The organism is Streptomyces sp. NPDC050617 (assembly GCF_040654795.1).
In the GTDB taxonomy this organism is placed as follows: domain Bacteria; phylum Actinomycetota; class Actinomycetes; order Streptomycetales; family Streptomycetaceae; genus Streptomyces.
In genome coordinates this window covers 1-56924 of sequence record NZ_JBFAIS010000004.1, presented here as the reverse complement: position 1 = coordinate 56924, position 56924 = coordinate 1, and the positions used below count along the sequence as shown (strand labels likewise).

Genomic DNA, 56924 nt, shown 5'->3' with positions numbered 1-56924 from the left:
AGGGCCGCGGCGACCTCGGCGAGACCGGGGGACCCCACGAGGCCCGCCGGCGGGTCGAACACCGCCAAGGCTCCGATACAGGCGTCCTGCGTCTCCAGCGGGACGGCGGCTACCGAGGCGATGCCCAGAGACGTGAGGGCCGGCCCGTATCCGCGCCAGAGCGCCTCGATGGCCGGCCCCGACGCGTGGACTGGGCGGCGCCCCGAAGCCGCGTCCTTGGACGGGCCCTCGCCGAGTACGTACTCCAGCTCCTGGGCCGCTCGGGACTGCTCGTCGGACACGGCGACCGCGAGCTGGTTCTGCCCGGAGTCGACGAGCGTGAGGGCCGCGCCGCGTGTGCCGCACGCCTCCGCGACGCCGGCCATGAAGCGGGGCGGGGCGCCCCGCCCCCGGGCCCATGCCGCCGTGTTGTCGGCGAATGCCCCCTGGAGGCGGGCCGAGGAGTACTGGCTCGCGGCGGATCTGCGGTGTGTCGCCGCGATCTGCGCGTGGAACTCGCCTCCCGGCTTCGCCGCCAGGAGTTCGTGCCGCTCGGCGGCTGCTTCGGCCCGCTGCGCGCGCTCTGTCGCCCGGGCCGCGCGGTCCCTGGCCTTCGCTGCGAGGACCTGGGCTTCTTCGTGCCCCTGCGGGTTCATATCTGTAGGGTACGTCCCCGGCTCAGCCGGGGCTGTCGCTTCGGCTTTCCTCCATCATCAGGACGACGCCGCCGTTGTGCCCGTCGAATGGGGAACAGAACACGTCGCAGGTGATGGGCCGGCCGATGCGGCTCAGGGCCTCCACACCGACCGGGCCCGAGCTCTTGCGGGACTCCAGGCAGCGCTGAACCATGGGCTGCAGCACGTCCGTGGGCAGTCCGAAGTCCAGCGTGAAGAACTGTTCGTTGAGGACCTCGTCCGCGCGCAGCCCCCACAGGTTGACGGCGCCCCGGTTCCAGCTCTTGACCTTCAGTTTGCTGTCCAGGACCACCACACCCGCCGCGATGCTGGTCAGGACGCCTTCCAGGAAGGCCCTGGCCTCGTCCAGCTCCTCGGTGCGGATGCGCATCTCCTCGTTCATGGTCTCCAGTTCCTCGTTCCCGGACTGGAGTTCTTCGTTGGTGGTCTCCAACTCCTCGTTCGTGGACTGGAGTTCCTCGTTGGTCGTCTCCAGTTCCTCGATGCTGGACTGGAGTTCTTCGTTGGTGGTCTCCAACTCCTCGTTCGTGGACTGCAGTTCCTCGTACGCCGTCTCCAGGTCCTCGCGAACCCGCTTGACCTCGGACTTCAGCTGGGTGGCCACCGTGACGTCGGTGAAGGAGATCATGGTGGCGACGTACAGACCGCTGGGCCCGGAGAGCGGCTGGATGGTGATGTCGAAGTGCTGGAACTCCTCGCCCACCCGGCGCTCGACCCGGTTGACGCGGAGCGTACGGCGCTCGTGCGTCGACTGGTCGATCAGGGAGCGGAGTTCGACCGGCCGGTACGAGACCTCCAGATCCTGGAAGGGGCGGCCGATGTCGCCGGCGGTCAGACCGAACTGAACCCTCGCCTGGCTGTTGATCACCACGACGAGCCCGTCGCCGTCGATGGCGATCGACGGGGTCGGGCCGGCGTCGAGGACCAGGTCGCGCAGTTGGCGCGTACGGGCGACCGAGTGCAGCTCGGGGCCGGTGCCCGCCCTGATCTTCAGGGGGGCCGGGTGGTACGGCACCCCGGCGTCGCCCGCGCGGCGCTTGAAGATGCGCTGCCGCATGCTGACCACCTCGAACCGGTCGGCGTCGTTCAGCAGCATCTCGGCCTTGCCGAGGAAAAGGAAACCGCCCTCGCGCAGAGCGAAGTGGAATCGGTCGACGATCTGCGTCTGCGCCTCGACGTTGAAGTACATCAGCGTGTTGCGGCAGATCAGCAGATCGAGCCGGGAAATCGGGGCGTCGCGGGTGATGTCGTGACGCCCGAAGATCACCCGGCGCCGCAGATCGGGGCGGAAGCTGAACTGCGCACCATTCTGCTCGAAGTACTTCTCACGTAGTTCCGGGGCGAGCGGCTCCAGTGACTTCGCCGTGTACAGCCCCGACCGTGCGTCGCGCAGCGCCTCCTCGTCGACGTCCGTGGCGTAGATCTTGACCCGGCGCAGGCACTCCTCAAGGCCGAGCGACTCCGCGAACATCACGGCCAGTGAGTATGCCTCCTCACCGCTGGAACAGCCCGCGCTCCACACCCTGATCTCCTGATCGGGCGGGGTGTCCGTGAGCAGTTCCGGAACGACTTCGCGCTGGAGGAAGGTCCAGGCCTCCGGGTCGCGGAAGACCGAGGTGACGTTGATCAGGATCGTATTGAAGAGCGCGCCGAATTCCTCGGCGCTGGTTTCGAGAAGATCCTGGTAGTCCGTGTACGAGCGGATACCCACGTCGTTCATCCGCTTGTGTACGCGCCGCCCCAGAGTGGAGCGCTTGTAACCCGTGAAGTCGAAACCGCGGGCCTCCCTGATGAAGGCGAGCAGTTCCTCCAGCGCCTCATCGGTGTCCACGTTCTGATGTTCGCCCATCACTGCCTCTTGGTTTCGACAAGTCCGCTGACCACTGCGGCGATTTCTTCAAGAGGCAGCACGAAATCAACCGATCCCGTATCGATCGCCGCCTGCGGCATTCCCGGGAAATCCGCCGTCACCGGGTCCTGGGCGATGACGGTGCCGCCGCGCGCCTTGACGGCTTCCGTCCCCATCGCACCGTCGCTGCCGGTGCCGGTGAGCACGCAGGCGATCGCCTGCGGACCGTACGCACCGGCGAGCGATTCGAAGAGGAGGTCGGCGGAGGGGCGCACGAAGTGGACGAGCTCGGTGTTCGACAGCGTCAGGACGCCGTCGGAGTCGACGAGCAGGTGGCGGTCGGGAGGAGCGATGTAGATGGTGCCCGGCAGCGCGCGCTCCTCCGCTTCCGCGAGCTTGACCGGGAGATCGGTGCGGCGGGAGAGGACGTCGGCGATCACCGTCCGGTGCCGCGGGTCGAGATGCTGGACCACCAGGACCGGCACCGGGAGATCGGAGCTCAGCGCTCCCAGCAGCGCGGTCAGCCCTTGGATGCCGCCGGCGGAGGAAGCGACAGCGACGATGGCGTACGGGGTCCCGGGAGCTTGGTCGGCTGTCACGCACCGAGCCTAGCGGACCCTCTACCGGCTGATGAGACGGCGAGGCGGCCGATGGGCGTGCGAGGCGGGATTCCGCGCCACTTCCGAGGGCATGTGGCAGCGGCACACGCCCGCACCGGGCGCGGGGCCGACGGCCAGGTACGGCGCGTTGCCGCCGGTCTGCTCCCGCAGGCCCCTCCGGCCTTGGCGGACCGCAGGAAATGCTGGACCGAGTGCGCCATGCCTCTCGCGCCCAGGTCCGCGTGAACCTGGTCTCCGTCGCGGAGCGCCAAAAACTGCCCACGTGGGCACGTCGCCTGGCTGACGATCAGCTACTCATCAGTGGCTCTTATCCACGAGTTCGGGGATCAGGTGAGACTTCCGTCAGGAGGCATCGTGCACGCACTCTCCACCGAGCAGGACACGATGAAGTAGATACCGCCCGTCGAGGCCCGTCTCTGCGAACGCCACAGGGTCGTCCACGCCCTCCTCGACCAGGGACACGGCATCCGCGAGGTCGTCCGGTAACTGCATATGGCCCGCACTCAAGGCGTCCCGGCGGCGTCCTACGGTGCACGACGGGGTGGTTCGTGCACGTTCAGGATCGCCGGCGAAGGGCTGGAGGAACTCCCGCCCGGTCAACCCGCCGGTCCGCTCTCCCGCTCAATATGCCGGGCCAGTGACAGCAGGTCGGGCTGCCGTAGTACGTGGGTGACCCGCAGGTGCAGGTGGTAGGCCGATTCGACGGCGGACACGAGTTGTATCGCGGTGAGGGAGTTGCCGCCCAGGGCGAGGAAGTTGTCCGTGGGCCGGACCTCCGGGACGCGCAGAAGACGGGCGCAGGTGTGTTCCAGGAACCGCAGGGTGTCCTCAGGGCCGGGCGAGTCGGGGCGCACCGTCGGCATATCTTCTGCGGCCTCGCGGGAGAGCGCCGCCCGGTCGGCCTTTCCGTTGGACGTACGGGGTAGGGCGTCGATGACGCGCACCCGTGCCGGAACCGCTTGTTCGGGCACCCGGTCGCGGCAGAGCCGGAGTAGCTCGGGCTCGTCCGGCGGTGTGGCGCCCGGCTCGGGGCAGACGAAGGCGACGAGCCGTTGCCCGTGCGCGCCGGCGGGCGCGACCACCACCGCCCGCCGCACGCCCGCCGCCGCTTCCAGAGCGGCTTCCACCTCGGCCGGTTCGACCCGCACTCCGCTGACCTTCACTTGGTCGTCCTCGCGCCCCAGGAACTCCAGGATCCCGTCGTCGCGCATGCGCGCCCGGTCCCCGGTGCGGTACGCCCGGCCGGTCCGCCCCGGCGCGTCGCCGTCCATACCCGGCGGCGGCGCGGTGAACCGTTCCGCGGTGAGCCCGGCCTGTCCCAGGTACCCGAGGGAGAGGCCACTGCCGCCCAGGACCAGCTGTCCTGCCTGTCCGCGGGGTACCGGGTGGCCGTCGGGGCCGACCACGGCGACGGTCACGCCGCCGATCGGGCTGCCGATCGGCGGAGCCTGCGCGTCGGCCCGGCCCCTCCGCCGTGGCAGGGGGTGGCTGACGGACAGGATGGTCCCCTCCGCGGGCCCGTAGTGGTTGTGGACCTGCGCGGTGGTGTCCGGCGGCGGCCAAGCGGAGAGCCGGTCCCCGCCGACGAACAGGTGGCGCAGGGCCAGGTCCTGCGGCCAGGGCTCGGCGAAGGCCAGTTCCGCCAGGGGCGTGGGCACGATCGTGTGGGTGAGGGCGGTGGCGCGCCACCAGGCGAACAGCTCCGATACGGAGGTGGGCGCCGCGTCCTGCGGGGGCACGCAGAGCGTCGCGCCGTGGGACAGCGCGGACCACAACTCCAACAGGTGCGGGTCGAAGCCGGGCTGGACGAACAGCCCGATCCGCGATGCCGGGCCGATGGCGTACTCGGCTCCCGCCCAGCGCAGGAGGGCGCCCAGGGAGGCGTGGCCGACGCCCACGGTGTTCGGCCGGCCCGTGGAGCCGGAGGTGAGCACCGCGTAGCAGGCCCCGGCGCAGGCGGCCCTGGTCCGTCGCGCCGCCTCGTCGTCGGGGAAGAGACGCACCGTCAGTTCGGGGAAGGCGGGCGGGGGCAGCGGGGCCTGGCGGGGGGTGCCCCCGGGCAGCGGGGGAGCCGCGCCGTGCGGCGTCACCAGCGCGGCGAACCGCAACCGTTCGGTGAGCGCCGCGACGCGGGCCGGCGGCGGTGCGGCGCCCAGCGGCAGATATACGGCTCCGAGCCGGGCGGTGGCCACGGCCAGCGTCACCAGCGCGGGTGAACGGTCGATGCACGCCCCCACCAGGTCCCCCGGACCCACCCGGTCACCCATGGACTCAGCCAACTCGGCGCTAACGTGGTCGAGCTGGCGGTAGGTCCACGCTGCGTCCCCCCAGTCGACGGCCGGTGTGTCCGGGGCCGCGGCCACCCAGGAGCGGTACCAGGCGTAGGGGGTCTCGCCGCGTGCCGGGGGTGGCGGGAGCGGGGGGCCGCAGGCCGTACTGGGCGAAGCGGAGCAGGGGTCCGCCGGGGCGGGTTCGGGGCGCGCGTTCACGAGCTCTCCCTAGGAGGTCGGAGGTCGGCAGCGGGCGGGGGAGTGCCGTCGGGCCGGGGGCCGGGGGCGGCCCACGGGCCGTCGGGGACCGGCGGGCGGTCAGGGCCGCTGCCGAGCCCCATCGCGTGCGCGATGATCACCTTGTGGATCTCGGTGGTGCCGCCGACGATGGGCATCATCCGCGCGTAGCGGTACAGGTACTCCAGCGGGTGGCCCTTCATCCACCCCCGGCCGCCGAGGACCTGCAGGGACCGGTCGACGGTGCGGTTGAGCGCCCGGGCAGCGGCGTTCTTCGCCATCGACGCGTACTCGTGCGGGATCTCCCCTCTCTCGTCGTGGCGAAGGGCGCAGGTCAGGGTGAGCAGTTTGGACTGCTCCACCTCTCCCTGAGCCTCGACCAGGAGTTCCTGGACGTGCTGGAACGAGCCGATCGGCTGCCCGAAGGCCGTCCTGGCCCGGGCGTGCTCCAGCCCCAGCGCGAGGGCGTGTTCGGCGAGGCCGTTGCACTCCGCGGCCGCCATGACACGGGCGATCGCCTGGGTGGTCATCGCCTGCGTCATGGCGAGGTCCGCGTGCTCGGGGCCGCCCAGCACCGCGTCGGGGGGCAGGCGCACTTCCGTCATCAGGAGCTCGAAGAGCGGCTCGCCGGACATGCCCTGGAAGCTCTGCCGCACATGCAGCCCCGCGGTGTCCGCCTCCACGATGAAGACCATGCTGTGATCCGCGCCGGCCTCCTCGCCGCGGGCGAAGACCAGCATGTGATCCACGCGGTCGAGATTGCCGAGAAAGATCTTGTGCCCGTTGAGGACCCACCCCCCGTCGACGCGCCGCGCCCGGGTGGCGAGGCGGAACATGTCCGATCCGGTTCCGGGTTCGGTGATGGCCGTGCTGCGCATGGCCTGCGCCCGGATCAGCGGAGCAAGGTACCGCTGTTGCTGCTGCGGGGTGCCGTGCGTCAGCAGCCAGGTCGGTCCTTCGGAGCCGGCCATGGCCGCGTGCGCCAGCGGGCAGCCGGAGCGGCCGGCGGCGTGGCGCAGCAGCGCCGCTACGGTCATCGGCAGATCGCCGCCGCCCAGCCGGCTCGGGTACTCGGGGGCGTAGAAGCCGAGTTCGGCCGACCGCCGCCGCACGTGTCCCTTGATCTCCGGGGTGAGATGCTCGGCGGTCGGCTCCCCCAGCTCCTGCCACAGCGGGACGAGTTCGTCCTCGACGAAGGCGTGGAACGCTGCGAGCTGCGGGCGGTGCGCCGACTCGAAGTGCGCGGTGATGCCGGTGTCCATATGCGGTTCCCACCTGTGGTTCAGGGCGTCTGCGGTGCGGCGGCGGGCCGGGCGTCCAGCCAGCGGGCCAGCTCGTCGGCCAGGTCGCGGAGGACCGGGTGCTGGAGCACCAGGTGCATCGGGGGGCGGGCGTCGAGCCGCGACTCCAGCCAGCCCACCAGGTGGATGACGAGCAGCGAGTGCCCGCCGACGCGGAAGAAGTGGGACGACTCGTCGAAGTCGCCGTGCCCCAGGACGAGCTGCCAGCCCTCCTTCAGCAGAGCGAGCACGGGGTGGCTGCCGTCGTCCCGGGCGTCCTCGGCGCCTGCCGGGGCTACGGGGGCATGGGTGGCCTCCCGTGCCCACCGGGTCAGCTCGGCCCGGTCCGGCTTGCCCCCGGGCAGGGTGGGCAGTTCGTCCACGGCCACCCACAGCGCCGGCACCAGTTGGGCGGGCAGCCGCTGGGCCAGCTCCTGGGACAGGCCGCCCAGCGCATCGCCGACGTCCGCCGCGAACCCCACCAGCCGTGGTGCGTACGGGCCCTCGGTGTCGTGCGCCACGGCGCAGGGCACGCCGCCGAGCACGGCGCGCGCGTGCGCTTCCACCTCCTCCAGCTCGATGCGATGCCCGCGGAGCTTGATCTGGTTGTCCCGGCGGCCCAGGAAGCCGAGTTCGCCGTCGGCGTCCAGGTAGCCCAGATCGCCGGTGAGGTAGGCGGGTACCGTCCCCCCGTCCGCGGTGCGCACCCGCGTGAACCGGTCCGCCTGCTGCTCGGGCTCGTCGAGGTAGCCGTCGGCGAGCCCCGTGCCGCTGACGGCGATCTGTCCGACCATGCCCCAGTCCAGCGGCTGTAGCGAGTCGTCCACGATGTGCACACCGACGCCGGGCAGCGGTCGGCCCAGCGGCACTTCGCCGCGCGGATGCCGGGCGTCCGGCGTCCCCGCCCGGTGCACGGTGGAGGTGACCGTCGCCTCGGTCACGCCGTAGGCGTTGAGGACGGTGCCGTCGAGCGCCTCGGCGACTTCGGAGACCGGCTCGGCGCGGAGCCGTTCACCGCCCAGGACCAGCAGGCGCGGCGACCAGCGCCGCTGTCGGAACGCCTGCGCCAATTCCCGGTGGATGACGAGGAAGTAACTGGTGGGGAGGTTGGCGACGGTGACACCGTGCGCGGCGGCCAGGCCCACCAGCTCCGGCGCCGTGGGGATCTGTTTGCGCGGCAGTACGACAGCGCCGCCCGCGTGCAGAGGCGGCAGGATCTCTTCGAGCGACACATCGAACCACGGCTGGGCGAAGGCCAGGGACCGGTCCTCCGCCGTCAGCTCGAAGGTCTTCGCCGCCCCCGCCGTGTACCGGGCGAGCGCCTCGCGGCCGACCACGACGGGCTTGGGGCGGCCGGTCGACCCCGAGGTGTGAATGACGTATGCCGCGTTCGGCAGGACGCGGGCGTCCGCCGGGATCTCGGGCAGCCCGGGTACGTCGCCGTCCTCGATGACGGCGACGGGCAGGTCCTCGGGCGGCTCGGTGCCGGGCCCGGCGATCGTGACCGCCGGCCGCAGGGTGCGCAGCGCGGACGCCGTGCGGTCCACCGGGTCGACAGGGGACAGTGGGCAGACGACCGCGCCGAGTCGCAGGCAGGCGAGGAGCGTGAGCACCCAGTCGGTCCCGCGGGGCAGCAGGCAGGCCACCAGGTGCCCCGGTCGCACGCCGTGCTCCGTGAGCCGGCGGGCCAGCCGGTCCACCAGGGCGTCCAGTTCGCTGTGGTCGAGTGTCCGTACGCCGCTGATCAGCGCGGGCTCTCGGGGGTGTGCGGCGGCCGTGGGCCGCACCGGGTCGGTGGGAGTCGGCTCGGTCCGGTCGGCGCGTTCGGCGCCGTCGGGAGCCGGGGACGCCGGCTCGGCGCGGTGCGCCGCCAGTTGGCTGAGAGGCGTGCCGGGACGTTCCAGGTAGTCGTGGAGCAGTGCCAGCAGCCGCTCGTGCAGGGTGTCCACCGTCGAGCGGTCGAAGAGGGCGTCATCGTAGTCCCATACCAGCGTCATGCCCGCGACGCCGTCGCGCGGGCCGATGCGCCGCCGGTCGTCCGGCATCAGCACGACATCGAGGTCGAACCGGGAGACTCCGGGGTTGAACCCTTCGAGCAATGCCACCTCCAGGCCCGGCACCGCCAGTTCCGGGAGCGGCGCGTCGTGCGCGCTGAACATGGCGTGGAAGAGGGGGTTGCGCAGGTCGGCGGAGTAGCGGCCCAGCTCCCGGGTGACCTCCTGGATGGGCGCGCCGGCGTGTGCCAGGCCGCGTACCACGTACTCCGTGATGTCATCGATCACTTCCACGGTCGGCCGGTGCGGGTCTGCGCCCAGTCGGATGGGCAGCGTGTTCACGAACATGCCGACGGCCTCCTGGAAGCCGGGCGGCCGGGCGTCCACGGCGGTGCCCACGACGAGTTCGCCGGCGCTTGTGTGGCGGCGGAGCAACTCCCCGAAGAGTCCCAGCAGCGTGAGGAACGGGGTCTGTCCCTGCTCCTGGCTGACCTGGCGCAGCCGGGTGGCGGTCGCCGCGTCGATCGGGTGGCGGGCCTGCGCGCCGTGCAGGTCGGGGTGGCGCTCCCCCCTGGCCAGGCCGGGCAGGGACAGTTCGGTGGGCACGTCGCGGAGCTTGTGCGCCCAGTGCTCCACGCCGGCCCGGCGTGCCTCCCGTGCCTCCTGGCTGTCGGCCAGCTCGGCGAATTCCAGGTAGTCGGACGTGGGCGGGAGGTCCGCCGGTCGGCCGTGGGCCAGTTCCCCGTAGAGCGCGAACAGGTCGCGCATGAGGATGGCGAAGGACCGCCCGTCATGGACCAGATGGTGCTCGGTGTGGACGAGCCGGTGACTGGTCGGCCCCAGGCGCACCAGCGTCCAGCGGACCAGCGGCGCCTCGTGCAGGTCGAAGGGGGTGGTCGCCTGTTCCCGCACGATCCGGTCGAACTCTTCGGAGGGGGCGTCGCTGAGGTCGGCGAAGCGGTAGCGCGGCCGGCAGTCGTCGTGTGCTTCCTGGCGCCCGGTGGAACCGTCTGCTGCCGACAGCGCCAGCCGCAGCCCGCGGTGGCGGCGCAGGAGCTGTTCCAGCGCCGTCCGCAGCGCTGGGACGTCCAGCGTCCCCTGGAGGTCGAGGACGGCGGTGAAGTGGTAGACGTGGCCCGCCGGGAAGAGCTGTTCGTGGAACCAGACGATCTCCTGGGCCGGTGAGAGCGGCAGTGTGGGGCGTTGCGTGGACACGGGCGTCTCCGGGTGGGGGATGGGGAGAGGCGTTCAGATGGAGCCGGGCCTCCCCGGCGCCGGGCGTGGTACGCCGCGGAACTCGTAGCGCCCCGGCGCAATGACTCCGGCCGGGTCCATGGCGTTCTTCAGGCGGCCCAGTACGGAGGGCAGGTCGTCGTCGGCGGCGGGCGACATTCCCATCGAGCGGGTGGTCATTCGGTAGGGCGGATAGCCGAGTTTGCCCAGGGCGTGGTGCAGCGCCTCCTCGCACTGCTCGGCCCGGGCGTCCTCGCCGGGTACCGAGCGGTCGTAGACGAGGGCGGTGGTGGCGATCACCACGCGTTCGGAGACCGAGTTCAGGCCGATGTTCGCCTCGAATCCGTAGTCCCGGCTGATGCGTTCCAGCGCGCTGACGGCCGTGGCGACGTGCCGTCCGGTCAGCGGTACCACTGGGCAGGCCCAGATCAGTCCGCAGCCGTCCCGGTCCAGGTCGGCGGCGGGTCGCGGGCGAGGCGGCGGGCCGGGCCCGGTGTCCCGCAACCGCCAGTAGGCCATGGCCAGGTAGGACTCGGAGGGCGCGCAGTACGCGGGCGCCAGTGAACCATCCGCCTCGTCGAGGTCGCTGTCCCCCTCGAAGGAGAGCCGCTCCACATGCGGCCCAAAAGCGTCGGTGACCAGACGCCGCAGTTCGGCTCCGTGCCGGGAGTCGACGGCGTGCAGCGTTCCGTCGCCGTTCCAGGCGGCCACGCCCCAGCGGTGCCGGAGCAGCCGGCGCACCTCCGGGGGCAGCGGGGTGCGACCGTCCGCTTCCTGCCACGGGTAGCGCTGCCGGGTGGAGATCGCCCGCACGTCGTTGGCGATGACGAATCCGGCGTCGAGCACCCCGGCCAGGCGCAGCCGGCGCACCGCGCCCAGCACCGCCTCCAGCGCGGAGCCGTCGTCGCCGAAGGCGAAGCGGAATGTGTCGAAGTGTCCAGGGGCTGGGGCCAGCCAGAGCGTCATCCGGGTCACCACCCCGAGGTTCGACTGGGCGAAGAGCCCGTCCAGCCAGGGCCCGGAGCCCCATCGGTGCAGCGGACCGGTCATGGCTTCCGGGTAGCGCGAGAAGCCGGTGCGCAGCGTCTCGCCGGTTGAGAGCACCACCTCCAGGGCGCAGACGTGCGCGCAGCGGTCGCCGTGCGGTCCGTTCCCCAACCCGCGTTCCAGCACGTTGCCGACGAGGCTGGAGTCGGGTGTGCTGCCGGTGAAACTGGCCAGTCTGCGGCCGCCTTTCGCGGTGAGGAAGGCGTGCAGCTGACGCTGCGTCACCCCTGGTTCGACCGTGACGTAGGCGAGCTCCTCGTCGTAGTCGAGGATGCGGTCCATCCTGGACAGCGGCATCAGCACGCAGCCGTCCCCGGGCGGTGTCGCCGAGCCGTACCCCCAGTTCTTCCCGGTGCTCACCGGATACAGCGGCACCCGGTGCCGGGCGGCGACGGCCAGGCACGCGCGCACCTGCTCCCGGTCGGCGGGGAAAATCGCCGCGGTGACCCGCTGACGCGTGGGGAAGGTGGCGGTCCCAAGGCTTTCGAGGAGCGGGCGCCCGGTGTGGACGTGCTCGTCCCCGATAGCACGGCGCCAACCCTTCAGGGCGGCGCGGAGCGCGGCCTGCGGCTCCGCTGGACGCGTGCTCATCGGACGTCCCCTCCCGTTCCGCGGCGGTTGCCCGGGCGGGCCGAGCGGGGCTTCGCGCGTGCTGGGAGCAGGAGAAGCAGACGGTCCCTCACGGCTGGCTCCTGTTCCCGTCGGCGGTGAGCGGAGCGTGGTGGGTTGGCGGCGCCAAGTGCGTCCCGGCGACGACAGGCTCGATGCACGGGGGCCGTGCGCCTCGCGGTGCTCCGAGTTCGGCCTATCAAACGGGACGGCGGAAGGGCCGTCCCAGGGCGGCGGGACGGCCTTCTTTCACCTGAAGGAACCAGTTCGCCGGACGAAGCGCCGAAAGGGATGCGGCCCCATGTGCCACACACCGGCCGCAGGGAGAGGAACCGGCCGCGGCCCGGGACACAACATTCAGGCCGCACGCCGACAGACTCCCCGTCTCACCTGCGGGCGTTGAGCAGCAGATGGACGGGCACATCGACGCAGCGCCGGACGTGCTCCAGTTCCCGCCCGACCGGTGTGGCGATGAGCGGTTCCCAGGTGACCTCGGCGAATCCGGACGCTCTCAGCACCCGCTCGACGGTCTCCTGCGGCCAGTAATGTACCTGCACCACGGTGGGCGGCGTGGTCGGAACCGCCACCGTCATCGGGTCCCCCTCTTGCGGGTCGGGGGGAAGAGTGATGTCGAATCCGTTTGCCGCGGCCGCGCCTTTGTCGCAGTCCGGGTTGCCCACGAACGCGAGCAGCCGCCCGCCCGGAGCGAGATTGGCGAGCAAGCGCCGGCACATGCTCGCCAGGACGCTCCTGTCGGGCGCGTAGTGCAGGACGTTGGCGGCGAGGATCACATTGAAGGGGCCTAGTACCGGCAGCTCGGCGACATCGTGCACCTGGTATTCGACGCCTTGCTCCCCCAGGGAACGGGCCATCTCCAGCATCGCGGCAGAGACGTCCACCCCCACCACGCGAGAGGCGCCGGCCTGCTGCACCATTCGGGTGTAGACGCCATCACCGCAGCCCACGTCCAGGATGCTCCGGCCGGCCACCGAGCCCAACGCCCGGAGCAGGGAAGGAAATTCGACGTTTTCCCGGTAAAAGCGGATGACGTCGTCCACCTCGGTGTAATTCTCGACAAGCTTGTCGTACTGCGGTCCCATGATTCCCCCGGCGTACGGGAACGGCGATGACCGGCCCGGACCGCCCACACAACGGGTTGAGCGCGCGCCATAAGAGAAGGGATACCACGCATCGGACCGCCCGGTGCGGACCCGCCCCGGGTGTCATGGCCAGTGCCGGGCCCTGCCGGCGGGCCGCTGTGACGGGCCGGTCCCCCGCCGGACGGCGGCCCCGGGCCCCGGCTGCCGCCGTTCCCGACGGGTGGGGGCGGGAACCCCCTGCCTGGCCCCGTTGCTCGTTGCCGACTATTCACCAGCCGAACGCCACCACACCGCCGCCGGACGCACCGGCCGCGACCTGCACGCCGCCGTCACCGCCGACCAGATCCGCGCCGCCCTCCAGGCCCAGACCCACGACGCCGTCCCGCAGGATCGGGCCGACTACGCCGACATACACATTGAAACGCGCACTCCTCAAGACGACCTGAACGTCCTCCTCGCCGTCGCCCGCCACTTCACCGTCCGCTCCGGCCACAACCTTCGTACCCGGCACGATGACGCGAGGGTGACGCGGGCCCGAGGCTGAAGCGGCTTCGCGCCTCACGGCAGGGCAGACGCCGGCAACTCGCCCGCCCTCCAGGTGCGGGAACGAAGCGGAAGGCGGTCGATCCGGCCAGCGCCTGGATGCCGTGGGCGTCGGCGACCAGAAGTGCGAGCATTCCCGGTGCTTCAACCCGTCTTCTCCCATGAGTTTCACCCGCTGAAGGTCTACCAGAACCCGGCAGGCCGCCAGGCGCTGCCCCCGGGTGCCCATGAGCTGTCGAACCTCACCGACAAACCCATGAAGATCTACAACGATCCGTACTGCCACGGTCCTCGCAGGAGGTGCAGCCCGGTTACGGAACGCACCTGCCAGGCACCGTGGACTCGTTCTCGGCGTAGGACACCGAAGAGCCCGAGGAGGGACGCCCGCCTGTCGTCAAACGAATGACGACAGGCGGGCGTCCAATGAATTCGGACTCTCCGGGGCCTGACGGCGGCGCAGGTCCAATCAATCCGATGTGATTACTGACAGGGTTTGACGACAGATAGGGACCGATCCTCCGTACGGAACGGGCCCTTCAGTGGCGAACCTGGTCCACAAGAGGCTCTCGACCGACCAGCAGTCCACCACCCGGCAGAACCTCGCCCTTCACGAGGCCGGGATCGAGGGCCCGGTCGCCCTTGAGGAGGACCCGAGCCCCTCAAGCCGCCTCCCCCCTCCAGCGCCCGAAGTTCCGCGAGCTGCTGATGTACGCGCGGCCGGGGGACACCGTGCACATATCCGAAATGTTCCGCCTCGTACACGGCACCGGGCACATCCTCGACGTCCTCCATCGCGACCGCCTCACCCTGCGCATCCACGACGGCGCGTCCTCCGCGATGGACCTCACCGCTCGCCACCCACGCACCGGCGAGCGAGCTGCTATCCACCGTGCAGTTCATGACGCAGACCCTCGCCGTCGGCGAACTCCACCCGGCCTCCAATGCGAGCTGACCTGCGACGGACTGCGCGCCGCCGAGGCCAAGGGCGGCCAGGGCGGACGCCGCCCCGCCCTGACGGCCGCGAAGACCGACATAGTTCCCACCGCGTACCTGGCCGGCTGCTCCATCGCCGTCCTCACCCGCGACCACGGCGTCAGCCGCGGCGCCATCCGCACGGCTGCCTCCGACCTCCTGCCCGACCACACCACCATCGAGCAGGCCCCCCGGAGCTGCCGGTCACCCTAGACATGCCGGGCAAGGCCGCCGACTTCCTCCGCACAGCCGACCTGGAACCCGCCGAGCGGACGGCGCTTGACCAGGGTCCGACCGTACGGCGCGGTCAGGGGCTACCCCCTGCGCGTCACCGCCGTGCACCGCCGGCTCCTCGACGGCGGCCAGGGTGTCCCGGCTGTTCCGGCCCAGCGCAAGGCCCGTCGCGAGTACGAGAACCGCGTCAGGACGCTCGCACCGATCGCGCCATGATCGTTCTCGGCGTCAGCGGCGGTACCAATATTCCTACCGACGCCAGTCCTTGCACCTGCGGCGGGAAGATCACGACGAAGTACCACTCCCCGCGCTACATCCTCGTCCCTGCGCTTCGCGAAGAACTTGGCGTCCGCATCCCCGAAGACCGCGGCCCCGACTGGGCATGGAAGCCAGGTCCGCCGGTCGAGGCAGCGCCCGCTGCGCCGGTCGCGAAGCCGATCCGGATTGGGCTACGCCAGGTGCTCGACTGCCCAGTTCGTTGTCCTCGAACCGGTCTGGAAACGGATCTTCTCTGAGGAGAACTTCACCCGGATCAAGACCCGTCCCGAGCGGGAGAAGGCGCTGAAGCCGGCTCACGACATCAAGGAGTCCGCCCCCGACCAGGAGGGCGGACTCCAGGCCCTGCTCGACGCCGTCGCCGCCGGCCGACCTCTTGATCTCTATGGCCGGTTCCAACAAACCATCGCTAGAAGCTGGCGACGAGTTCGTCGCGTCCGCTCGCTCCCACCTTGCGGTAGATGGCTTTGAGGTGGTCGTTGACGGTGTGTGGGGACAGATCGAGTTTTCTGGCGAGGCGTTTGGTCGGCATGCCTTGCAGGAGCAGACCGAGGACGGTCTGTTCCCGGGAGGTGATGCCGCACCAGGCGGAGAGGGACGGCAGCAGCGTCGCTGCCGTGGCCTGTTGATACGTAACGACGACAGTGCCGGATTCTTCGCCGCCAAGGGGCTGTCCCTGGACGCTGACCCAGCCGTCTCGCGTGGCGATCCGGCTTGTTACGGGGCGTCGGGCCCGTCGGGCCAGAAGGGAGATGTTCCGGGTGACGTACCTGAGGTTTTCGGTGCGCTCCAGCTTTCCCACAGCGACGGGAGCCACCGCGGACAGCAGGCGGAGCCAGTCCCATACTGTGGGTGTCACAGACCGAATGGTGTCGTCGGGGCCGATGACGACGACTCCGGTCGGCAAGGTCAGCCGTGAGGGCCGCAGCGCTTGGCGCGCCATGAATCGGCGTACGGCCTCGGCGAGCGGTGCGGAGAGTCCTTCGGCCCGTGCCGTGTCGGCACTCGAGAACGGCTTGGTGTCCCGTCGGCGTAACAGTACGAGGGCGCCCAGCGCGTATCCGGAGGCGGCCAGGGCGATTCTCATCTCGCTGCCGAAGTCCTCGGCCACCATGCCGCGCAGTCGCAGACTGTCGCGGTGAGCGGTCGATGAGGTGTTGAGCACCCCGACCCGGGCCGGTCCGCGGAGGAGCTGTGCGAAGGGGTGGGGCTCGTCGCCGAGCGAGTCCGCCTCCTCCAGCCGGTTGTTGAAGCCGATGCTGTAGCCGCCTTCCGCCGTGAAGAAGCACGTGGCGTCGCCGAGGGGGTCGAGGCCGGCCAGCATGTAGCCGTCGTGTGGCAGGAAGAGCTTGACCTGCTGGGACAACTGATGCCCCAGCTCTGGGACGTCAACTGCGTGCTGCGCTTCTGCTGCGATGGTGTACCGAAGCCGGTGGGTTCCTTCGAGCCTTGCGGTCACGCTCCGAGCGTAACCCAAGGCGATGAGCCGAAGACGGATAAGCCGAAGCTGCCCGAAACACCGGTCCGGCCGCTGCCGTATCTCCTCCGGCCAGTCGTCCCGGGGATGCTGGGCCGGCCCGGTCTCGCCTGTCGCCCGTTCAGCAGAACCTGTCCCTCCGGCCCGGGGCGAGCGCAGGGCCGTCGGGATCTCCGAAGAACACGGGCGACAAGCGGGACGGCAGCACGTCGGAAGCATGCCGCCCCGGCCGCCGAATCAACCTATGTAAATGCTGGCGCGGATCAGAAGGTCGTCATCCCAGTCGATCTCCCCGCGCAGCATCATGTAGCCGTCGAAGGGAACCACGTTGTAGGTGTGCATGGTCGCTGACCCCAGGAACGGGGTATTGCTGCCGGGCACGCACTCCGTTAGGGACACCCACAGCAGGCTGCCGGGGACGACCGGAATGTTGATTCGCTGATTGAAGATGCGGTGCGCCCTGAAGAAGGCGTACCACGCTCCCGAGGCGGCGGCCTCCGCCGTCTCCGAAGCGGGCTCTGTCCTGACCGCTGCCACTCCAGCGGCCTCATTCGCCTGTTCTATTTTGGATCCCATCTTTCCCCTACCTCGTCTCCGGGCTGAACTGCCCGTCGTATGCGGCGCTTTGTTGTGCAGGTCGTAGAGCCTGCGGGCGCCTCACGTACGAGAGTGGTGCAGGCGAAGCAGCGGGAGTATCCCCAAATTCAGGGGGTCAGGTTACGCTCAGCGCCGACGGAAGCCTGGCGGGAGGCAAGCGGCGCTGCGGGTTGCTCAATGATCGGCCGCAACAGCGCGCCACGCCGCTCGTCGACGCCGCCACGCTACGGTCGGCGGCGCTACGCGCGGTGGGGATACCACTTCGTCGGCGACGAGCAGCCCTTTGCCGACCCCCTGCCGACACGGTGATCCTCCGCACCCTGCCTTCCGGCTGATGCCCAGCGGACCGTGATGGAGGGCTGGTTGCGTTGGCGTACGACGGCTCAGGCCCTGACCCAGCGGTCGCGGATCGTGCTGGAGTGCACCGAAGGGCACTCGGCTGTGAAGGTGTCACGCCGGCTGCGAATCGCCTCGGACATGCTCCGCACCTGGCGACGGTGCATTATTGAGCGGGGACTGTACGGCTTGTGCGATGATCCGCGGCCCGGCGTCCCCAGGAAGATCACCGGCGCCGTACGCCGAGCGGGACATCGCCAAGGCGCTGGTGCCGCATCGGGCAACGTTCGCCCTGTGGCCGTCGACATGCATGGCTCGGATACCCGATGACGTGGGCGCGAGCGCGGAAGTGCGTTCTGACCCGTACGGAACTCACCTCCGGCCTGGCCAAGCGGCCCTACGACCTTCGGCACGCCGGGATCTCTTTCTGGCTGCACTCCGGCGTGGGCCCGGCCGAATGCGCGCGCCGCGCCGCGCCGCGTCGAACCGAACGAGTGAAGGGCCCCTGACCGGCGAACAGCCAGTCAGGGGCTGTTCTACGAGCCTCTAGAAGAAGCCCAGTTTCTTCGGCGAGTACGACACCAGAAGATTTTTCGTCTGCTGGTAGTGGTCCAGCATCATCTTGTGGTTCTCGCGGCCGATGCCCGACTGCTTGTAGCCGCCGAAGGCGGCGTGGGCCGGGTAGGCGTGGTAGCAGTTGGTCCAGACGCGGCCGGCCTGGATGGCGCGGCCGGCGCGGTAGGCGAGGGTGCCGTTGCGGGTCCAGACGCCGGCGCCGAGACCGTAGAGGGTGTCGTTGGCGGTCTTGACGGCGTCGTCGAAGTCGGCGAAGGGGGCCACGGCCACGACCGGGCCGAAGATCTCCTCCTGGAAGACGCGCATGCGGTTGTCGCCCTCGAAGATCGTGGGCTGGACGTAGTAGCCGCCCGCGAGGTCGCCGCCGAGGTCGGCGCGGGCGCCGCCGGTGAGGATGCGGGCGCCTTCCTGCTTTCCGATGTCCAAGTAGGAGAGGATCTTCTCCAGTTGGTCGTTGGACGCCTGGGCGCCGATCATCGTGTCCGTGTCCAGCGGGTGGCCCGGCACGATCGCCTCGGTGCGGGCCACCGCCGCGTCCATGAAGGTGCGGTAGTGGCCCTGCTGGATCAGGGCGCGGGACGGGCACGTACAGACCTCGCCCTGGTTCAGGGCGAACATCGTGAAGCCTTCGAGCGCCTTGTCGAGGAAGTCGTCGTCCGCCGACGACACGTCGTCGAAGAAGATGTTCGGGCTCTTGCCGCCGAGTTCCAGGGTGACGGGCTTCAGGTTCTCCGACGCGTACTGCATGATCAGGCGGCCCGTCGTGGTCTCCCCGGTGAAGGCGACCTTCGCGATCCTCGGGCTGGACGCGAGCGGCTTGCCCGCCTCGACGCCGAAGCCGTTCACGATATTGACCACGCCCGGCGGCAGCAGATCCGCCACCAGCCCCATCCAGTAGTGGAGCGAGGCGGGCGTCTGCTCCGCGGGCTTGAGGACCACGGCGTTGCCCGCGGCCAGGGCCGGCGCGAGCTTCCACGCGGCCATCAGGATCGGGAAGTTCCACGGGATGATCTGCGCCACGACGCCCAGCGGCTCGTGGAAGTGGTACGCGACTGTGTCCTCGTCGAGCTCCGAGAGGCTGCCCTCCTGGGCCCGGATCGCCCCCGCGAAGTACCGGAAGTGGTCGATCGCCAGCGGGATGTCCGCCGCCAGCGTCTCCCGTACGGGCTTGCCGTTCTCCCAGGACTCCGCGACCGCGAGCGCTTCGAGGTTCGCCTCCATCCGGTCCGCGATCCGGTTCAGCACCGTCGCCCGCTCGGCCGGGGCGGTACGGCCCCAGGCCGGGGCCGCGGCATGGGCGGCGTCCAGCGCGTGCTCGACGTCCTCGGCCGTGCCCCGCGCGATCTCGGTGAACGGTTGGCCGTTGACGGGCGTCGGGTTCTCGAAGTACCGGCCCTGCTTGGGCGGCACGTACTCGCCGCCGATCCAGTGGTCGTACCGCGAGCTGTAGGAGACGATCGCGTCTGCGGAACCAGGGCTGGCGTAACGAGTCATCTAGTGCGGCCTCCGATCGGTCTGCCGCCCGCTCCATCGCGAACGGCGCTGCGAGCAGGAGGCTAGGGAGCGGGACGTTGCACGGACGTTGCGTCCGACGTCAGTCGGGTGTCAGTCGGGCGTCAGCACGTCGGTCAGATGCCAGCGCGTCGGTCAGCTGTCGGCGCGTCGGTCAGCTGTCGGCGCGTCAGGCAGGTGTCGGCGCGTCAGCCGGGTGTGGCGGAGGTCGGTCCGTCAGCCGGATCTCCTCTCAGCCAAGGGGCGTTCGACGCGCGTCCGCCCCGCCCACCCCGTACGCCTCCCTCAGCCTTCCCGTCCGCGCCGCCACCGCCTCCCGGCCCGGCGCCCGCGCCGCCAGCACCCCCAGCAGCGCCTCGCTCACCTCGAGGTCGTCCTCGCCCCACGGCGACTCCGCCCACCACCGCAGCAGATACGGGTCGCGCGCCGCCAGCAGCGCCCGGCGCACCCCGTCCTCCAGGACGCACCGCGCCCGGCGCACGCCCGGCGCCTCCGACGACGGCAGCAGCGGGCCCCGGTACGTACGCGACACGGCGTGCAGCGCGCCGTCCGCCAGTTCCTCGGCCGCCGCGGCCACGTCCGTGCGCAGCGGTGCGCAGAGCCGGTACGGGCGTGAGACGAGCAGCGGGCCCACCAAGCGGCGCAGCCGGGAGAGCTCCGCGCGCAGCGTCACCGGGTCGACCGGACGCTCCCCGTACAGCTCCAGCGCCAGCTGATCACCCGTCAGGCCCTCCGGGCGGCACGCCAGCAGCACCATGATCTCGCTGTGCCGCCGGCCCAGCCGCAGCCGCCGGCCGCCGATCGACAGCAGCGCCTCGTCACGGCCCAGCGCCGTCAGGAAGTCCCGCTCCGCGCGGGGCGCGGCCGACAGCTGCGCCTCCGCCGCGCGGGCCGTCGCCTGGACCAGCGCCAGGCTGTACGGCCCCGCCAGATGGTCGCCGCCGGAGATGTCCACCGCGCCCAGCAGCCGCCCGCTCACCGGGTCGTGGACCGGGGCGGCGGCGCAGGTCCACGGCTGCACCACCCGGTTGTAGTGCTCGGTGGTGAAGATCTGCACCGCGTGGTCCGTGGCGAGCGCCGTGCCCGGACCGTTGGTGCCCGCGTGCCGCTCGTCCCAGCGGCCGCCCGCGACCAGGTTCATCGCCTCGGCCCGGCCCCGCGCCCCGGCGTGCCCCTCCACCCACAGCATGCGCCCGTACTCGTCGCACACCGCCAGCAGATACGCGCCCTCGTCGGCCACGGACCCCAGCAACTCCCTGACCAGCGGCATCGCCCCCGCCAGCGGATGCGCCCGGCGGTACTCCGCCAACTCGCCGTCGCTCAGGTCGATCGGCGCGACGGCCTCCGTCGCCGACCGCGAACGGGCGCAGCGCCGCCAGGAGTCGGCGACCACCCGCCGTACCTGCGGGCCGACCGAGCCCCTGGCGAGGAACTCCTCGTGCGCGCAGCGGACCGCACGGCGGCTTTCGGCGGGATCCGCGTCCGCCGCCAGCGCGAGCCATGGGTTGACCACGGGGACCCTCCGCAACGTTCGGCAGCCTCGCTGTCGACGATACTGCCGGTGACGCCGCGCGGAGAGGGCGCGTAACCGGGCGGTGAGGCGTATCCGCAGCCGTGGCAGATCTTCCAGCCGTCCTGGTTCACGGCGAGCTGCCCTCCGCAGTTCGGGCACTGCTCCGCACAGGGCCGCAGCCGACGGGCCGGCGCGCTCGCGCGGAAGCCGTGCTGCATGCACACGGTCGCGGTCATGATCCCTCCTTGCCGCCCACATTCCCTGTCGGGCGGCTGCCCCGCAAGAGGAAGAACAAGCCCCCACATGCCCCCGCCCCGCGACTCTTGCGGCCCCGTACGCACGCCCCCACGCTGCGAGTACGCACCCCCGGCCCAGCTTCCCCGGCCCGCCCCTCGTACGACTCGCGCCCGGTCCTCTCCTGCCCGTTTCCCGCCTTCTTCCTCATCCGAAGGGAAGAGACCATGCCGAACACCCCGGTGGCCACCGCGAAGACCCTCGCCGACATCGCCGAACGCACCGTCACGGCGTACGTGACCACCTTCCTCGGCCTGCTGATGGCCGGCGGGTTCGACCTCACCAGCGTCTCCGCGCTCAAAGCCGCCGCCGTCGCCGCGCTCCCCGCGGTCCTCTCCGTGCTCAAAGGAGCCATCGGCACCCGCGTCGGCGACAAGAGCAGCGCCGCCTGGCTGCCGGACCGGCATACGCGGGCCTGACCGATTCACACGGGGTGTGCGCGCCGCACCCGCGCACCATCGCCGCACACGCTCCCGCCCGGCAGCGGGCAGCGGTTCACTCACTGAGGCGAGTCCCACATGGCGCGACGGGACCCCGGGCCGCCGGTCACTTCCCCCGAGCCGCCGGTCCACCGCCTCGTACCGCCGGGCGGACGGTGCGGGGCGGAGCCGCGCCCCTCGACGCGCCCTGCCGTCGACGGCGGCGCCCGCGGCAGCTTCGGGGCCCCCGGCCGACGGCCGTCACCGGCCCCCGCACGCCCCCGGCGTCGCACTGTCCGACCCGAGTGCAACGATGAGCCCATGGAAGCGGGGCACGGACTACGGGCGCTGCGGGCCATCGTGTTCGCGGCGGTCTGCGTGCTGCTCGCGGCTCTGGGCCACGCGGTCATGTCCGGCGCCGCCGTCCCGTGGTGGGCGATCGGCGGCGCGCTGAGCGGGACCGGCGGCCTGGCCTGGTTCATGGCCGGCCGCGAGCGCGGCCCGCTGCTGGTCACGCTCGCCACCGTGGGCGCCCAGTCCGGCCTGCACTCCTTCTTCGCCCTCGCGCAGAACGTGGCCAGTACGAGCGCGGCCGCCGGCATGCCGCACACCATGGGCGCGGGGCACGCCATGCCCGCCGCCGACGCCGCCATGGCGGCGATGAACTCACCGGACGCGCCCGCCTCGCTCTCCGCGCACGCCACGATGCATCACATGGGGCACGGCGCGCTCGGCATGTGGTCCGCGCACGTCCTGGTCGCCCTCGTCTCCGCCATGTGGCTGTGCGGCGGCGAACAGGCGGCCTTCCGGCTCGGCCGCGCCCTCACGGCGCGGCTGTTCGCACCGCTCCTCGTCCTCTTCGACGACGCCCCGCCGACCCGCCCGGCGCCCCGAATACGGCGCTCCGACGGCGAACGCGCACGCGCGGCACAGCGGCTGCGGCAGCTGCTCTACGCCCATGTCCTCGCCACCCGTGGCCCACCGGTCCGCGCCGCCGTCGGCTGACGGCACGCACCACGCGACCGGATCACCACATCACCGGCGCGCCCCGCCCCCACGGCCGGGCGCCCGGATTCCAGGAAGGACCCAGGGCGATGACCCCTGCCCTGACACGGGCCGTTCGACGGCTCGGCACCCCCCTCGGCCCACCCCTCGCTTCACATCCCGTCCCACGCCCTCGCCCCGTCGAGACCGGCGGCGAGCTCCTTGAGCCGCCGCACCCCCTCGCCGAAGCGGCGGCACGGCTCACACCCCCGTACGTGCGCGTCGAGCGCTGCCCCCGGCACTCCCGGGGGCAGCGCCTCGCCGTCGGCGCGGGCGGAAATGGCGGTACGGGCGTCACAGCAGTCCACCCCCACATCGTCGCCGGTCCGAAGCGGCCCGCGCCCACCGGGGGAGGCGGCCGTGCGTGACGACGAAACGGTGACCGCCTGGGCGCTCGCGGCGCGCGGCGGGGACTCGGAGGCCGTGGACCGCTTCATCCGCGCCACCCAGAACGATGTCCGGCGCTATGTGGCGCGGCTCAGCGGCGACCCGCAGGGCGCGGACGACCTGGTCCAGGAGACGTATCTGCGCGCGCTGAGCGCGCTGCCGCGCTTCGAGGGCCGCTCGTCCGCGCGCACCTGGCTGCTGGCCATCGCCCGTCGTACGGTCGTGGACCGGCTCCGGTTCAACGCGGCCCGGCCACGCCTCGCCGACACCGACGACTGGCAGGGGGCGGCCGAACGCACCCAGTCCCCGGCGCTCCCCGGCTTCGACGAAGGGGTGGCGCTCTCGCTGCTCCTGGACCGGCTGCCGTACGAGCGGCGCGAGGCGTTCGTACTGACCCAGCTGCTGGGGCTGCCGTACGCCGAGGCCGCCGTCGTGGTGGGCTGCCCCGTCGGCACCGTGCGCTCGCGCGTGGCGCGGGCCCGCGAGGTCCTCATCGGGCAACTGGCGACAGCCGAACAGGCGGTGGCGCGCCTCCCGGCGCTCGCCCAGGCGAGCTGAGAGAGGACGGGTGAGCTGAGAGAGGACGGGCCGGGGGCCACGGGCACGCCCGTGGCCCCCGGCCCTGTGTGTTCCCTCGGCCCCGGCCCGTACGAACTTGCCGTCAGCTTCCGGCCCGTACCACCTCGGCGTCGACCCGGACCGCGCCGCTCTCGCGGAAGTGCAGCACGAACGGCACGCGGTCGCCGACGCGGGCCTTCGGCAGGCCCCGCACCATGATGTCGAGGCCGCTGTGCGACATCTCCAGCTCGCCGCCCGCCGGTACGGGCGCCGAGCCGACCATCTCCATCGTGCCGGCGCCCTTCCGCTCGACGTTCCGGCTGAGCATCGCCTCCTGCGCGGAAGGGACCTCGACCCGCAGCAGTTCGTCGTCCGCGCCGCCCGTGTTGCGCACCTGGAAGAACGCGGCGGTCTCGCCGCCGTCGAACGGTACGAGCATCCGGCCGCCGGTCACCTCCAGTTCGGCCGGACTGCCGGCCGCCCCGGACGCCGCCCACGCCCCGAGCCCGCCGAGTGCGACGGCGAAGGCCGCGACGGGGACCAGGGCGGCACGGACGGCGGGCGCGAGGGCCCGCCACAGGGGAGCGGGGGCGGTGTTCGGCGCTTCGGCGCCCGTGGTCGCGGTCATGGTCGCATCCGAGGTCGCCGTCGTGGTCGTGGCCGTCGTCGCGGCCGTCGTCGTGGGCGTGTTCGCGGTCACCGGGAGCCTCCTCGGGTGCTCGTACGGGCGCGGTCCGGGCCCGTACCGTATGGCCGGGCCCGCCCGGAGCCGCCGACCGGCACGGCGCTGCCCGCCGTGCCGCGGGAGGCCGTCGGCTGCCAACCGCGCAGCCGGAGGCTGTTGCCGACGACGAGCAGCGAGCTGACGGACATCGCGGCCGCCGCGACCATCGGGTTGAGCAGGCCGACCGCGGCCAGCGGGACGGTGACGAGGTTGTAGCCGAACGCCCAGGCCAGGTTGGCCCGTACGGTCCCCAGCGTGCGGCGCGCCAGCCGCACCGCGTCGGCGAGGGCGCGCATGTCCTCGCGTACGAGCGTCACATCGGCCGCCCCGATGGCGGCGTCCGTGCCGCCGCCCATCGCGATTCCCAGATCGGCCCCGGCCAGCGCCGCCGCGTCGTTGACCCCGTCGCCGACCACGGCGACGCGCCGCCCGCTCGCGCGCAGCGCCCGTACGAGCTCGGCCTTGCTCTCCGGCGTGGACCGCGGGTGGACCTCGGTGATCCCCAGCTCGCCGGCGACGGCGTGCGCGGTGGCGTCGCTGTCGCCGGTGGCGAGCACGGGCCGCAGCCCGAGCCGTTTGAGGTGGTCGACGGCCCGGTAACTGCCCGGCCGCAACTGGTCCCCGAGCGCGATGACCGCCTCGGCCCGCCCGTCCGCCCGCACGAGTACGGCCGTACGCCCGGCGGCCTCTGCGGCCCGTACGGCCTCGACCAGCTCGGCGGGGAGTTTTTCCCCCGCCGGGCCGTGGAGCGGCACACCCGATGACGCGGTGCCGGACTCCGCGCCCCGGTCGCCCGCCGGCCCGCTGCCGCTTCTGTTCCCGCTTCCGTCCGGGGAGCCGTCCTGGGGACCGGCTTGGGGTCCGGTCTCGGAACCGGCCTCGGAACCGACCCGGGGACCGGCCTGGGAGCCGGCCCGGGGACCGGCTTCCCGCGACAGTGTGTCGGCCGCCCCGTCGCCCGACGGCCGACCCGCGACCGCGACCCCGGCGTCCGGCCGCACCACCTCGACACGGCGCCCGTCGACCAGACCGATGACTCCGAGGCCCGCCGCAGCGGTGAAGTGTTCGACGCGCGGGAGCGGTTCGGGGAGGGTGCGGCGGGCGTGGGCGGCGATCGCGCGGCCCACCGGGTGCTCCGAACCCTCCTCGGCCGCGCCCGCCAGGCGCAGCGCCGCCGCCTCTTCCACGCCGTCGGCGCGCGCCGTCACCTTTGTGACGGACATCGAACCGACCGTCAGCGTGCCCGTCTTGTCCAGCACGACCGTGTCCGCCCGCCGCAGCCCCTCCAGGGCCTGCGGCCCGCTGACGAGGATGCCCAGCCCCGCGCCCCGGCCGGTGGCCGCGAGCAGGGCGGTGGGGGTGGCCAGGCCGAGGGCGCAGGGGCAGGCGACGACGAGCACGGCCACGGCCGCCGTGACGGCGGCCTGCGGGTCCGCGCCCGCGCCCAGCCAGAAGCCCAGCACGGTGACGGCGACGGCGAGGACCGCGGGGACGAAGACGCCGGCGACGGCGTCGGCGAGCCGCTGCACGCGCGCCTTGCCGGTCTGCGCGTCCTCCACCAGCCGCGCGATGCGCGCGAGGCGGGTGTCCGCGCCGACCGCCTCGGCGCGCACCTCCAGCAGCCCGCCGGAGTTGACGGCCCCGCCGACGACGGCCGAGCCGGGCCCGACCTCCACCGGCGCGCTCTCGCCCGTGACCAGGGCCATGTCCAGCGCCGAGCCGCCCTCGGTGATCACACCGTCGGTCGCGACCCGTTCCCCGGGCCGTACGACGAAACGGTCGCCGACCCGCAACTCCTCGATGGGCACGCTGCGTTCCGCGCCGTCGGCGGCCCGTACGACGACCTCCTTGACGGTGAGCGAGGCGAGCGCCCGCAGCGCGCTGCCGGTGGCTCGCCGGGCGCGCCCCTCCAGCATCCGGCCGGTCAGCACGAACAGCGGTACGCCGACGACCGCTTCCAGATACACGTCGGCGACGCCGCCCGTCGCCGACGGCACGAGCGTGAACGGCATCCGCATCCCCGGCTGCCCGGCGCCGCCGAGGAACAGCGCGTACGCCGACCACAGGAACGAGGCCAGCACGCCCAGCGACACCAGCGTGTCCATGGTCGCGCCGCCGTGCCGCAGGCCGCGCAGCGCCTTGGCGTGGAAGGGCCACGCTCCCCAGGCGGCGACCGGTGCGGCCAGCACGAAGCAGAGCCACTGCCAGTTGTCGAACTGGCAGGACGGGACCATGGACAGCACCAGGACCGGCACCGCCAGCACCGCCGTGACCAGCAGCCGGGTCCGTTCGTCGGCACCGGTCTCCGCGGTGGGGTCCGGGCGGCTCTCCGAGCTCTGCCGCCGCTCCGGTTCCAAGCGGCGGGCGGTGAATCCCGCCGCCTCCACGACGGCGACGAGTTCGGCCGGGCTCACCGTGGCCGGGTGGCTCACCCGTGCCCGTCCCGTCGCGAGGTTGACGGTCGCGCTGACCCCTTCCACCCGCCCGAGCTTCTTCTCCACCCGGCCCACGCAGGCGGCGCATGTCATGCCGCCGACCGCCAGTTCCGTCGTGGCGTCCGCCGTGGTCCCCGCGCTCATCGGGCGGCCTCCGGGATGGGCGCGCCCATGTTCTGCATGCCGTCCATGCCGCCGCCCGAACCGCCGGAACCGGAGCCGCCGCTGCCGTGCATGCCGGGGGCCACGGGCCCGACGGCCGATCCCACCGCGTAGGCGACGCCGAACATCGCGGCGAGCAGCAGGGCGAATCCGGCGAGGAGTGCGTACGGACTGTTGTGACGTGCTGTCATCGCCGCATCGTGGCACGGCGCGAGGGCCGCGGGAGCCGCTGAACGCCCTTCTCGGCGCGTGAGGATTGTCCCTTTCGCGCCCGGGAACCAGCGGGCTCCCGCAGCCGACTACCTGGAGATCGAAGACGCGCGGCGGGGCCCGTGGCGACGCCTCCGGCCGCGAAATTCCCCGGAACCCGGGCCCGTCCCCGTACGACTTCTCAGGGGTCCACCCACGACTCGGCGGTCACTGCTCGGTGCTCGCGAACCCGGTGGTCACAGCACAGCCGTCGCAACGCAGCGAGGAGAGCCCACCGTGCCCCTGCCGGACCCCTTCCCCCTCTACGGCCGCGCCTACAAGCGCGACCCCTACCCGATATACGAGGAGCTGCGCGCCGCCGGCCCCGTGCACCGGGTGCGCTTCCCCAGCGGCGTCGACGCCTGGCTCGTCACCGGCCACCGCGCCGCCCAGCAGGCCCTGTCCGACAGCCGCCTCGGCAAGAACCACGACCTGGGCAACGACCGTTGGCGCGCCCGTGCCTCGATCATGCCCGAGCCCCAGCACTCGCAGCTCCAGGTCCACCTCCTGCACCAGGACCCGCCCGCGCACACCCGGATGAGACGGCTGGTCCTCGACGCGTTCGCGCCCCGCCGTGCGGAGGAACTGCGCCCCCGCTTCCAGGAACTCGCGGACGCGCTCCTCGACGAACTGCCCGCCGACGCGAACGGCACGGACCTCGTGGCCTGCTTCGCCGCCCGCTTCCCCTTCCAGGCGCTCGCCGAGGTCATCGGCCTGCCGCAGGTGCTCGCGGCCCGCTTCCGCCGCGAATGGGGCAAGGCCGTGCAGCCCGTGGGGCCGGAGGACCCCGGCCGGAACGCGTACGAGGCGCTATTGAGCGGGCTCCAGGGGTTTATCGCGGACATCGTCGCTTATAAGCGCGCGCTTCCGCAGGACGATCTGCTCAGCCGCCTTGTGGCCGCCCATGGAGAGGGCGAACTGACGGGGGAGGAGCTGGACTCGATGATCTTCCAGCTCCTCGTCGCGGGCCAGGAGCCCGTCACCAACCAGATCACCACCGCCCTCATGGCACTCTTCCGCCACCCGGAGGCCCTCGACCGGCTGCGCGCCGGCAGAGGGGACACGGAACTGCTCGCCCGCGCCGTCGAGGAACTGCTCCGCTACGACTCGGCTTTCGAGCTGACCACCTGGCGTTTCCTGGCCGAGGACGCCGATCTGCACGGTACGCGCGTACCGGCCGGCGATTCCGTGATCGTCTCCCTCTGCGCCGCCAACCGCGACCCCGCGCGCTTCCCCGACCCCGACACCCTGGACCTCGACCGGGCGCAGGGCCCCCACCTGGCCTTCGGCCACGGCATCCACTTCTGCCCGGCGGCGTCCCTCGCGCGCGTCGAACTCCAGGTCGCCCTGGGCACGTTGCTGGACCGGCTGCCGGGCCTGCGGCTCGCCGTCCCCGACGAGGACGTCGAGTGGATTCCGGCCGTGCTGGGACGCGGTGTGAACGAACTGTCCGTCGCCTTCGACCGGCCCCGGCCCGCGTGCCCTCGTGGGTGACCGGCTGAGGTACGACGACCCGCGGCCGCGTCGCGACCGGGTGCCCGGCGGCACAGCGGCGCCCGCTTCCCTGGAGGCCCGCATCCTCGGCCTCCTCCTTCCGTACCACCGCACCACGGACCCGGCCCCCGTCTCCGGGCGGCCGGACGAGTACCCCGAACAGCTCGCGCAGATACGCCAGTTCACGGAGGCCGGCGAGCCGGTCCTCTTCACCCTCCCCGGCTTCCCCTGCAAGTCGCCCAACCCGGCCAAGGTCCTCGGCCACCTCCCCGACGAGGGCGAACGGCTCTCCCTGGCCTTCCTCGACCGGCTCTGCGCCCGTGTCGGCGAGATCTACGGGCCCGGCGCGCGGATGCTCATCTGCTCCGACGGCCATATCTTCGGCGACCTCATCAACGTGCCCGACGCGCACATCGACGCGTACGGGGACGCCCTGCGCGCCATGATCCGCCGCGCGGACCTGCGCCACCTCGACACCTTCGACCTGCGCCAGGTCTACGGCGACCTCCCGCACGAGGCGTACGGCGAACACGGCGAAGACGGCGAACGCGGCGAAGACGGCGAACGCGGCGAAGACGTCCGGCGGGGCCGGCGCGGCGAACACGACGCATACGACCGGTGCGGCGAGCACGGTCAGTACGACTGGCGCGGCGAGTACGGCCAGTCCAGCCAGTACAGCCAGTACGACGAGATGCGGTCGCGGGCGACCGACGAGTACGCGCCGGAGCTCGCCGCCCTGCGGGTCCTGACCCGCACCGACGAGGAGACGACCCGCCTCTACCGGGGCATCACGCGCTTCCTCGTCGAGGACACCACGGGCCACACCGGCAGCCGGTCCGCGCTCCAACGCGACTGCCGGGCCCGCGCGTACGGCGTCATCGCCCGCAGCCGTGCCTGGGGCGACCTCATCGCCGTCCGGCACCCCCGGTCCGTACGGCTGTCGATCCATCCGCAGCGGCCGGGCGCGGCCAAGTTCGGCATCCGCCTCCTGGAGTCCGCCGACGCCTGGGCCACGCCGTGGCACTCCACCGTCCTGCGACGGCGGGACGGCAGCGCCGCGTTGATGCGGCGCGTCGACGCGGAACGGCTGGGGCGGCTCGTCCTGCGGGACGGCCGCCCCAGCCACTACGCGGAGTGACCCGCGCCGCGGTACCCCTCAGAGAGCCGCCACCGCCCTGTGGTCGAAGGCGATCAGCGGGTCCCCGGTCAGCGGATGGTCCACCACCGCCGCCCGCACCCCGAACACCTCGGCCAGCAGCTCCGGCGTGAGGACGTCGCGGGGCGGGCCGGAGGCCAGCACCGTGCCGCAGCGCAGCACATGCAGCCGGTCGCACACGGACGCCGCGGCGTTGAGGTCGTGCAGCGCGATCAGCGTCGTACGGCCCTGATCGCGCAGCAGCGTGAGCAGCTCCACCTGGTGCCGTACGTCGAGGTGGTTGGTCGGCTCGTCCAGGACCAGCACCCGGGGGTCCTGGGCGAGGGCCCGTGCCAGCAGCACCCGCTGCCGCTCGCCGCCCGACAGCGCGGAGAACCGCCGCCGGACCGCCTCGGCCATCCCCACCCGCTCCAGCGCCGCGGCCACGGCGTCCGCGTCGGCGCGGTCCTCCGCCGCGAACGCCCGCTTGTAGGGCGTACGGCCCATCGCGACCACTTCGCGGACCGTCAGCTCGAAGTCGCCGCCGCGCTCCTGGGGGAGCGCGGCGATCCGCCGGGCCGACTCCGCCGCCGACAGCGAACGCAGGTCCGTGCCGTCCAGCAGCACCCGGCCGGCCCGCGGCGCGAGATGGCGGTACACGGTGCGCAGCACGGTCGACTTGCCGCTCCCGTTGGGCCCCACCAGCCCCGCGATCTCCCCCTCGGCGGCGAGGAGGCTGACGCCGGAGACCACCTCGCGCCCGGACAGCGACACATCCAGGTCCTCGACCGCGAGCCTCATGACCGTTTCGCCCCTCGTGACGGCTTCCCCCCTCATGACCGTTCTCCTCTCATGACCGCTCCAGTCGCCGGTCCAGCAGATACAGCAGCGTGGGCGCGCCGACCATCGCGGTGACCACGCCCACCGGCAGCTCTTGGTCGGACAGGGCGGTACGGGCCACCAGGTCGACCACCACCAGCAGCACCGCGCCGAACAGCGCGGAGATCGGCAGCAGCCGCCGGTGGTCGCCGCCCACCACCATCCGGCAGGCGTGCGGCACCATCAGCCCCACGAAACCGATCGCCCCGGACACCGACACCAGTACCCCGGTCAGCACGCTCGTCGTGACGAACAGCTCGCGCCGCAGCCGCGTCACGTCCACGCCGAGTCCGGCCGCGGTCTCATCGCCCATCAGCAGGGCGTTGAGCGCGCGGGCCCGTCCCAGCAGCACCGCGAGCCCCAGCGGCACGGCAGCCGCGGGCAGCGCGAGGGTGGCCCACTGGGCGCCGCCCAGCGAGCCCATCAGCCAGAACAGGACGCCGCGCGTCTGCTGCTCGTCCCCCGCCTGAAGGACCAGATAGCTGGTGAACCCGGACAGGAACTGTCCGATGCCCACGCCCGCCAGTACGAGGCGCAGCGGCGAGAACCCGCCGCCGCGCCGCGCCATCGCCCAGACCAGCGCGAACGCCGCCAGCGCCCCGACGAACGCCGCCGAGGACAGCCCGAGCCCGAGCGCGCCGCCCGCGCCCACGCCGAGCACGATCGCGGCGACCGCGCCCAGCGACGCGCCGCTGGAGATGCCCAGCAGATACGGGTCGGCCAGCGGATTGCGCACGAGCGCCTGCACGGCCGTCCCCACCAGGCCCAGCCCCGCCCCGACCAGCGCCGCCAGCAGGGCCCGCGGCAGCCGCAGCTGCCACACGATCAGGTCCTGGGTGCCAGGCGCCGGGTCGCGCCCCGTCACCCCGCGCGCCACCGCCGACCACACCTCGCCCAGCGGCACCTGAGTCGACCCCAGACACACCGACGCGATGAGCGCGACGAGCAGCGCCGCGCCCAGTCCCGCGGCCGCCCAGCCGGCCCGTACGGTCCGTACGCCGCTCTCCCGCTGCTGCTCCCCGGAGAGCGCGGCGGTCGCCGCCATCTACTTCACCCGGTCCGGGTGGATCGTGTGCGCGATGTCCCGCACCGTGTCCGCGCTGCGCACCCCGCCGATCGTGGTGCGCTCCGCGCCGATCCGCAGGAAGCGGTTCTCCTTGACGGCTGTGAGGCCCTTCGTCGCCGGGAAGGTGCGCAGAAACTCCGCGGCCTCGTCGAACGCCTTCTCGTTCGCCGCCTCGCCGCCCCGGTTGCGCACGCCGAGCTGGATCCAGTCCGGGTTCTTCGCCACCACGTCCTCCCAGCCGACCGGCTTGAAGTCCCCGTCGCAGTCGCCGAAGACGTTGCGTGCCCCCGCCTGCGTGATCACGGCGTTGGCCACCTGCTTGCCGCACACGGCCAGCGGCTGCTTGGTGCCGGCGTCGAAGTCGAAGTAGAAGTACGTCGGCCGCTTGTCCGGCGGTACGTCTTTCAGCGCGTCGCGCACGGCCTCCGTCTTCTTCCGCATCCCGGCGACCAGCTCGGCGGCGCGCCGCGAGGTCCCGGTGATCTTCCCCAGCTCCTCGATGTCGGCGGTCACCCCCGACAGGTCCGTGCGCGGCCCCTTCTGCGCGGCGGCACACGCCGACGAGCGCAGGAAGACGTGCTTGATGCCCGCGGCCGCGAACTCCCGCGGCGTCGGGGCGTCGCCCGCGCCGCTCATGTTCTTCATCGACGAGAACGAGTCGATATAGACGTCCGCCCCCGAGCCGAGCAGCTTCTCCTTCGGGATCACCGTCTTCCCCAGCACCGGCACCTTCGCCGCCCGCTCCGCCAGCGCGGCGGGCATCGTGCCCTTGCCGGGCGGGAACCCCGTACCGGCGACCCGGTCGCCCGCGCCGAGCCACAGCAGCGTCTCCAGGGCCGACGCGTTGCTCGTCACGATCCGCCGAGGAGCGGAGTCGAACGTCGTCTTCGCCCCCTCGCAGTCGGCGACGCTCACGGGGAAACCGGCGGTCGATCCGGACGCTTCGGGGCTGTCCGCCTTCGGGGCTCCGCTGCTGCCGCAGGCCGTCGCCGACAGGGCCAGCAGGCCCAGCACACCGCACCACACACGAGGGCGCATCACAAACACTCCAGGAACTCGGCATACGCGCGGGCCCGCCGCTGCGGGCCCGGACCAGGTAGTCGGACGGCGGGGCCGCCCGGTTCCCGTGCGCCGCCAAGAAGCCGGACATAGCCTGCAACCCACGCGAAACGAAGAACCCGAAGAACCCGAAGAACCGAAGAACCGAAGACCCGAAGAACCGAAGAACCCGAGGAATGAAACGGACGGAAGGGAAGCGGAATGGCCGCTACGGAGACCGACCGGAACACCGACCGGAACGACGGACCGCCGCTCGCCGAGATGCCCGCCGACTGGCAGCGGGCCCTGGCGATCGTCGCCCACCCCGACGACCTCGAATACGGGGCGTCCGCGGCCATCGCCACATGGATCGACGGCGGCCGCGAGTTCTCCTATCTGCTGGCCACCGCCGGCGAGGCGGGCATCGACAGCCTGGAGCCGGACGAGGCCGGGCCGCTGCGCCGGCGGGAGCAGCACGCGAGCGCCGCCGCGGTAGGGGTGCGGAACGTGGAGTTCCTCGGCCACCGCGACGGCGTCATCGAATACGGCACCGCGCTGCGCCGCGACTTCGCCGCCGCCATCCGCGCGCACCGCCCGGAGCTCGTACTGACCCTCAACCACCACGACACCTGGGGCGGCACCTCCTGGAACACCCCCGACCACCGGGCCGTCGGCCGGGCCGTGCTCGACGCCGTCGCCGACGCCGGGAACCGCTGGATCTTCCCCGAGCTCGTCGCGGACGGCCTGGCCCCGTGGAACGGCGTCCGCTACGTCGCCGTCGCGGGCTCGCCCCGGCCCACCCACGCCGTGGACGCGGGCGCGGGCGTCGACCGGGCCGTCGCGTCGCTGCTGGCCCACCGTACGTACATCGAGGCCCTCACCGACGAGGAGCCGGAGCGCTACTGCCGCACGTTCCTGGAGGGCAACATGGCCGCCGCCGCGCCCCGCTTCGGCGGCCGCCCCGCGGTGACGTTCGAACTCTTCGGCGCCTGAAGGGGCTCGAAGAGATGTTGGTAAGGGGCGGAGTCCAATGGACTCCGCCCCTTACCAGCGCTCACACCTTGCGGTAGCCCCTGGCGTCGTCCGTGGCCGCGATGACCATGTCCGCGTCGCCCCCGACCGAGGCCGTCACCAGGGCCGCCACCGCGCCCTCCACGAACGGCGCGTCCGCGATGCGCAGGTCCTCGGGCATGCCGTCCCCGGCCGGGGCGTTGAGGATCTCCTTGACCGTCAGGACGGCGCTGCCCATGTCGCAGAGCACCACGACGCCCTTCCCTCCGTCCACGTCCTTGACGGCCTGCCGGATCAGCTCCGCGCTGGTGCCGATGGAGCCGTCGGGCAGGCCGCCCGCCGCGGCCACGGGCGCCGGGTCGCCGGTGCCGACGAGGGCCTTCGCGAGTTCGGCCGTCGAGGCGGCGACATCGCGGCTGTGCGAGACGAGCACGATGCCGACGCGCGCGTCCTCCTTCTTCTCCGCCGTCTTCTCCGGCCGCGCGCTGTCCTCTACGGGCTCCGCCACGGGTGCGGCGGCCGTCTTCTCCTCGGCCGCCGCCTCCTCCGCGCCCTCGTACACCTCCGGCAGCCCGGTGTCCGTGGCCTCGTACAGGGCGGTGACCAGCATCGCCGTCGACGCGGCCCCGGGGTCCTCGTGGCCGATGCTGCGCTCGCCGAGGTAGCTGGCCCGGCCGCGCCGCGCCTGGAGCGGCACCGTGGCCTCGGCCCCCTCACGCGCGGCCCGCGCCGCCGCGTCCAGCGCGGCCGCGACGTCGCCGCCGCCCTCCAGGGCGGACGTGTACGCCTCGGCCGCCGGGGCCAGCGCGTCCACCATCGTGGCGTCGCCGGGCGCGGAGTCGCCCAGCCGCCGCACGCTGGCGACCGCGGCGGTCAGCGCCTTGCCGAGGGCCTGCGGCTCGACGACGGCGTCGTCGCCGAGCACCTTGCCCGTGCGGCGCAGCACGGTCCCGTACAGCGGTCCGGAGGCGCCGCCGACCGTGTTGGTCAGGTGCATGCCGACGGCGGTCAGTAGCGCGCCCGGCGTGGCGGGCGCCTCATCGGCGATGACGCGCGCGGCCGAGGTGAAGCCGCGCTTGAGGTTGGCGCCGTGGTCGGCGTCGCCGATTGCGGCGTCGAGGTCGGTCAGATGCGCGGCCTCGGCCACGAAGACCTGTGTGGCGCGGGCGAGGAAGCGGCGGAAGAAGGCCGTATCGAGGGTGACGGACATGGGTGGCGGCTCCTCTTCGCGGGGGTGGCCATATGGGCCTTTGCCCTGCTCAGCGTAGCGCTGTCACCGGTCGGAGGGGCTTTGCGACCGCGCGCCGGGGCCGGTCCGGCAGCGCGGCGGGGGAGCGGCGGGTCACGCCGGGTCAGGGCTCGGCCGGGTTCCGGTCGGCCGGCGTCCGCAGCGTCAGCCCGTCGGCGACGATGAGGTCCGAGGTGACCAGCGCCTGCTCGGCGTCCACGTTCGTCATGAAGACGAAGGGCGGCACGACGGGCGGCACGGGCAGCTGGTCGGGGGTGAAGGTGAGGCAGACGAGGCCCTCCAGGCACCCGCTGAACTTGGTGAGGTAGAGCGTGACGTCGCCGCTGAGGTCCAGCTTCCGCGCCCCCAGGGCCAGTTCGGGGCCGCCGTCGCGAGTGGTCAGCCGGTAGTCGGTGAGGGAGGCGGCCCGCATCTTGAGCACCATGGCCTTCACCGGGCCATCGGCGGTGGGCACCTGGACGACCCCGGCGAGGAGGAAGCCGTTCGGAGCGAACAGCGAGGTCGTGACGGTCGGCGCGCGCGCCGCCGCCGGGACGCCGTCCGCCGCCTCGGCGGCGCGGTCCGGCGGCGCGACCGCGGCCAGCAGCACCACGGGCAGCACGGCCGCCAGCTTCCTGGACCCCGGATCGTTCCGCACGGCCGGCAGCCGCTCGGTCGGCTCCTCGCCGTCCTCCGCCCGCGGGTCCGGGGGCGGAGCCACGGGCGTCCAGCCGAACCCCATCGCGCTGCCCGCGATCCCCAGCCCCATCCCGATGAGGAACCCGCCCAGGTTCGTCGCGGCGAAGGAGAGCACCGACAGGATCAGCGCGTTGACGCTCACGTAGTGCCGCGCGCCGGGCGCGCACCACAGGAAGACCCCGGCGGCGATCAGCGCCAGCCCGATGCCGATCGCCGCCAGCCCGCCCAGCCCCAGGCTCACCAGGACCGTCACCGGCGACAGCGGTACGAGCAGCAGCTCGGCGCCGCCGAGGACCAGCAGCAGCCCGGCCCAGAAGGGCCGGGTCCGCCGCCAGCCGCGGAAGGCCCGCCGCGCCTCCGGCAACGACGGCCGTCCGCCCGGCCGTCGCCGGCGCCCGGCGCTCAGAAGCACTTCTTGCCGTCCAGGTTCACAGCGAGTTTGAGGCCCCGGAGCCGGAAGTTCCCGCCGGTCGCGGACCAGGCGTGCGAGCGGACCCCGGCCACGGTGATGTCCCCGGCCTGGAGGCCGAACTTGCCCTTCTCGCCGTGGACGCCCGGCACCCGGTCCAGGGTGGAGGCGTCGCGTCCGATCTCGGCGGTGCCGAACCTGGCGTCGCCGACCAGGTCCTCGCCGTCGATGACGAGGCTGCTGGCGGTCACGTCGCCCGCGTCGCCGCCCGCCGTCAGCTTGAACGTGACGGTCCCCAGCGGGGTGGAGACCGAGGCGGACTGGCAGATGTCGCTCAGGGTGGCGTCGCCGATGCCGAGCAGGGCGACCGGATGGCCCTTGCCGTCCACGGACCGGTCGGTCTGCACGTACGAGGAGAGTCCCTTGCTCGTCAGCTTGCCGGAGGAGACCTGGAAGCTCGTGCCGGAGACGGCGAAGGACGCGGCGAGCGCCCCTTCGGCCATCACCGCGGCCATCGCGCCGACCGCGAGCACGGCGGGTACGGCGACGACCGCCGTCTTCTTCCAGGCCGTTCTGCCTTCCGGCAGTCGCCGGTTGGATCCGCTCACTGCTTCCTCCCCGGGGCAGCGGTCTACGGACGGCTGCGGCGCAGCCGCGAACACGTGCAGATGCGCAGGGAAGTGCGGGGTGGCTCCGCCGCCGGGTCGAGTCCGCGTGGCGTCGCTCTGCCATACTGCGGAAATCCGGTGGCAGTTGGAGACTAGGGCCGAAATTGAATAATAGTCAACAGCGCGGTACGCGCGCTGCCCCAGCCGCGCGCGGGACCGAGCGCTCCCAGGCGCGCCGTGCCGAACTCATCACGATCGGGAGGACGCTGTTCGCGGACACGTCCTACGACGCGCTGTCCATGGACGACATAGCCCGGCACGCGGGCGTCGCCAAAGGTCTCATCTACTACTACTTCAAGAACAAGCGCGGCTATTACCTGGCGATCGTCCAGGACTCCGTCGCCGAGCTCGTCGTACGGGCCGCCTCCACCCACGACCTGCCGCCCGCCGAACGCGTCCACCACACCATCGACGGTTACCTCCGCTACGCCCAGCACCACCAGGCCGCCTACCGCGCCATCGTGACCGGCGGGGTCGGCTTCGACGCCGAGGTGCTCGCGATCCGGGCCGAGGTGCGCGAGCAGCTGCTGCTGGCGATCGCCCGCGGCGCGTGGGGGCGCGCGGACATCCCGCTCATCGCCCGCACGGCGCTGATCGGCTGGCTGTCGTCGGTGGAGGGCGTCACCCTCGACTGGCTGGACCACCAGGGGCTGGAGCGCGACATGGTGCGCTCGCTGCTCGTACGGGGCCTCGGCGACACGCTCCGTACGATCGAGGACTACGAACCGGCCTTCCCGGCGCCGCCGCCCCTGCGCTGAACGGACGCGGGGCGGGCGGCCGTTCAAACGGCCGCCCGCCCCGGTACTTCCGCCGAACCGCGAGCCCTAGCTGATCGCCTTGATCAGCTCGCCGTTCGACGTGTCGCCGCTGAGCTCCCAGAAGAACGTGCCGCCGAGGCCCTGCTGCTGCTTGTACTTCATCTTCCCGCCGATGGTGGCCGGGGTGTCATAGCTCCACCAGTCGCTGCCGCACTTGGCGTAGGCGGTGCCGGCCACGGTGCCGTTCGCCGGGCACTTGGACTTGAGGATCTTGTAGTCCTCGATGCCCTGCTCGTACGTGCCGCCCGCGGGCCCGGTGGCGGTGCCGCCCGGCTCGGTCTGCGTGACGCCGGTCCAGCCGCGCCCGTAGAAGCCGATGCCCAGGAGCAGCTTCGAGGACGGGATGCCCATCTTCTTCAGCTTGGTGATGGTGGCGTCCGAGTTGAAGCCGTCCTTCGGGATGCCCTTGTACGCCGTGAGCGGCGAGTGCGGGGCCGTCGGGCCCTTCGCGTCCCAGGCGCCGAAGTAGTCGTACGTCATGGGGTTGTACCAGTCGACGTACTGCGCGGCGCCCTTGTAGTCGGCCTTGTCCAGCTTGCCGCCGCTGGAGGCGTCGGCGCTGATCGCGGCGGTGATGAGGTTGCTCTGGCCGAACTTCGAACGCAGCGCGGAGAGCACCTTCTTGAGGGCGTCCTTGCCGCTGGTGTCGCAGGTCAGGCCGCAGTCGTTCGGGTACTCCCAGTCGATGTCGATGCCGTCGAAGACATCCGCCCAGCGCTTGTCCTTGACCAGGCTGTAGCAGGAGTCGGCGAACGCCGCGGGGTTCTTGGCCGCCTCGCCGAACCCGCCGGACCAGGTCCAGCCGCCGAACGACCAGAGCACCTTGAGGTTCGGGTGCAGCTTCTTGAGCTTGCGCAGCTGGTTGAAGTTGCCCCGCAGCGCGCCGTTGTCCCAGGTGTCGGCCTTGCCGTCGACGCTGGTGGAGGCGTCGTAGGCGCGGTCGTAGTCGGCGTAGGAGTCGCCGATGGCGCACTTGCCGCCGGTGACGTTGCCGAAGGCGTAGTTGATATGGGTGAGCTTGGCAGCGGAGCCCGACGTCTCGATGTTCTTGACGTGGTAATTGCGCTGGTAGACGCCCCAGTTGGTGAAGTACCCGACCACCTTGCCGCCGGCGGTCTCGTCCTGCTTGTCCTGCTTGAGGGCGCTCACCGGGGCGCTCACCGGGGCGCTCTGCGCGGCGCTCGCCCCGGTCTGCGCGGCGGCGGCCGGCCGGGCCTCGGGGGTGACGGCCGTGGGGACCGTTCCCGCCGCGGCGGTGCCGGCGAAGAGCGTGGTGGCGAGCAGTGCCGCGCCGGCGGCGGTGGCCGCGAACAGGGCGCGGGGGCGGTTTCCGTGCGGTCTGAGCATGGTTCTCCTCGGTGGGAAGGGGAGATGGGGGGTGTGCTGCTCAACTTGACATGAACGCGAACTTTGTTGCGTGAGGAACCGTAGATGGACTAGACCAGTGCGTCAATGGTTCGGACCAATTCCGTTCATCCGCAGGCCATGCCCGGTGAACCAGTGACGCGGGGCCTCCTATCGGGCATACTCCAACCCGCCGCAGCCGCAGGTCACACCCATCCGAGACCCGGAGCGAGACCATCGGCGAGGCAGCACCACACGGCAGCGTCCGCCACACCCCGCGCGCCCGCTGCCGTAGCGCCCGACAGGGAGGAGAGCACCGCCATGTCCCACCACGGCCCGCAGCCGGTGGAGCGTCAGCTGCCCACCGAAGAGGCCCGCGACCTGCTCGCGCTCGTACGCGAGATGGCCCAGCGGGAGATCCAGCCCAAGGCCGCCGAGGAGGAGGACGACGGACGCTTCCCCCGCGACGTGTTCGCCCTGCTCTCCCGGTCCGGACTGCTCGCACTGCCGTACGCCGAGGAGTTCGGCGGCGGCGACCAGCCGTACGAGGTCTACCTCCAGGTCCTCGAAGAACTCGCCGCCGCCCGGCTCACCGTGGGCCTCGGCGTCAGCGTGCACACCCTCGCCTGCCACGCGCTGGCCGGCTTCGGCACCAAGGAGCAGCGGGCCGCGCACCTGCCCGCCATGCTCGGCGGCGGGCTCCTCGGCGCGTACTGCCTCTCCGAGCCCGCGGCCGGCTCCGACGCCGCCTCCCTGCGCACCCGCGCCACCCGCAGCGGCGACACCTGGACCATCGACGGCAGCAAGGCCTGGATCACCCACGGCGGCGTCGCCGACTTCTACACCGTCCTGGCCCGCACCGGCGGCGAGGGCCCGCGCGGCATCTCCGCCTTCCTCGTCCCCGGCGACGCGGACGGCCTCACGGCCGCGCGGCCCGAGCGCAAGATGGGCATGAAGGGATCGCCCACCGCGGGCGTCCACTTCGACGGCGTGCGGGTCGGCGACGACCGCCGGATCGGCGAGGAGGGGCAGGGCTTCGCGATCGCCCTCTCCGCGCTCGACTCCGGCCGCCTCGGCATCGCCGCCTGTGCCATCGGAATCGCCCAGGCGGCCCTCGACGAGGCCCTCGCGTACACTGGCGGCCGTCGGCAGTTCGGACGTCCCATCGCCGACTTCCAGGGCCTGCGCTTCATGCTCGCCGACATGGCCACCCAGATCGAGGCCGGTCGCGCCCTGTACCTCACCGCCGCCCGGCTCCGCGACGCCGGACAGGCCTTCTCCAAGCAAGCCGCCATGGCGAAGCTCTTCTGCACCGACACCGCGATGCGCGTGACCACCGACGCCGTCCAACTGCTCGGGGGCTACGGCTACACCGTCGACTTCCCCACGGAGCGCTATATGCGCGAGGCCAAGGTCCTGCAGATCGTCGAAGGCACCAACCAGATCCAGCGCATGGTCGTCGCCCGCCATCTCGCGGGCCCCGAATCACGCTGAACAGCCCCGGCCACGGGGCGGAAAGCAGCCCCGAATGCCGACGACATCAACATCAACGGCCGCAGCACCCGAGCCGGACACCGAGCGGTTCACCGTCATCACCGGCGGCCCCGGCGCCGGCAAGAGCACCCTGATCGACCGCCTGGAGCACGCCGGTCACGCGCGCACGCACGAGGCCGGCCGCGCCGTCATCCAGGACCAAGCGGCCATCGGCGGCCGGGCGCTGCCCTGGCACGACCGGGAACTCTTCGCCGAGCTGATGCTCGCCTCGGACCTGCGCTCCCACCGCCGCGCCGCGGGGGAACGGGCGCACGTCTTCTTCGACCGCGGCATCCCCGACATCGTCGGCTACCTGCGGCTCGAAGGGCTCCCCGTGCCGCCCCATGTGCACGCGGCCGCCCAGCGGTTCCGCTACCGCCGGCGGGTGTTCATCGCGCCGCCGTGGCCGGAGATCTACGTGCGGGACGCCGAGCGCAAGCAGTCCTACGAGACGGCGTGCCGCACGCACGAGGCGATGGCGGCGGCCTACAGCGCGTACGGCTACGAACTCGTGCCGCTGCCGCGCGCGAGCGTCGAGGAGCGCGTGCGGTTCGTGACGCAGGACATCGGCCGCGAGCCCGCCTGACGCGCTCGTGTACGGACGGCCGTGAACGCGACGGCGGCGTACGGGCCGTGGCGGCCGTCGGGCTGACCGCTCGCCTCCGGACACCCGTCAGCGGGTTAGCCGGGCGACCTCCGGCACCCGCTCCTCGGCCTTGCCCGCGGGCACGCTCGCGATGTCCTTGAGACCCGTGGCCGTGCCGATCACCACCACCGGCTCGGCGTGCTCGTACGCCCAGCGCCGCCCGGCCGCGACGCCCACCGCCGACGAGGGCTCGACGAACAGCCCCTGCGCGCCCAGCGCCCGGTGCTCCGCCATGAACTCGTCGGTGGGGACGGCGACCGCGCGGCCCCCGGACCGCCACAGCGCGTCCAGCCCCTGCCATACGGGCCGCGACTCGCCGAGCGAGAAGGCGGGGGAGTGGCCCCGCTCCACCGTCGTGTGCTCCTGCTCCGCGCGGTCCGTACGGGCCAGGGCCGCGGTGTAGGGCGCCGCGGCGGCCGGCTCGGCCGCGACCAGCCGCGGCGTGCGCGACACCAGCCCGGCCGCCAGCAGTTCGCGGAAGCCCCGGCCGATGCCCGAGAGCAGATCCGCGCGGCAGGTGGGCACCACGACCGCGCCGATCCGCTCCCCGAAGTCCCGCGCGATCTCGTACGCGACGCTCTTGTAGCCCTCGTTGGCGTAGGCGTTGCCGCCCGCCGGCGGCTGGGCGAACGTCGTCAACGGATACCAGCCGAGCCGCTCGACGCCCTCGCGCATGGCGGCGTTGCGCGCCGCATGGTCGTCCCGCTCGACGCGCGCCGCGCCCAGCGCGTCGATCTGCGCGCGCAGCGGCTCGGGCACCTCGTGGGTGGTGAAGACCACGCAGCGCAGCCCGGCGCGCGCGGCGTACGCGGCGGCCGCGGTGCCCGCGTTGCCGGACGAGGCGGCCACCACCGTGTCCGCGCCGGCCTGCAGCGCGGCGGCCGCCCCGACGCTCATCGCGCGGTCCTTGTGCGACCCGGTGGGGTTGGCCCCCTCGTTTTTGACCCACAGCTCGCCGGGGCCCGAATCCGTCAGCGGGATACGGACGTTGGGCGTGCCGCCCTCGCCGAGCGTGACGGGGGCGGCGGAGACGGGCAGCGCGCCGGGCCAGCCCCACGGCCCGCCCGGATACCGCTCCAGCGACAGCCCGGCCAGATCGGCGAGGGGCGGGGCCGCGTTGACCCCGAGCCCTTCGGCCGCGCACACGGGACAGCCGGTGAAGCCCGTTACGAGAACGCCGCAGCGCAGGCAGTGCAGGGAAGGTGTCGTCACAGGAGGCTCCCGGATACGTGCGGGGAAGGGGTCGGACGCCTCATGCGGCTCGTCGGCCTCGTGCGTCGCGAGAGAAAGCGTACGGCGGCGAGGCGACGGATCGAAAACGGTCAGGAAACGGAGCTGCGGCCGGGATCAGGACCAGGGCCGGGCTCAGGGACAGGGCCGGGATTGGAGCCAGGGCACGGCCACCGGACGGAAGCGGTAACTCCGGTGCCCTGGAAGGCCGCTCAGAGGCGCGGCCGCATCCGCGGCACCCGCAGCGGGCGGGAGGCGGGGCCGCCGATGTGCGAGAACGGCTGCCGCCGCCAGTCCAGGCTCTCCGGCAGCGTCAACAGCAGCGTGGCGTCCCGCTCCTGGGGGCCGGGGGCGTCGTCGGCCGGGGAGGCGTCCGCCACGCCGCGCCCCGCGCCGGGGCAGACGGTCAGCCCGAACGGGTTCCACGGGGACGGGCAGAGCGCGTGCTCGGGCAGCACGTCCTCGTCCGCCAGCAGCGCGATCGGCGCCGCGCAGTCCGGGCAGACGACCCGGTACATCTCGTAGGTCTCGTAGCTGGTGTCGGCAGTGCTGCCGGTATCGCCCGCGTCGAGGCGTTCAGGGTTGGGCATGGTGGGATCTCCCCCTCAGATGGGCCGGTCAGGCGCCGTGGCCTCGACCACAGCAAGGATTTCCCTGGCGACCGCGCGGATAATCGCAGCGCGCCGATGGACACGGGTGAACGTATGTGGCGTTCGTCACATGACGCGAGCAGTTGCGCGGTCGCCGACTGTGCCTGACCGCCTCCGACCCCATAGGGTGATCCGCTGTGGAGGAGCTGGACAGACAAATCGTGGAGCTGCTCGTCAAGGACGGGCGGATGAGCTACACCGACCTGGGCAAGGCCACCGGCCTGTCCACCTCGGCGGTGCACCAGCGCGTGCGCCGCCTCGAACAGCGCGGCGTCATCCGCGGCTACGCGGCCGTCGTCGACCCCGAGGCCGTAGGGCTGCCCCTTACCGCGTTCATCTCGGTCAAACCCTTCGACCCGAGCGCGCCCGACGACATCGCCGACCGGCTCGCCGACATCCCCGAGATCGAGGCGTGCCACAGCGTCGCGGGCGACGAGAACTACATCCTCAAGGTGCGCGTCGCCACCCCCCTCGAACTCGAACACCTCCTCACCCGCATCCGCTCCCTCGCCGGGACCTCCACCCGCACCACCGTCGTCCTGTCCACCCCGTACGAGGCCAGGCCGCCCCGCATCTGACCCGGCGGGACGCCACCCCCTGTAGGGGCCGGCCGCCCCGAGGGACGAGACTGGGCGGGTCCGTGCGCCGCACCGAGCCACGCGCGCGCCCGCGCGTGGCGCGATGCGCGGACCGCACGGACGCGGCACGCCAGCCGGCGCGGCCCGGCCCGAACGACACCACGAGGCGAAGAACCAGTGACCGAATCCACCCCCGCCGAGGCCCCGAGCCGCACCGTCCTGCTGCGTGGCGGCACCGTCCACAGCCCCGCCGACCCCTTCGCGACGGCCATGGTCGTCGAGTGCGGCGGCGTCGCCTGGGTCGGCTCCGAAGGCGCGGCGGACTCCTTCGCCGACGGCGTCGACGAGATCGTCGATCTCGACGGAGCACTCGTCACCGCGGCGTTCACGGACGCACATGTGCACACGACCGCCACCGGCCTCACGCTCACCGGCCTCGACCTCGCCGGCGCCCGCACCCTCGACGACGCGCTCGACCGGGTACGGGCCCACGCGAACGCCCGCGGCGCGGACCGCGTCCTGCTCGGCCACGGCTGGGACGCCACCCGCTGGCCCGAGGCGCGCCCGCCGTCCCGCGCCGAGCTCGACGCGGCCACGGGCGGCCGGCCGCTCTACCTCACCCGCGTCGACGTCCACTCCGCCGTCGTCACCAGCGCCCTCCTCGACCTGGTGCCCGGCGTCGCCGGGCTGTCCGGGTACGCCCCCGACGGGCCGCTCACCAGGGCCGCGCACCACGCCGTACGGGCCGCCGCGCACGAGAGCGTCACCGCGGCCCAGCGCACGGCCGCGCAGCGCGCCGCCCGTGCCCACGCCGCGTCCCGCGGCATCGGCTCGCTCCACGAGTGCGCCGGGCCCGACATCTCCAGCCCCGAGGACCTGACCGGCCTGCTGCGGCTCGCCGCCGAGGAGCCGGGCCCCCGCGTCTTCGGCTACTGGGCCGAGGCCATCGCAGGCGCAAAGGGAGCCGACCGTGTCCGTGAGCTCGGCGCCCTCGGCGCGGCGGGCGACCTCTTCGTCGACGGCTCCCTCGGCTCGCACACCGCCTGCCTCCACGAGCCCTACGCCGACGCGCCGCACACCGGCATCTCCCACCACGACGCGGCCGGCATCGCGGCCCACGTCGCCGCATGCACCGAGGCCGGCATCCAGGCCGGCTTCCACGCCATCGGCGACGCCGCCGTCACCGCCGTCGTCGAGGGGGTGCGCGCCGCGGCCGACCGGGTCGGCCTCGCCCGTATCCGCGGAGCCCGGCACCGCGTCGAACACGCCGAGATGCTTACCCCCGAGACCATCGCGGCCTTCGCGGAACTCGGCCTCACCGCCTCCGTGCAGCCCGCGTTCGACGCCGCGTGGGGCGGCGAGGACGGCATGTACGCACAGCGGCTGGGCCGGGAGCGGGCCCGTACGCTCAATCCGTACGCCGCCCTGCTGCGCGCCGGCGTGCCGCTCGCGCTCGGCTCCGACAGCCCGGTCACGCCCCTGGACCCGTGGGGCACGGTAAGGGCCGCCGCCTTCCACCGCACCCCCGAGCACCGCGTCTCCGTGCGCGCCGCCTTCACCGCCCACACGCGCGGCGGCTGGCGCGCCGTCGGCCGCGACGACGCCGGTGTGCTCGTCCCCGGCGCCCCCGCGGACTACGCGATCTGGGAGACCGGCGACCTCGTCGTGCAGGTCCCGGACAGCCGGGTCGCCGACTGGTCCACCGACCCCCGCTCCGGCACGCCCGGCCTGCCGGACCTCACCCCCGGCGCCCAACTTCCGGTCTGCGTCCGCACGGTGGTCGGCGGACGGACGGTGTACGAGCGGCCGAACGAGTGATGTACGGTCGCCCCGTACCGCCGAACGACGTGCCGTCGGCCTGTCGCCCCCTGCCCGCGCTCGCCGTACTGACCTGCTGATTTGAGACAACGACGCAGGTCATGTGAGTGTTGACAGGGTGCGGGCGACGGCGGGTAGGTTCGGCGGAGTCCACCACAGGACGACCGGCCGGGAAACCTCCGCCTAGTCACCGAACGCCGCTGGGCCAGGGGGCGGTGAGCCGCGACGGCACACCGCCACTGGGAGCCAGGTCCAGCGCACGGCGGCGAGGGAAGGTTTCTCCAGGCCGGCAGGTGTGACCCGGGTGGGGCCCGGACGTTCAGTAGACAACGGCTTTCGGTCGACCCGCAGCCAGCGGGCCCCAGGTCGGCCCGAAGGACTCTGGGCCCCCACCCGCAGTCACCCGCCCGCGGCCGGGCGCTGCGCGCCCCCGGCCCGCGAGGCCGTCCCGGACCCCCTCACATACCCGCCGCCCGCCGTCTTCCCGGGCCTTCGCGCGCCCTTCTTCACGCACCCTGGGGCCGCGCCGCAATCTCGTCGGTATACCGTCTGCTCACTACCGCACGAGCTGCAAGGAAGGCCGTCACGTGCCCTCGGGTTCCGACACCACCGCCGAATCCGCCCCTGGCGGACCGGCAGCCGCGCGACGGGCGGACGACCCGGCGCCGGGCGACGCCGGGGAGGAGAGCGTGCCCGCCGACGCCGCCGCCCGTCCGGGCCGCGCCAAGCGCTGCGCGCTGCTCGTCCGCCGCGAGGCGCCGCGCACCGGCCTCGCCGTCCTCGGCGGCCTCGCGCTGACCGCGGCCTTCCCGCCGTACGACCTGTGGCCGCTGTCGATCGTCGCCGTCGCCGCCCTGTCCCTGCTCACCAGGGGCCGCACCGCCCGCCAGGGCGCATGGACCGGCTTCGCCTTCGGCCTCCCGTTCTTCTTCTTCCTGCTGCGCTGGCTGCGCGTGGTCGGCTACGACGCCGTCTTCGGACTCTCCGTCGCCGAGGCGCTCTTCGTCTGCCTGCTCGGCGCGGGCCTCGCCCGCACCTCCCGGCTGCGCGGGTGGCCGCTGTGGACCGCCTGCCTGTGGGTCGCCCAGGAATGGGCGCGCGACCGCGTCCCGTTCGGCGGCTTCCCCTGGGGCCGGCTCGCCTTCGCCAACACCGGCTCGCCCTTCACCCCCTTCGCGGCCCTCGGCGGCGCGCCCCTGGTGACCTTCGCCGTCGCCCTCGTCGGCGCGCTGCTGGCGTACGCCGCCGCCTGGCGGCTGCGCGCCACCGCGCCCCGGACCGTACGGGCCGCGCTGCCCGCCGTCGAGTCCCTCGCCCTGGCCGCCGCGATCACCGTCGGCGCGTACGCCGTGCCCGTGCCCACCGAGGCCGACGACACGGCGGACATCGCCATCGTCCAGGGCAACGTCCAGCAGGCGGGCATGGACTTCCTCGGCCGCCCGATGATGATCCTCAACAACCACGTGGACGCCACCCTCCAGCTCGCCGAGGACGTGAAGGCGGGCCGGGTCAAGAAACCGGACCTGGTGATCTGGCCGGAGAACTCCTCCGACCTCGACCCCTTCAAGTACCCGGAGGCGTACGACCGCATCGAGGAGGCCGTCAAGGCGGTCGGCGTGCCGATCCTCGTCGGCGCGCTCGTCGACCACCCCTCCAAGAAGGGCTACGTCTACAACGAGGGCATCGTCTGGGACCCGAAGACCGGTCCCGGCGCCTCCTATACGAAGCAGCACCCCGTGCCCTTCGGCGAGTACGTGCCCTTCCGCGCGGAGCTCAGCAAGCTGATCACCCGGCTCCAGCGGGTGCCCCGCGACTTCTACCCCGGCGACCACAGCGGCGTCCTCAAGGTCGGCCCGGCCCGCCTCGGCGACGTCATCTGCTTCGAGGTCGCCTACGACGAGATCGTCCACGACACGGTGCGGGCCGGGGCGCGAGCCCTGGTCGTACAGACCAACAACGCCACCTACGGCCGCACCGGACAGCCCGAGCAGCAGCTCGCGATGTCCAGGCTGCGCGCCGTCGAGCACGGCCGCGCCGTGGTCACCGCCGCCACCAGCGGCATCAGCGCGGTCGTCGGGCCCGACGGCACGGTGCGGCAGCGCAGCGAGGAATTCACCCGAGAGGTCCTGAACGCCCGCATCCCATTGCGTGACGGCATCACTGTCGCCGACCGCGTCGGTGCGGTGCCCGAGTGGGTGATCGCTATGGTGGGCCTCCTGTCCTGCGCGGTCGCGATCATGCTCGGCCGCTGGGGACGTCCGGACAAGAAGGGGCAGCAGTGAACGACGGCGCTCAGCGGAAGTACGGTCCGCTCGGCACGACTTTGGTGATCATCCCGACCTTCAACGAGGCGGATAACATCAAGCCCATCGTCGCCCGGGTGCGGTCCGCCGTTCCCGAGGCGCACGTCCTCGTCGCCGACGACAACAGCCCCGACGGCACCGGGAAGCTCGCCGACGAGCTCGCCGCCGAGGACGACCACGTCAAGGTCATGCACCGCAAGGGCAAGGAAGGGCTCGGCGCCGCCTACCTCGCGGGCTTCCGCTGGGGCCTCGACCACGACTACGGCGTCCTCGTGGAGATGGACGCCGACGGGTCCCACCAGCCCGAGGAACTGCCCCGGCTGCTGACCGCGCTCAAGAGCGCCGACCTCGTCCTCGGCTCCCGCTGGGTGCCCGGCGGCCGCGTCGTGAACTGGCCCAAGCACCGCGAGTACCTCTCCCGCGGCGGCTCCACCTACTCCCGGCTGATGCTCGACGTCCCCATGCGCGACGTCACGGGCGGCTACCGGGCCTTCCGCAGGGAGACCCTGGAAGGGCTCGGCATGGACCAGGTGGCTTCGCAGGGCTACTGCTTCCAGGTCGACCTGGCCTGGCGAGCGGTGAAGGCCGGGTTCCACGTCGTAGAGGTCCCCATCACCTTCGTCGAGCGGGAGATGGGCGACAGCAAGATGTCCAAGGACATCCTGGCCGAGGCCCTGTGGCGGGTCACGACCTGGGGCGTCGGCTCACGGGTCAACAAAGTTCTCGGCCGCAAGGACGGCTGAGGGCCGCGCTCCTTCTGTCTTACGCGCCGCCGCGCCGGGTAACCGGTTCGGCGGCGCGTGATGTTTTGGGCAACGCCCCTCGGGAATCCGCACATTATGGTGCAAATCGGCTACACGATGATGACCGAGCAGGCGGGGCCCAGGGACCTCGTGAACCATGTGGTCCGGGCCGAGCAGGCCGGGTTCGACTTCTCGGTCACCTCCGACCACTACTCCCCGTGGCTCGCCTCCCAGGGGCACTCCTCGTACGCGTGGTCGGTCCTGGGCGCCGCGGCCCAGGCCACCTCCCGCATCCCGCTGATGTCGTACGTCACCTGCCCCACCACCCGCTACCACCCCGCGATCGTCGCCCAGAAGGCCGCCACCGTGCAGCTGCTCTCCGAAGGGCGCTTCCGGCTCGGCCTCGGCTCCGGCGAGAACCTCAACGAGCACGTCGTCGGCGGCGGCTGGCCGGGCGCCGGCGAGCGGCACGAGAAGCTCGCCGAGGCGATCGGGATCATCCGCGCCCTGTTCGAGGGGCAGACCCTCAACCATCGCGGCGCGCACTTCGACGTCGAGTCCGCCAAGCTCTGGGACCTGCCCGAGCAGGCCCCGCCGATCGGCGTCGCCGTCTCCGGAGAGGACTCCTGCGCGCTCGCCGGGCGCCTCGCGGACGTCGTGATCGGCACCGAGCCCAAGGCCGAGCTGCTGGCCGCCTTCGACCGCCACGGGGGAGAGGGCAAGCCGCGGGTCGGGCAGCTGCCCATCTGCTACGACCCCGACCGGGACGCGGCGCTCCGGCGCGCCCACGACCAGTTCCGCTGGTTCGGCGGCGGCTGGAAGGTCAACTCCGAGCTGCCGGGCCCCGAGGCGTTCGCCGGGGCCACCCAGTACGTACGGCCCGAGGACGTCGCGGAGACGATCCCGTGCGGCGACCGCCTCGACGACTTCGTCGAGGCCGTACGTCCGTACGCGGACGCGGGCTTCACCGAGATCGCCCTGGTGCAGATCGGCGGTGACACCCAGCCCGGCTTCCTCGACTGGGCCGAGCGGTCCCTGCTGCCGGCGCTGCGCACGCTGTGAGCAGGCGGCCCGCCGGGGCCCGGCCGCACACGCGGTGAGGCGGGCTCGCGCGGATCCATGACGGGGCCGGCCGCTGTCGCGCGTAGCGCGTGTCGGCGGCGCGCCGTCGCCGACGCGGCAGCTCGCGGGTGCAGGCACACTTGAGGCATGACCTTCGGATCGCCGCAGCCGACAGCCGCCCGCCCGCCCCAGCGCTCACGGGCCCGCAAGTTCATCCCACTGGCCATCGCCGCCTGGGCGGTGCTGGAGATCTGGCTGCTGATCCTGGTGGGCGAGGCCGCGGGCGGGCTCGCCGTGCTGGGGCTGCTGGTGGCGGGCGTGGTGCTGGGGTCCGTGGTGATCAAGCGCGCGGGGCGGCGCGCCTGGGAGCGGCTGGCCCGCACGGTTCAGGCGGCCGAGAACCCCGCGGCGGCCCCCGCGGAGCGGGAGAGCTCCGGCAACGGGCTCATGATGCTCGGCGGCCTGCTGATCATGATCCCCGGCCTGGTTTCCGACGCCGCCGGGCTGCTCTGCCTCTTCCCGCCGACGCGGTCGCTGCTGCGCAAGACCTTCGAGCGCCGGCTGTCGCGCCGGACCGGCTACGCGCCCGCGCCGGGCACGCTGGGGGACGCCTTCCAGCAGGCCCGTATGCACCGCCCGGACGGCAAGGTCGTCCCCGGCGAGGTGATCCGGGACGACGAGCCGCCCGCGCCGCGCCACGACGGCCCGCAGCTCCCGCACTGAGCGGGGGGCCGGACCCGCGCACGGGGGCCCGTAAGCGGGTCCGTACGCGCACGAGGGCCGGGCCCACCGCTCGCGGCGGTGGGCCCGGCCCTCGTGATCAATCGGTATGCCGCCCTCAGGCGGACTTGCGGTTGTCCCGCGGATGCACGGCAATGTTCATGGCACCGGAGCGGAGCACGGCCAGCCTCTCGGCCAGCACCTCCTCCAGCTCCTCGCGGGTGCGCCGCTCCATGAGCATGTCCCAGTGCGTACGCGCGGGCTTGCCCTTCTTCTCTTCCGGCCCATCGCCGTCCACCAGGAGTGCCATGGCGCCGCACGCCTTGCACTCCCACTCCGGCGGAATTTCCGCCTCTACCGAGAACGGCATCTCAAATCGATGTCCGTTCTGGCATGCGTACTCCACCGCCTGGCGCGGGGCCAGATCGATGCCGCGGTCGGTCTCGTAGCTGGTAACCACGAGTCGCGTACCGCGGAGAGCTCGCTCACTCATGAATCGTGCCTCCCGGGCTTGTCGCCCACAGGACAGGTGTCGCTGTCGTCGTCATCCGGTCAACGTCCGGTCGGCGGTGAAGATTCCCGTTTCGGGACATGCGTCGCCCGTCGTGTCGCCCCTTGTTGTACCCACCCACGCCCGGTTTGTCACATCTGACAGCAGATGTCACCCTGTGTTTGCACCGTTTCAGCGCGCAGTAACGGTCCGCCCGGTGGGCCAAAGGCGTACACTACCGGCCCGGTCGCCCCAGCTCGAAATCAGGGCCGGAACAGGACGATCGCATTCCGGTCGGATGAGGCTTGATCACGTCCACCTCACGCCCACATCACGTCCACGCGCCGCGTTCGGCCAGCACGTCCCGCAGCGTCCCGAGCCGGTCGGTCATGATGCCGTCCACCCCGAGATCGAGCAGCGCCCGCATCCGCTCCGCCTCGTTCACCGTCCACACATGGACCTGCAACCCGCGCGCGTGCGCGTGCCGGACGAAAAGCCGGTCCACCACCCGCACCCCCGACTGGCGCTCCGGCACCTGCACGCACACCGCCCCCGCCGTCCGGACCGGAAGCCGAGGCGGCCCGTACGAACGCAGCCGCATCCCCACCACGCCGCGCGTGCCCAGCGAGTGGGCCAGCCGCGCCCCGGCCAGCCGCCGCGCCCGTACGATCCGCGCCTGCGAGAACGAGCCGACGCACACCCGGTCCCAGGCGTCCGCCCGGCGCACCAGGTCCAGCAGCGGCCCCAGCGCCGCCTCCGCCTTCACATCGACGTTCCACCGGGCGCCGGGGAACTCCTCCAGCAGCTCCTCGAAGAGCGGCAGCGGCTCCGTACCGCCCACCCGCGCCCGCCGCACCGCCCGCCACGGCAGCGCGCCGATCGCGCCGCGCGCGTCGGTGACCCGGTCCAGCGTCGGATCGTGGAAGGCGACGAGCGCCCCGTCCGACGTGGCGTGCACATCGGTCTCCAGATAGCGGTATCCGGCGTCCACCGCCCGCCGGAAGGCGGCCGCGGTGTTCTCCAGACCGTCCGCCGCCCCGCCCCGGTGGGCAAAGGCGAGCGGCGTCGGGTGATCGAGGAAGGCATGGCGTACGGGCATCACCGCGGCAGTATCGCGCGCCGCGCACCCCGGCCGCGCGCGACCACCGCGGACGGCCCCACCGCCGCCGCGCCCCCGAAGCGGCGCAGGAAGAACTGCGCCAGCGGGCCGATCCCCAGTGCGTACAGCACCGTGCCCGCCCCGGCGGAGCCGCCCAGCGCGAACCCCGTCACCAGCACGGTCACCTCGATGGCGGTCCGCACCAGGCGGATGGAGCGGCCGGTGCGCCGGTGCAGCCCGGTCATCAGGCCGTCGCGCGGACCGGTGCCGAACCGCGCCGAGATGTAGAGCCCGGTGGCCGCCCCGCTCAGCGCGACGGCGAACGCCAGCAGCGGGATCCGCACCCACAGGGAGTGCGGCTGCGGCGTCAGGCTCAGGGTCGCGTCCATCGACAGGCCGACCAGCAGGACGTTCGAGACCGTCCCGAGGCCGGGGCGCTGCCGCAGCGGCACCCACGCGAGCAGCACCAGCGCGCCGATGGTGATCGAGGCCGTGCCGATGGAGATGCCCGTGTGCCGCGCGACGCCCTGGTTGAGCACGTCCCACGGCGCGAGCCCCAGCCCGGCGCGCAGTTGCAGCCCCGAGCTCGCCCCGTACAGCGCCAGCCCGGCGTACAGCCGCACGAGCCGCCGCCAGACCGGAGCCCTTCCTTCAGTCGCTGGGGACGCTGCGGACAAGGCTGGCTCCTCGGGTTCGTGGCATACGCCGGACTGTAGTGAAAGTGGCCTGCTTCGTGACACCCTGTGGCCTGGGACATCTCAAGATCCATGGCCAATCCCCGGAAGGTGGACCGCAACCGATGAGTCAGTGGACCTCGGCGGTGGGCTCCCCGCAGCTCGCCCGCCTCCTCGGATCGCAGCACGCCCGCGCCGCCGGGGCGCCCGGCGGCCGGCGCGTACCCGCCTACCGCTCGCTCGCCGACGGCGTCCGGCTGCTCATCCTCGAAGGGCGCGTCCCCGTCGCCGCCCGCCTCCCCGCCGAGCGCGAACTCGCCGCCGCCCTCGCCGTCAGCCGCACCACCGTCGCCGCCGCCTACGAGGCGCTGCGCGGCGAGGGGTTCCTGGAATCCCGCCGCGGCGCGGGCAGTTGGACCTCCGTGCCCGCCGGGAAGCCGCTGCCCACCCGCGGCCTCGACCCGCTGCCCCCGGAGACCGCCGCCTCCGTCATCGACCTCGGCTGCGCCGCCCTGCCCGCGCCCGAACCCTGGCTCACCCGCGCCTTCCAGGGCGCCCTCGAAGAACTGCCGCCCTACGCCCATACCCACGGCGACTTCCCGGCCGGACTCCCCGTGCTGCGCGAGGCCATCGCCGACCGCTACACCGCCCGCGGCATACCGACCATGCCCGAACAGATCATGGTCACCACCGGCGCCATGGGCGCCGTCGCCGCCATCTGCCGCCTCATCGCGGGCCACGGCGAGCGCGTCGCCGTCGAGTCGCCCTCGTACGCCAACGTCCTCCAGCTGATGCGCGAGGCCGGCGCCCGCCTCGTGCCCGTCGCGATGGCCGACTCCCTCGCGGGCTGGGACATCCCCGCCTGGCGCCAGGTCCTGCGCGACGCCGCGCCCCGGATGGCCTACGTCGTCGCCGACTTCCACAACCCCACCGGCGCGCTCGCCCCCGAGGAGCAGCGCCGCCGGCTCGTCGAGGCCGCCCGGTCCGCCGGTACGGTCCTGGTCGCCGACGAGACCATGTCGGAACTGTGCCTGGACCCCGGCGTCGAACGGCCCCGTCCCGTCTGCGCCTTCGACCCGGCGGGCAGCGCCGTCATCACCGTCGGCTCCGTCAGCAAGTCCTTCTGGGCCGGTCTGCGCATCGGCTGGGTCCGCGCCGCCCCCGACGTCATCCGCAGCCTCGTCGCCGCCCGTGCCTACGCCGACCTCGGCACGCCCGTACTCGAACAGCTCGCGGTCACCTGGCTGCTCACCACCGACGGCTGGGACGAGTCCGCCGATCTGCGGCGCGCGCAGGCGCGCGAGAACCGCGACTCGCTCGTCGCCGCGGTCCGGCGCCACCTGCCCGACTGGGAGTTCACCGTCCCGCACGGCGGCCTCACCCTGTGGACCCGCACCGGCGGACTGTCCGGCTCGCGCATCGCCGAGGCGGGGGAGCGGCTCGGCGTCCGCGTGCCCTCCGGCCCGCGCTTCGGCGTCGACGGCGCCTTCGAGGGGTTCGTGCGGCTGCCGTTCACCGTCGCGGGGCCCGTCGCCGAGGAGGCCGCCGTCCGGCTCGCCGCCGCGGCCCGCCTCGTGGCGACCGGCGCGACGGCCGAGGCCGAGGCCCCGCGCAGCTACGTCGCCTGACCGCGCCCGCCGCTACGTCGCCTGGACGGGCAGCGGCCCCTCGCCGTCGGGGCACGCCTCGACGGCGGGCGCCGCCTCCGCGCGCGGCGGCAGCAGCTCCAGTACGGCCGAACGCTGCGCCTCGCCCGCCTCCTCGTCGTACGGGTCGGGCGTGGCCGGCACCTGGAGCCGGTGGACGGGCCCGGCGCCGAGCCGGGCGTAGCCGCGGCCGGGCGGCACCTCGCGGGCGGGCGTCGTGTGCGGCGGCACGCCGAGCACCGTCCGCACCTGCTCGGCGGTGACGGGACCGAGCACGACCCGGGCGCGGGTGTGCGTGCGGACCGGTGCGCAGAGCGTCTCCACCGCGTCGAACTGCTCGGCCACCGCGACCGTGACATTGGCCGTGCGCCCGTGCCGCAGCGGCACGTGCAGCAGGTTCTGCGGCTCGCTCCGCCCGTCGGCCGCCGCGAGATGGCTCAGTACGCCCGGCCGGTCCACGATGATCCACAGCGGTCGGCGGGCGTCCTGCGGCACCGGCCTGCCCAGCTGGCGGGCCCGGTTGGCGGCGATCAGCCGCCGCTCCGTCTCGTGCGCCGCCCACTCCAGCGTGGCGAGGGCGCCCGCGAGGCCCGACTCGACGGCCAGCACGCCCTCCCGCCCGGACAGGCACGCGTACTCGCCCGTGCCGCTGCCGTCGATCACCAGCACGTCGCCGTGGTGCAGCGCCTGGAGCACGATCGAGCGCAGCAGCGTCGTGGTGCCGCTGCCGGGCTGGCCGAGAGCCAGCAGATGCGGCTCCGTGGAGCGCGCCCCGGTGCGCCACACCACCGGGGAGGCGTCGCGGGTCTCCTCGCCGCCGGCCACCGGCAGCGTCCGCGGCACGTCGGCGGGGTCGGTGAAACCGAGCACGGTCTCACCCGGCGAGGTCACGAACCGCTGGGCGCAGATGTCGGTGGGCAGCGCCGAAAGGACGCTCAGCCGCAACTGGTTGCCCTCCTCGTCCCAGTCGAAGAGGTACTCCCGGCCCCGGCCGCACTTGGCGTGCAGCAACTGCTCGATCCTGGCGCGGGATTCGGCCTCCCCGTCGGTGAAGTAGGCCGGGTAGCGCAGTTGGAGAACGACGAGCCGCCCGGCGTCGTCGAACTCGTGCTCGCTGAACGCCTCCTCCCAGTCGCCGCCGTGCGTGTAGAGCGGGTTGGGGTCCTCCGCCGCCGAGAAGTACGGCACGAGGGCGTCGTACAACGCCTGCAGCCGCCCGGACTCGGCCTCGCCCGGCCCGGTGTCCATGGGGGTGCGGTCGCGCCCGGTCCACGCCGCCGCGGCCATCAGCGCGACCAGGGCGAGCAGCGGCCCGTACGGCATCAGCGCGAGGGCGAGCACGCAGCCGGCCAGCGCGAACAGCGTGGGACCGCGCCGCTCCTTGGGGGTCGCCGCCCACCTGTGCCGCCCGGCGGCGGCCAGGCCGCGCAGGCCCCGCGCGATGACGATCAGCGGGTAGAGCACATCGGTCGCGCTGTCGGCGGCCGTGCGCGCGTACTCGCGGCCGCGGACGATCGGAGCGCTGGCGGTCAGGATGCGGGGGAGCGGTCGCCGGCCCACGTCGGTCTCCAGTTGGTCGTGATGCGGTTACGGGCGGCTCGGCGCGGGCTCCCGGGGGCCTCCGGCCCGGTCCGCCGGATGGGGCCGCCGGGGCTGGGCCCGGCCTAGAACTTGAGCCCGCCCAGCAGGCTGGCGAGGCTGGCGCCGCCGGCCTTGATGCTGGGGGCGATGGCGGTGCCCGCGAGGTAGAAGCCGAAGAGGGCGCAGACGAGGGCGTGGGACGCCTTGAGGCCGTCCTTGCGGAAGAAGAGGAACACGATGACACCGAGCAGCACAACGCCCGAGATGGTCAGGATCATGGGGTTTCTCCTGGGTGGTGGGGGACGGTCACCATGAGTTCCTCCAGCCTCACAGAAGGTGCCTATGTGGCAAAAGGGGCGAATGGGTGATTCATCATCAAAGTCATTCCAATGGCTGCTGTGAAGCGTGAGTGAGGCCGCCGGGAAGCCCAGGAACCCGCCCGGTTCCGCGCGCTGCGGCGATCCTTGCCTGGCCCGCCGACTCCCATGCGGCGACGGCCCGGAACGTTCATGAATCACCCGTACAGGCGCTACCACGCTCCCGCGCGCACGGCGGAGGCGGCCGGAGGCGAGCGGCGCGCCCGGAACCCGACTCCCGCCCGGCCCCCGGCCGTAGGGTGGGACGGAGCCCATGCCAAGGCGCAGCAGCCGGAGGATGACCAGCGATGAGTGAACAGCCCCCAGCAACCGAGCCCGCCCACGACCCCGAGGTGCTCCAACTCGCGGCGAAGGTCTTCGACCTGGCCCGGCACGGCGACACCGACACGCTCGCGGCCTACGTGGACGCCGGGGTCCCGGTGAACCTCACCAACGACTCCGGCGACTCCCTCATCATGCTCGCGGCCTACCACGGCCACCCCGGAACCGTAGCGGCCCTCCTGCACCGCTCCGCCGACCCCGACAAGGCCAACGACCGCGGCCAGACCCCGCTGGCCGGGGCCGTCTTCAAGGGCGAGGCCGAGGTCGTCCGGCTGCTCGTGGAGGGCGGCGCGGACCCGTCGGCCGGATCGCCCTCGGCCGTCGAAGCGGCGAAGGTCTTCGAACGGAACGACTTCCTCGCCCTGTTCGAAGACCGCTGACCACGAGCCGGGGCCCGGGACCGTTCCCGGGGCCCGGGCCCCGCGCCACGCCAACAAGACCCA

At 72.8% G+C, this 56924-nt stretch carries 51 protein-coding genes and 2 pseudogenes (1 of these 53 running past the window's edge); 22 read left to right on the top strand and 31 right to left on the bottom strand.

Going from position 1 to position 56924, the window contains the following annotated elements:
• From AB0I49_RS07135 to AB0I49_RS07100, 8 genes are all read right to left on the bottom strand, one after another.
• A protein-coding gene (locus tag AB0I49_RS07135; protein ID WP_363225805.1) for a GAF domain-containing protein crosses the window boundary here: on the bottom strand, nt 1-635 show its 5' portion. 220 nt of this gene lie to the left of the window's left edge; only the first 635 of its 855 coding nucleotides appear in the window; its start codon is at nt 633-635; its stop codon lies beyond the left edge, outside the window.
• A 22-nt stretch (nt 636-657) separates the two neighbouring features.
• Nucleotides 658-2523, bottom strand: coding sequence for a CheR family methyltransferase (locus AB0I49_RS07130; RefSeq protein WP_363225804.1), 1866 nt, complete (start codon nt 2521-2523; stop codon nt 658-660).
• Nucleotides 2523-3122, bottom strand: coding sequence for a chemotaxis protein CheB (locus AB0I49_RS07125; protein WP_363225803.1), 600 nt, complete (start codon nt 3120-3122; stop codon nt 2523-2525). The genes AB0I49_RS07130 and AB0I49_RS07125 overlap by 1 nt, the downstream gene beginning before the upstream one ends.
• A 617-nt stretch (nt 3123-3739) precedes the next feature.
• Nucleotides 3740-5632: a non-ribosomal peptide synthetase gene (locus AB0I49_RS07120; RefSeq protein WP_363225802.1), complete on the bottom strand. Its 1893-nt coding sequence runs from the start codon at nt 5630-5632 to the stop codon at nt 3740-3742.
• Nucleotides 5629-6912, bottom strand: coding sequence for an acyl-CoA dehydrogenase family protein (locus AB0I49_RS07115; RefSeq protein WP_363225801.1), 1284 nt, complete (start codon nt 6910-6912; stop codon nt 5629-5631). Before AB0I49_RS07115 ends, AB0I49_RS07120 begins: the two co-directional genes overlap by 4 nt.
• A 20-nt stretch (nt 6913-6932) precedes the next feature.
• Complete coding sequence (locus AB0I49_RS07110) at nt 6933-10139, bottom strand: condensation domain-containing protein (protein WP_363225800.1); 3207 nt, start codon at nt 10137-10139, stop codon at nt 6933-6935.
• Between the two features lie 33 nt (nt 10140-10172).
• Nucleotides 10173-11795: an FAD-binding oxidoreductase gene (locus AB0I49_RS07105; protein ID WP_363225799.1), complete on the bottom strand. Its 1623-nt coding sequence runs from the start codon at nt 11793-11795 to the stop codon at nt 10173-10175.
• 404 nt (nt 11796-12199) lie between these two features.
• Nucleotides 12200-12913 (bottom strand): methyltransferase domain-containing protein, encoded by a 714-nt coding sequence (locus AB0I49_RS07100; protein WP_363225798.1) that lies wholly within the window; start codon nt 12911-12913, stop codon nt 12200-12202.
• 103 nt (nt 12914-13016) lie between these two features.
• Between AB0I49_RS07100 and AB0I49_RS07095 the strand changes: the two genes are divergently transcribed.
• The 4 genes from AB0I49_RS07095 (at nt 13017) to AB0I49_RS07080 (ending at nt 15177) form a co-directional block, all read left to right on the top strand.
• The gene (locus AB0I49_RS07095) at nt 13017-13457 is read left to right on the top strand and encodes a DUF6545 domain-containing protein (protein WP_363225797.1); all 441 of its coding nucleotides are present in this window, start codon (nt 13017-13019) and stop codon (nt 13455-13457) included.
• A gap of 638 nt (nt 13458-14095) precedes the next feature.
• A complete protein-coding gene (locus tag AB0I49_RS07090) occupies nt 14096-14641 on the top strand; it encodes a recombinase family protein (protein ID WP_363225796.1) in 546 nt (181 codons plus the stop codon).
• Between the two features lie 66 nt (nt 14642-14707).
• Nucleotides 14708-14878 (top strand): hypothetical protein, encoded by a 171-nt coding sequence (locus AB0I49_RS07085; protein ID WP_363225795.1) that lies wholly within the window; start codon nt 14708-14710, stop codon nt 14876-14878.
• Complete coding sequence (locus AB0I49_RS07080) at nt 14875-15177, top strand: hypothetical protein (RefSeq protein ID WP_363225794.1); 303 nt, start codon at nt 14875-14877, stop codon at nt 15175-15177. The genes AB0I49_RS07085 and AB0I49_RS07080 overlap by 4 nt, the downstream gene beginning before the upstream one ends.
• A 170-nt stretch (nt 15178-15347) precedes the next feature.
• Here AB0I49_RS07080 and AB0I49_RS07075 read toward each other — a convergent pair whose 3' ends face one another.
• Both AB0I49_RS07075 and AB0I49_RS07070 read right to left on the bottom strand, forming a co-directional pair.
• Entirely contained in the window at nt 15348-16397 is a 1050-nt protein-coding gene (locus tag AB0I49_RS07075) for a helix-turn-helix transcriptional regulator (RefSeq protein ID WP_363225793.1), read from the bottom strand.
• A gap of 255 nt (nt 16398-16652) precedes the next feature.
• The gene (locus AB0I49_RS07070; RefSeq protein ID WP_363225792.1) at nt 16653-16952 is read right to left on the bottom strand and encodes a hypothetical protein; all 300 of its coding nucleotides are present in this window, start codon (nt 16950-16952) and stop codon (nt 16653-16655) included.
• Between the two features lie 728 nt (nt 16953-17680).
• Between AB0I49_RS07070 and AB0I49_RS07065 the strand changes: the two are divergent.
• A pseudogene (locus AB0I49_RS07065) lies at nt 17681-17821 on the top strand (integrase); the annotation flags it as partial.
• A gap of 73 nt (nt 17822-17894) precedes the next feature.
• Here AB0I49_RS07065 and AB0I49_RS07060 read toward each other — a convergent pair.
• Together AB0I49_RS07060 and AB0I49_RS07055 are read right to left on the bottom strand one after the other, a co-directional pair.
• Entirely contained in the window at nt 17895-19418 is a 1524-nt protein-coding gene (locus AB0I49_RS07060; protein ID WP_363225791.1) for an aldehyde dehydrogenase family protein, read from the bottom strand.
• Nucleotides 19419-19668: 250 nt separating this feature from the next.
• The gene (locus tag AB0I49_RS07055; RefSeq protein WP_363225790.1) at nt 19669-20949 is read right to left on the bottom strand and encodes a GAF domain-containing protein; all 1281 of its coding nucleotides are present in this window, start codon (nt 20947-20949) and stop codon (nt 19669-19671) included.
• A gap of 461 nt (nt 20950-21410) precedes the next feature.
• Here AB0I49_RS07055 and AB0I49_RS07050 point away from each other — a divergent pair, with 461 nt between their 5' ends.
• Both AB0I49_RS07050 and AB0I49_RS07045 read left to right on the top strand, forming a co-directional pair.
• Complete coding sequence (locus tag AB0I49_RS07050) at nt 21411-21662, top strand: holin (protein ID WP_363225789.1); 252 nt, start codon at nt 21411-21413, stop codon at nt 21660-21662.
• A gap of 321 nt (nt 21663-21983) precedes the next feature.
• Nucleotides 21984-22667 carry a hypothetical protein gene (locus AB0I49_RS07045; RefSeq protein ID WP_363225788.1) on the top strand — a complete coding sequence of 228 codons (684 nt, stop codon included), beginning with the start codon at nt 21984-21986 and terminating at the stop codon, nt 22665-22667.
• A 152-nt stretch (nt 22668-22819) separates the two neighbouring features.
• Here AB0I49_RS07045 and AB0I49_RS07040 read toward each other — a convergent pair whose 3' ends face one another.
• Nucleotides 22820-23014 (bottom strand): zf-HC2 domain-containing protein, encoded by a 195-nt coding sequence (locus AB0I49_RS07040; RefSeq protein ID WP_363225787.1) that lies wholly within the window; start codon nt 23012-23014, stop codon nt 22820-22822.
• Between the two features lie 52 nt (nt 23015-23066).
• On the opposite strand from AB0I49_RS07040, the gene AB0I49_RS07035 reads away from it, so the two are divergent.
• Nucleotides 23067-23651 (top strand): sigma-70 family RNA polymerase sigma factor, encoded by a 585-nt coding sequence (locus tag AB0I49_RS07035; RefSeq protein WP_363225786.1) that lies wholly within the window; start codon nt 23067-23069, stop codon nt 23649-23651.
• Nucleotides 23652-23754: 103 nt separating this feature from the next.
• On the opposite strand, the gene AB0I49_RS07030 is transcribed toward AB0I49_RS07035, so the two are convergent.
• From AB0I49_RS07030 to AB0I49_RS07020, 3 genes are read right to left on the bottom strand one after another with little or no spacing between them, the layout of a single operon-like run.
• Nucleotides 23755-24351 (bottom strand): copper chaperone PCu(A)C, encoded by a 597-nt coding sequence (locus AB0I49_RS07030; protein ID WP_363225785.1) that lies wholly within the window; start codon nt 24349-24351, stop codon nt 23755-23757.
• Nucleotides 24348-26954: a heavy metal translocating P-type ATPase gene (locus AB0I49_RS07025; protein WP_363225784.1), complete on the bottom strand. Its 2607-nt coding sequence runs from the start codon at nt 26952-26954 to the stop codon at nt 24348-24350. The genes AB0I49_RS07030 and AB0I49_RS07025 overlap by 4 nt, the downstream gene beginning before the upstream one ends.
• Nucleotides 26951-27163, bottom strand: coding sequence for a hypothetical protein (locus AB0I49_RS07020; protein ID WP_363225783.1), 213 nt, complete (start codon nt 27161-27163; stop codon nt 26951-26953). Before AB0I49_RS07020 ends, AB0I49_RS07025 begins: the two co-directional genes overlap by 4 nt.
• A 295-nt stretch (nt 27164-27458) precedes the next feature.
• On the opposite strand from AB0I49_RS07020, the gene AB0I49_RS07015 reads away from it, so the two are divergent.
• Both AB0I49_RS07015 and AB0I49_RS07010 read left to right on the top strand, forming a co-directional pair.
• On the top strand, nt 27459-28715 hold the full coding sequence (locus AB0I49_RS07015; RefSeq protein ID WP_363225782.1) for a cytochrome P450: 1257 nt from the start codon (nt 27459-27461) through the stop codon (nt 28713-28715).
• 40 nt (nt 28716-28755) lie between these two features.
• A complete protein-coding gene (locus tag AB0I49_RS07010) occupies nt 28756-29853 on the top strand; it encodes an isocyanide synthase family protein (RefSeq protein ID WP_363226061.1) in 1098 nt (365 codons plus the stop codon).
• A gap of 18 nt (nt 29854-29871) precedes the next feature.
• Here the strand turns inward: AB0I49_RS07010 and AB0I49_RS07005 are convergent, their stop codons facing one another.
• Genes AB0I49_RS07005 through AB0I49_RS06995 form a run of 3 tightly spaced genes read right to left on the bottom strand, consistent with a single transcriptional unit; the run spans nt 29872 to nt 32833 of the window.
• On the bottom strand, nt 29872-30651 hold the full coding sequence (locus AB0I49_RS07005; protein WP_363226059.1) for an ABC transporter ATP-binding protein: 780 nt from the start codon (nt 30649-30651) through the stop codon (nt 29872-29874).
• A gap of 49 nt (nt 30652-30700) precedes the next feature.
• On the bottom strand, nt 30701-31774 hold the full coding sequence (locus AB0I49_RS07000; RefSeq protein WP_363225781.1) for an iron ABC transporter permease: 1074 nt from the start codon (nt 31772-31774) through the stop codon (nt 30701-30703).
• Entirely contained in the window at nt 31775-32833 is a 1059-nt protein-coding gene (locus tag AB0I49_RS06995; RefSeq protein WP_363225780.1) for an ABC transporter substrate-binding protein, read from the bottom strand.
• 222 nt (nt 32834-33055) lie between these two features.
• Here AB0I49_RS06995 and AB0I49_RS06990 point away from each other — a divergent pair, with 222 nt between their 5' ends.
• Nucleotides 33056-33826: a PIG-L deacetylase family protein gene (locus AB0I49_RS06990; protein WP_363225779.1), complete on the top strand. Its 771-nt coding sequence runs from the start codon at nt 33056-33058 to the stop codon at nt 33824-33826.
• A 61-nt stretch (nt 33827-33887) separates the two neighbouring features.
• Here AB0I49_RS06990 and dhaM read toward each other — a convergent pair whose 3' ends face one another.
• The 4 genes and pseudogenes from dhaM to AB0I49_RS06970 all read right to left on the bottom strand — a co-directional run bounded on the left by dhaM (nt 33888) and on the right by AB0I49_RS06970 (nt 36788).
• Nucleotides 33888-34454: a dihydroxyacetone kinase phosphoryl donor subunit DhaM gene (dhaM, locus tag AB0I49_RS06985; RefSeq protein WP_363226058.1), complete on the bottom strand. Its 567-nt coding sequence runs from the start codon at nt 34452-34454 to the stop codon at nt 33888-33890.
• Nucleotides 34437-35054: pseudogene (dhaL, locus tag AB0I49_RS06980) on the bottom strand (dihydroxyacetone kinase subunit DhaL); the annotation flags it as partial. The gene dhaM and the pseudogene dhaL, both read right to left, overlap by 18 nt.
• A gap of 142 nt (nt 35055-35196) precedes the next feature.
• A complete protein-coding gene (locus tag AB0I49_RS06975) occupies nt 35197-36135 on the bottom strand; it encodes a DUF6114 domain-containing protein (protein ID WP_363225778.1) in 939 nt (312 codons plus the stop codon).
• A gap of 38 nt (nt 36136-36173) precedes the next feature.
• A complete protein-coding gene (locus tag AB0I49_RS06970) occupies nt 36174-36788 on the bottom strand; it encodes a DUF6230 family protein (RefSeq protein WP_363225777.1) in 615 nt (204 codons plus the stop codon).
• Nucleotides 36789-36952: 164 nt separating this feature from the next.
• Between AB0I49_RS06970 and AB0I49_RS06965 the strand changes: the two genes are divergently transcribed.
• Entirely contained in the window at nt 36953-37606 is a 654-nt protein-coding gene (locus tag AB0I49_RS06965) for a TetR/AcrR family transcriptional regulator (RefSeq protein WP_363225776.1), read from the top strand.
• A gap of 66 nt (nt 37607-37672) precedes the next feature.
• Here AB0I49_RS06965 and AB0I49_RS06960 read toward each other — a convergent pair whose 3' ends face one another.
• Nucleotides 37673-39013 carry a glycoside hydrolase family 18 protein gene (locus AB0I49_RS06960; RefSeq protein WP_363225775.1) on the bottom strand — a complete coding sequence of 447 codons (1341 nt, stop codon included), beginning with the start codon at nt 39011-39013 and terminating at the stop codon, nt 37673-37675.
• Between the two features lie 318 nt (nt 39014-39331).
• Here AB0I49_RS06960 and AB0I49_RS06955 point away from each other — a divergent pair, with 318 nt between their 5' ends.
• Together AB0I49_RS06955 and AB0I49_RS06950 are read left to right on the top strand one after the other, a co-directional pair.
• On the top strand, nt 39332-40504 hold the full coding sequence (locus tag AB0I49_RS06955) for an acyl-CoA dehydrogenase family protein (protein ID WP_363225774.1): 1173 nt from the start codon (nt 39332-39334) through the stop codon (nt 40502-40504).
• A 34-nt stretch (nt 40505-40538) separates the two neighbouring features.
• Nucleotides 40539-41129: an AAA family ATPase gene (locus tag AB0I49_RS06950; protein WP_363225773.1), complete on the top strand. Its 591-nt coding sequence runs from the start codon at nt 40539-40541 to the stop codon at nt 41127-41129.
• Between the two features lie 87 nt (nt 41130-41216).
• Here the strand turns inward: AB0I49_RS06950 and AB0I49_RS06945 are convergent, their stop codons facing one another.
• Both AB0I49_RS06945 and AB0I49_RS06940 read right to left on the bottom strand, forming a co-directional pair.
• Nucleotides 41217-42401: a pyridoxal-phosphate dependent enzyme gene (locus tag AB0I49_RS06945; RefSeq protein WP_363225772.1), complete on the bottom strand. Its 1185-nt coding sequence runs from the start codon at nt 42399-42401 to the stop codon at nt 41217-41219.
• Between the two features lie 230 nt (nt 42402-42631).
• Nucleotides 42632-43009, bottom strand: coding sequence for a hypothetical protein (locus AB0I49_RS06940; protein ID WP_363225771.1), 378 nt, complete (start codon nt 43007-43009; stop codon nt 42632-42634).
• Nucleotides 43010-43206: 197 nt separating this feature from the next.
• Between AB0I49_RS06940 and AB0I49_RS06935 the strand changes: the two genes are divergently transcribed.
• The 6 genes from AB0I49_RS06935 (at nt 43207) to fxsA (ending at nt 50296) form a co-directional block, all read left to right on the top strand.
• Complete coding sequence (locus AB0I49_RS06935; RefSeq protein ID WP_030882603.1) at nt 43207-43647, top strand: Lrp/AsnC family transcriptional regulator; 441 nt, start codon at nt 43207-43209, stop codon at nt 43645-43647.
• A gap of 177 nt (nt 43648-43824) precedes the next feature.
• Nucleotides 43825-45465: an amidohydrolase family protein gene (locus AB0I49_RS06930; protein ID WP_363225770.1), complete on the top strand. Its 1641-nt coding sequence runs from the start codon at nt 43825-43827 to the stop codon at nt 45463-45465.
• Nucleotides 45466-46052: 587 nt separating this feature from the next.
• Complete coding sequence (lnt, locus tag AB0I49_RS06925) at nt 46053-47747, top strand: apolipoprotein N-acyltransferase (RefSeq protein WP_363225769.1); 1695 nt, start codon at nt 46053-46055, stop codon at nt 47745-47747.
• Nucleotides 47744-48511, top strand: coding sequence for a polyprenol monophosphomannose synthase (locus AB0I49_RS06920; RefSeq protein WP_363225768.1), 768 nt, complete (start codon nt 47744-47746; stop codon nt 48509-48511). The genes lnt and AB0I49_RS06920 overlap by 4 nt, the downstream gene beginning before the upstream one ends.
• A 96-nt stretch (nt 48512-48607) precedes the next feature.
• Complete coding sequence (locus AB0I49_RS06915; protein ID WP_363225767.1) at nt 48608-49573, top strand: LLM class F420-dependent oxidoreductase; 966 nt, start codon at nt 48608-48610, stop codon at nt 49571-49573.
• A gap of 147 nt (nt 49574-49720) precedes the next feature.
• Complete coding sequence (gene fxsA, locus AB0I49_RS06910) at nt 49721-50296, top strand: FxsA family membrane protein (protein ID WP_363225766.1); 576 nt, start codon at nt 49721-49723, stop codon at nt 50294-50296.
• Between the two features lie 115 nt (nt 50297-50411).
• On the opposite strand, the gene AB0I49_RS06905 is transcribed toward fxsA, so the two are convergent.
• The 3 genes from AB0I49_RS06905 to AB0I49_RS06895 all read right to left on the bottom strand — a co-directional run bounded on the left by AB0I49_RS06905 (nt 50412) and on the right by AB0I49_RS06895 (nt 52559).
• Nucleotides 50412-50786 carry an RNA polymerase-binding protein RbpA gene (locus tag AB0I49_RS06905; protein WP_254741893.1) on the bottom strand — a complete coding sequence of 125 codons (375 nt, stop codon included), beginning with the start codon at nt 50784-50786 and terminating at the stop codon, nt 50412-50414.
• 328 nt (nt 50787-51114) lie between these two features.
• Nucleotides 51115-51882 (bottom strand): glycerophosphodiester phosphodiesterase family protein, encoded by a 768-nt coding sequence (locus AB0I49_RS06900; protein WP_363225765.1) that lies wholly within the window; start codon nt 51880-51882, stop codon nt 51115-51117.
• Nucleotides 51882-52559 (bottom strand): hypothetical protein, encoded by a 678-nt coding sequence (locus tag AB0I49_RS06895; RefSeq protein WP_363225764.1) that lies wholly within the window; start codon nt 52557-52559, stop codon nt 51882-51884. The genes AB0I49_RS06900 and AB0I49_RS06895 overlap by 1 nt, the downstream gene beginning before the upstream one ends.
• Before the next feature lie 122 nt (nt 52560-52681).
• Here AB0I49_RS06895 and AB0I49_RS06890 point away from each other — a divergent pair, with 122 nt between their 5' ends.
• Complete coding sequence (locus AB0I49_RS06890; protein WP_363225763.1) at nt 52682-54184, top strand: PLP-dependent aminotransferase family protein; 1503 nt, start codon at nt 52682-52684, stop codon at nt 54182-54184.
• A gap of 12 nt (nt 54185-54196) precedes the next feature.
• Here AB0I49_RS06890 and AB0I49_RS06885 read toward each other — a convergent pair whose 3' ends face one another.
• Together AB0I49_RS06885 and AB0I49_RS06880 are read right to left on the bottom strand one after the other, a co-directional pair.
• Nucleotides 54197-55762, bottom strand: coding sequence for a hypothetical protein (locus tag AB0I49_RS06885; RefSeq protein WP_363225762.1), 1566 nt, complete (start codon nt 55760-55762; stop codon nt 54197-54199).
• A 104-nt stretch (nt 55763-55866) separates the two neighbouring features.
• Nucleotides 55867-56061 carry a hypothetical protein gene (locus AB0I49_RS06880; RefSeq protein ID WP_030882634.1) on the bottom strand — a complete coding sequence of 65 codons (195 nt, stop codon included), beginning with the start codon at nt 56059-56061 and terminating at the stop codon, nt 55867-55869.
• 386 nt (nt 56062-56447) lie between these two features.
• On the opposite strand from AB0I49_RS06880, the gene AB0I49_RS06875 reads away from it, so the two are divergent.
• A complete protein-coding gene (locus AB0I49_RS06875) occupies nt 56448-56861 on the top strand; it encodes an ankyrin repeat domain-containing protein (RefSeq protein WP_363225761.1) in 414 nt (137 codons plus the stop codon).
• Nucleotides 56862-56924 lie beyond the last annotated feature (63 nt).

Excerpts from the sequence above, each read along its gene's own strand:
- AB0I49_RS07080 (WP_363225794.1), top strand. The coding sequence starts at position 14,875 with ATGATCGTTCTCGGCGTCAGCGGCGGTACCAATATTCCTACCGACGCC.
- AB0I49_RS07045 (WP_363225788.1), top strand. The coding sequence starts at position 21,984 with ATGGAAGCGGGGCACGGACTACGGGCGCTGCGGGCCATCGTGTTCGCG.
- AB0I49_RS06880 (WP_030882634.1), bottom strand. The coding sequence starts at position 56,061 with ATGATCCTGACCATCTCGGGCGTTGTGCTGCTCGGTGTCATCGTGTTC.
- AB0I49_RS07025 (WP_363225784.1), bottom strand. The coding sequence starts at position 26,954 with ATGAGCGCGGGGACCACGGCGGACGCCACGACGGAACTGGCGGTCGGC.
- AB0I49_RS06890 (WP_363225763.1), top strand. The coding sequence starts at position 52,682 with ATGAGTCAGTGGACCTCGGCGGTGGGCTCCCCGCAGCTCGCCCGCCTC.
- AB0I49_RS06960 (WP_363225775.1), bottom strand. The coding sequence starts at position 39,013 with ATGCTCAGACCGCACGGAAACCGCCCCCGCGCCCTGTTCGCGGCCACC.
- AB0I49_RS07115 (WP_363225801.1), bottom strand. The coding sequence starts at position 6,912 with ATGGACACCGGCATCACCGCGCACTTCGAGTCGGCGCACCGCCCGCAG.
- AB0I49_RS06950 (WP_363225773.1), top strand. The coding sequence starts at position 40,539 with ATGCCGACGACATCAACATCAACGGCCGCAGCACCCGAGCCGGACACC.
- AB0I49_RS07130 (WP_363225804.1), bottom strand. The coding sequence starts at position 2,523 with ATGGGCGAACATCAGAACGTGGACACCGATGAGGCGCTGGAGGAACTG.
- AB0I49_RS06940 (WP_363225771.1), bottom strand. The coding sequence starts at position 43,009 with ATGCCCAACCCTGAACGCCTCGACGCGGGCGATACCGGCAGCACTGCC.
- AB0I49_RS06990 (WP_363225779.1), top strand. The coding sequence starts at position 33,056 with ATGGCCGCTACGGAGACCGACCGGAACACCGACCGGAACGACGGACCG.
- AB0I49_RS06915 (WP_363225767.1), top strand. The coding sequence starts at position 48,608 with ATGGTGCAAATCGGCTACACGATGATGACCGAGCAGGCGGGGCCCAGG.
- AB0I49_RS07105 (WP_363225799.1), bottom strand. The coding sequence starts at position 11,795 with ATGAGCACGCGTCCAGCGGAGCCGCAGGCCGCGCTCCGCGCCGCCCTG.
- AB0I49_RS07005 (WP_363226059.1), bottom strand. The coding sequence starts at position 30,651 with ATGAGGCTCGCGGTCGAGGACCTGGATGTGTCGCTGTCCGGGCGCGAG.
- AB0I49_RS07060 (WP_363225791.1), bottom strand. The coding sequence starts at position 19,418 with ATGACTCGTTACGCCAGCCCTGGTTCCGCAGACGCGATCGTCTCCTAC.
- AB0I49_RS06995 (WP_363225780.1), bottom strand. The coding sequence starts at position 32,833 with ATGCGCCCTCGTGTGTGGTGCGGTGTGCTGGGCCTGCTGGCCCTGTCG.
- AB0I49_RS06875 (WP_363225761.1), top strand. The coding sequence starts at position 56,448 with ATGAGTGAACAGCCCCCAGCAACCGAGCCCGCCCACGACCCCGAGGTG.
- AB0I49_RS07050 (WP_363225789.1), top strand. The coding sequence starts at position 21,411 with ATGCCGAACACCCCGGTGGCCACCGCGAAGACCCTCGCCGACATCGCC.
- AB0I49_RS07100 (WP_363225798.1), bottom strand. The coding sequence starts at position 12,913 with ATGGGACCGCAGTACGACAAGCTTGTCGAGAATTACACCGAGGTGGAC.
- AB0I49_RS06905 (WP_254741893.1), bottom strand. The coding sequence starts at position 50,786 with ATGAGTGAGCGAGCTCTCCGCGGTACGCGACTCGTGGTTACCAGCTAC.
- fxsA (WP_363225766.1), top strand. The coding sequence starts at position 49,721 with ATGACCTTCGGATCGCCGCAGCCGACAGCCGCCCGCCCGCCCCAGCGC.
- AB0I49_RS07000 (WP_363225781.1), bottom strand. The coding sequence starts at position 31,774 with ATGGCGGCGACCGCCGCGCTCTCCGGGGAGCAGCAGCGGGAGAGCGGC.
- AB0I49_RS06900 (WP_363225765.1), bottom strand. The coding sequence starts at position 51,882 with ATGCCCGTACGCCATGCCTTCCTCGATCACCCGACGCCGCTCGCCTTT.
- dhaM (WP_363226058.1), bottom strand. The coding sequence starts at position 34,454 with ATGCTGGTCACCGCCCTGTACGAGGCCACGGACACCGGGCTGCCGGAG.
- AB0I49_RS07020 (WP_363225783.1), bottom strand. The coding sequence starts at position 27,163 with ATGACAGCACGTCACAACAGTCCGTACGCACTCCTCGCCGGATTCGCC.
- AB0I49_RS06955 (WP_363225774.1), top strand. The coding sequence starts at position 39,332 with ATGTCCCACCACGGCCCGCAGCCGGTGGAGCGTCAGCTGCCCACCGAA.